This window comes from Alcanivorax sp. 97CO-5 (genome assembly GCF_000524665.1).
Classification (GTDB): domain Bacteria; phylum Pseudomonadota; class Gammaproteobacteria; order Pseudomonadales; family Alcanivoracaceae; genus Alcanivorax; species Alcanivorax borkumensis.
Genome location: NZ_KI965903.1, coordinates 172430 through 230100 on the forward strand (window position 1 = coordinate 172430; position 57671 = coordinate 230100).

At 54.5% G+C, this 57671-nt stretch carries 51 protein-coding genes and 1 other RNA gene (1 of these 52 cut by a window edge); 35 read left to right on the forward strand and 17 right to left on the reverse strand.

Annotated features, from left to right (window positions below; translation table 11 throughout):
* From petA to Y017_RS10180, 5 genes are all read left to right on the forward strand, one after another.
* Positions 1 to 13 carry the final stretch of a ubiquinol-cytochrome c reductase iron-sulfur subunit gene (gene petA, locus Y017_RS10160; RefSeq protein ID WP_035460616.1) on the forward strand. 575 nt of this gene lie to the left of the window's left edge, so only the last 13 of its 588 coding nucleotides appear in the window; its start codon lies off the left edge, out of view; the stop codon is at positions 11 to 13.
* Positions 14 to 18: 5 nt separating this feature from the next.
* Positions 19 to 1293, forward strand: coding sequence for a cytochrome bc complex cytochrome b subunit (locus Y017_RS10165; RefSeq protein ID WP_231483481.1), 1275 nt, complete (start codon positions 19 to 21; stop codon positions 1291 to 1293).
* Positions 1293 to 1949, forward strand: a complete 657-nt coding sequence (locus Y017_RS10170; protein WP_011587866.1) for a cytochrome c1 — start codon at positions 1293 to 1295, stop codon at positions 1947 to 1949. The genes Y017_RS10165 and Y017_RS10170 overlap by 1 nt, the downstream gene beginning before the upstream one ends.
* 94 nt (positions 1950 to 2043) lie before the next feature.
* Positions 2044 to 2682 carry a stringent starvation protein SspA gene (gene sspA, locus Y017_RS10175; RefSeq protein ID WP_011587867.1) on the forward strand — a complete coding sequence of 213 codons (639 nt, stop codon included), beginning with the start codon at positions 2044 to 2046 and terminating at the stop codon, positions 2680 to 2682.
* Between the two features lie 2 nt (positions 2683 to 2684).
* Positions 2685 to 3092, forward strand: a complete 408-nt coding sequence (locus Y017_RS10180; RefSeq protein WP_051428755.1) for a ClpXP protease specificity-enhancing factor — start codon at positions 2685 to 2687, stop codon at positions 3090 to 3092.
* 116 nt (positions 3093 to 3208) lie between these two features.
* On the opposite strand, the gene Y017_RS10185 is transcribed toward Y017_RS10180, so the two are convergent.
* The 4 genes from Y017_RS10185 to Y017_RS10200 form a co-directional block, all read right to left on the reverse strand.
* A complete protein-coding gene (locus Y017_RS10185) occupies positions 3209 to 3796 on the reverse strand; it encodes a BON domain-containing protein (protein WP_035460619.1) in 588 nt (195 codons plus the stop codon).
* Entirely contained in the window at positions 3796 to 4383 is a 588-nt protein-coding gene (locus Y017_RS10190; protein WP_011587870.1) for a phosphoheptose isomerase, read from the reverse strand. Before Y017_RS10190 ends, Y017_RS10185 begins: the two co-directional genes overlap by 1 nt.
* A 62-nt stretch (positions 4384 to 4445) precedes the next feature.
* On the reverse strand, positions 4446 to 4823 hold the full coding sequence (locus tag Y017_RS10195) for a YraN family protein (RefSeq protein ID WP_011587871.1): 378 nt from the start codon (positions 4821 to 4823) through the stop codon (positions 4446 to 4448).
* Positions 4804 to 6681 carry a penicillin-binding protein activator gene (locus Y017_RS10200; RefSeq protein ID WP_035460622.1) on the reverse strand — a complete coding sequence of 626 codons (1878 nt, stop codon included), beginning with the start codon at positions 6679 to 6681 and terminating at the stop codon, positions 4804 to 4806. Before Y017_RS10200 ends, Y017_RS10195 begins: the two co-directional genes overlap by 20 nt.
* Positions 6682 to 6760: 79 nt before the next feature.
* On the opposite strand from Y017_RS10200, the gene rsmI reads away from it, so the two are divergent.
* The 19 genes from rsmI to lpxC all read left to right on the forward strand — a co-directional run bounded on the left by rsmI (position 6761) and on the right by lpxC (position 26842).
* Complete coding sequence (rsmI, locus tag Y017_RS10205; RefSeq protein ID WP_011587873.1) at positions 6761 to 7588, forward strand: 16S rRNA (cytidine(1402)-2'-O)-methyltransferase; 828 nt, start codon at positions 6761 to 6763, stop codon at positions 7586 to 7588.
* A 108-nt stretch (positions 7589 to 7696) separates the two neighbouring features.
* Positions 7697 to 8076, forward strand: an RNA gene (gene rnpB, locus Y017_RS14905) — RNase P RNA component class A.
* 117 nt (positions 8077 to 8193) lie between these two features.
* On the forward strand, positions 8194 to 8982 hold the full coding sequence (locus Y017_RS10210; RefSeq protein ID WP_035460759.1) for an MBL fold metallo-hydrolase: 789 nt from the start codon (positions 8194 to 8196) through the stop codon (positions 8980 to 8982).
* 350 nt (positions 8983 to 9332) lie between these two features.
* Positions 9333 to 9773, forward strand: coding sequence for a division/cell wall cluster transcriptional repressor MraZ (gene mraZ, locus Y017_RS10215; protein ID WP_011587875.1), 441 nt, complete (start codon positions 9333 to 9335; stop codon positions 9771 to 9773).
* Entirely contained in the window at positions 9773 to 10711 is a 939-nt protein-coding gene (rsmH, locus tag Y017_RS10220; RefSeq protein ID WP_011587876.1) for a 16S rRNA (cytosine(1402)-N(4))-methyltransferase RsmH, read from the forward strand. The genes mraZ and rsmH overlap by 1 nt, the downstream gene beginning before the upstream one ends.
* The gene (ftsL, locus tag Y017_RS10225) at positions 10711 to 10977 is read left to right on the forward strand and encodes a cell division protein FtsL (protein ID WP_011587877.1); all 267 of its coding nucleotides are present in this window, start codon (positions 10711 to 10713) and stop codon (positions 10975 to 10977) included. The genes rsmH and ftsL overlap by 1 nt, the downstream gene beginning before the upstream one ends.
* The gene (locus Y017_RS10230) at positions 10974 to 12695 is read left to right on the forward strand and encodes a penicillin-binding protein 2 (protein WP_011587878.1); all 1722 of its coding nucleotides are present in this window, start codon (positions 10974 to 10976) and stop codon (positions 12693 to 12695) included. Before ftsL ends, Y017_RS10230 begins: the two co-directional genes overlap by 4 nt.
* Positions 12692 to 14164 carry a UDP-N-acetylmuramoyl-L-alanyl-D-glutamate--2,6-diaminopimelate ligase gene (locus tag Y017_RS10235; RefSeq protein WP_035460626.1) on the forward strand — a complete coding sequence of 491 codons (1473 nt, stop codon included), beginning with the start codon at positions 12692 to 12694 and terminating at the stop codon, positions 14162 to 14164. Before Y017_RS10230 ends, Y017_RS10235 begins: the two co-directional genes overlap by 4 nt.
* Positions 14161 to 15525 carry a UDP-N-acetylmuramoyl-tripeptide--D-alanyl-D-alanine ligase gene (gene murF, locus Y017_RS10240; RefSeq protein ID WP_035460629.1) on the forward strand — a complete coding sequence of 455 codons (1365 nt, stop codon included), beginning with the start codon at positions 14161 to 14163 and terminating at the stop codon, positions 15523 to 15525. The genes Y017_RS10235 and murF overlap by 4 nt, the downstream gene beginning before the upstream one ends.
* A complete protein-coding gene (gene mraY / locus Y017_RS10245; RefSeq protein ID WP_011587881.1) occupies positions 15525 to 16607 on the forward strand; it encodes a phospho-N-acetylmuramoyl-pentapeptide-transferase in 1083 nt (360 codons plus the stop codon). The genes murF and mraY overlap by 1 nt, the downstream gene beginning before the upstream one ends.
* 16 nt (positions 16608 to 16623) lie before the next feature.
* Positions 16624 to 17949, forward strand: coding sequence for a UDP-N-acetylmuramoyl-L-alanine--D-glutamate ligase (murD, locus tag Y017_RS10250; protein ID WP_011587882.1), 1326 nt, complete (start codon positions 16624 to 16626; stop codon positions 17947 to 17949).
* Positions 17942 to 19099, forward strand: a complete 1158-nt coding sequence (ftsW, locus tag Y017_RS10255) for a putative lipid II flippase FtsW (protein ID WP_011587883.1) — start codon at positions 17942 to 17944, stop codon at positions 19097 to 19099. The genes murD and ftsW overlap by 8 nt, the downstream gene beginning before the upstream one ends.
* Positions 19096 to 20169 carry an undecaprenyldiphospho-muramoylpentapeptide beta-N-acetylglucosaminyltransferase gene (murG, locus tag Y017_RS10260; RefSeq protein ID WP_011587884.1) on the forward strand — a complete coding sequence of 358 codons (1074 nt, stop codon included), beginning with the start codon at positions 19096 to 19098 and terminating at the stop codon, positions 20167 to 20169. The genes ftsW and murG overlap by 4 nt, the downstream gene beginning before the upstream one ends.
* Positions 20159 to 21583: a UDP-N-acetylmuramate--L-alanine ligase gene (murC, locus tag Y017_RS10265; RefSeq protein WP_035460631.1), complete on the forward strand. Its 1425-nt coding sequence runs from the start codon at positions 20159 to 20161 to the stop codon at positions 21581 to 21583. The genes murG and murC overlap by 11 nt, the downstream gene beginning before the upstream one ends.
* Entirely contained in the window at positions 21576 to 22499 is a 924-nt protein-coding gene (locus Y017_RS10270) for a D-alanine--D-alanine ligase (RefSeq protein ID WP_035460634.1), read from the forward strand. The genes murC and Y017_RS10270 overlap by 8 nt, the downstream gene beginning before the upstream one ends.
* A complete protein-coding gene (locus Y017_RS10275; RefSeq protein WP_011587887.1) occupies positions 22492 to 23268 on the forward strand; it encodes a cell division protein FtsQ/DivIB in 777 nt (258 codons plus the stop codon). The genes Y017_RS10270 and Y017_RS10275 overlap by 8 nt, the downstream gene beginning before the upstream one ends.
* A 13-nt stretch (positions 23269 to 23281) precedes the next feature.
* Positions 23282 to 24517: a cell division protein FtsA gene (gene ftsA / locus Y017_RS10280; RefSeq protein ID WP_007151175.1), complete on the forward strand. Its 1236-nt coding sequence runs from the start codon at positions 23282 to 23284 to the stop codon at positions 24515 to 24517.
* 134 nt (positions 24518 to 24651) lie between these two features.
* A complete protein-coding gene (gene ftsZ / locus Y017_RS10285) occupies positions 24652 to 25818 on the forward strand; it encodes a cell division protein FtsZ (RefSeq protein ID WP_035460637.1) in 1167 nt (388 codons plus the stop codon).
* Positions 25819 to 25927: 109 nt separating this feature from the next.
* Positions 25928 to 26842 (forward strand): UDP-3-O-acyl-N-acetylglucosamine deacetylase, encoded by a 915-nt coding sequence (gene lpxC / locus Y017_RS10290; RefSeq protein WP_011587889.1) that lies wholly within the window; start codon positions 25928 to 25930, stop codon positions 26840 to 26842.
* Positions 26843 to 26988: 146 nt separating this feature from the next.
* On the opposite strand, the gene Y017_RS10295 is transcribed toward lpxC, so the two are convergent.
* On the reverse strand, positions 26989 to 27435 hold the full coding sequence (locus tag Y017_RS10295) for a hypothetical protein (RefSeq protein WP_035460640.1): 447 nt from the start codon (positions 27433 to 27435) through the stop codon (positions 26989 to 26991).
* 99 nt (positions 27436 to 27534) lie between these two features.
* Here Y017_RS10295 and Y017_RS10300 point away from each other — a divergent pair, with 99 nt between their 5' ends.
* The 4 genes from Y017_RS10300 (at position 27535) to Y017_RS10315 (ending at position 34002) form a co-directional block, all read left to right on the forward strand.
* Positions 27535 to 28467, forward strand: a complete 933-nt coding sequence (locus Y017_RS10300) for a M23 family metallopeptidase (protein WP_035460642.1) — start codon at positions 27535 to 27537, stop codon at positions 28465 to 28467.
* Between the two features lie 256 nt (positions 28468 to 28723).
* Positions 28724 to 31447, forward strand: coding sequence for a preprotein translocase subunit SecA (gene secA / locus Y017_RS10305; protein ID WP_011587892.1), 2724 nt, complete (start codon positions 28724 to 28726; stop codon positions 31445 to 31447).
* A 212-nt stretch (positions 31448 to 31659) separates the two neighbouring features.
* Positions 31660 to 32883: a bifunctional glutamate N-acetyltransferase/amino-acid acetyltransferase ArgJ gene (gene argJ / locus Y017_RS10310; RefSeq protein ID WP_011587893.1), complete on the forward strand. Its 1224-nt coding sequence runs from the start codon at positions 31660 to 31662 to the stop codon at positions 32881 to 32883.
* A gap of 180 nt (positions 32884 to 33063) precedes the next feature.
* Positions 33064 to 34002: a Nudix family hydrolase gene (locus tag Y017_RS10315; protein ID WP_035460646.1), complete on the forward strand. Its 939-nt coding sequence runs from the start codon at positions 33064 to 33066 to the stop codon at positions 34000 to 34002.
* Positions 34003 to 34115: 113 nt separating this feature from the next.
* Here the strand turns inward: Y017_RS10315 and Y017_RS10320 are convergent, their stop codons facing one another.
* From Y017_RS10320 to pilB, 5 genes are all read right to left on the reverse strand, one after another.
* Positions 34116 to 34316 (reverse strand): DNA gyrase inhibitor YacG, encoded by a 201-nt coding sequence (locus Y017_RS10320; protein WP_035460648.1) that lies wholly within the window; start codon positions 34314 to 34316, stop codon positions 34116 to 34118.
* Between the two features lie 21 nt (positions 34317 to 34337).
* Complete coding sequence (coaE, locus tag Y017_RS10325; RefSeq protein WP_011587896.1) at positions 34338 to 34958, reverse strand: dephospho-CoA kinase; 621 nt, start codon at positions 34956 to 34958, stop codon at positions 34338 to 34340.
* A 62-nt stretch (positions 34959 to 35020) separates the two neighbouring features.
* Entirely contained in the window at positions 35021 to 35896 is an 876-nt protein-coding gene (locus tag Y017_RS10330; protein WP_035460651.1) for an A24 family peptidase, read from the reverse strand.
* Between the two features lie 2 nt (positions 35897 to 35898).
* Entirely contained in the window at positions 35899 to 37125 is a 1227-nt protein-coding gene (locus tag Y017_RS10335; protein ID WP_035460653.1) for a type II secretion system F family protein, read from the reverse strand.
* Positions 37126 to 37127: 2 nt separating this feature from the next.
* A complete protein-coding gene (gene pilB, locus Y017_RS10340; RefSeq protein ID WP_035460657.1) occupies positions 37128 to 38834 on the reverse strand; it encodes a type IV-A pilus assembly ATPase PilB in 1707 nt (568 codons plus the stop codon).
* 534 nt (positions 38835 to 39368) lie between these two features.
* Between pilB and Y017_RS15455 the strand changes: the two genes are divergently transcribed.
* Complete coding sequence (locus tag Y017_RS15455; RefSeq protein ID WP_035460763.1) at positions 39369 to 39815, forward strand: pilin; 447 nt, start codon at positions 39369 to 39371, stop codon at positions 39813 to 39815.
* A gap of 15 nt (positions 39816 to 39830) precedes the next feature.
* The gene (locus Y017_RS10350) at positions 39831 to 41198 is read left to right on the forward strand and encodes an O-antigen ligase (protein ID WP_035460659.1); all 1368 of its coding nucleotides are present in this window, start codon (positions 39831 to 39833) and stop codon (positions 41196 to 41198) included.
* A 55-nt stretch (positions 41199 to 41253) separates the two neighbouring features.
* On the opposite strand, the gene nadC is transcribed toward Y017_RS10350, so the two are convergent.
* Entirely contained in the window at positions 41254 to 42096 is an 843-nt protein-coding gene (gene nadC / locus Y017_RS10355; protein ID WP_035460662.1) for a carboxylating nicotinate-nucleotide diphosphorylase, read from the reverse strand.
* A gap of 115 nt (positions 42097 to 42211) precedes the next feature.
* Positions 42212 to 43549: a sodium:alanine symporter family protein gene (locus Y017_RS10360; RefSeq protein WP_011587903.1), complete on the reverse strand. Its 1338-nt coding sequence runs from the start codon at positions 43547 to 43549 to the stop codon at positions 42212 to 42214.
* A gap of 228 nt (positions 43550 to 43777) precedes the next feature.
* Here Y017_RS10360 and Y017_RS10365 point away from each other — a divergent pair, with 228 nt between their 5' ends.
* The 5 genes from Y017_RS10365 (at position 43778) to aceF (ending at position 52256) form a co-directional block, all read left to right on the forward strand.
* Positions 43778 to 46015 (forward strand): DUF1631 domain-containing protein, encoded by a 2238-nt coding sequence (locus Y017_RS10365; protein WP_035460665.1) that lies wholly within the window; start codon positions 43778 to 43780, stop codon positions 46013 to 46015.
* A gap of 54 nt (positions 46016 to 46069) precedes the next feature.
* Positions 46070 to 46636, forward strand: coding sequence for a 1,6-anhydro-N-acetylmuramyl-L-alanine amidase AmpD (gene ampD, locus Y017_RS10370; RefSeq protein WP_035460667.1), 567 nt, complete (start codon positions 46070 to 46072; stop codon positions 46634 to 46636).
* Positions 46633 to 47481 (forward strand): membrane protein, encoded by an 849-nt coding sequence (locus Y017_RS10375; RefSeq protein WP_035460670.1) that lies wholly within the window; start codon positions 46633 to 46635, stop codon positions 47479 to 47481. Before ampD ends, Y017_RS10375 begins: the two co-directional genes overlap by 4 nt.
* Before the next feature lie 355 nt (positions 47482 to 47836).
* Entirely contained in the window at positions 47837 to 50509 is a 2673-nt protein-coding gene (gene aceE / locus Y017_RS10380) for a pyruvate dehydrogenase (acetyl-transferring), homodimeric type (RefSeq protein WP_011587907.1), read from the forward strand.
* Positions 50510 to 50561: 52 nt separating this feature from the next.
* A complete protein-coding gene (aceF, locus tag Y017_RS10385) occupies positions 50562 to 52256 on the forward strand; it encodes a dihydrolipoyllysine-residue acetyltransferase (RefSeq protein WP_035460673.1) in 1695 nt (564 codons plus the stop codon).
* A gap of 82 nt (positions 52257 to 52338) precedes the next feature.
* On the opposite strand, the gene Y017_RS10390 is transcribed toward aceF, so the two are convergent.
* The 5 genes from Y017_RS10390 to Y017_RS10410 all read right to left on the reverse strand — a co-directional run bounded on the left by Y017_RS10390 (position 52339) and on the right by Y017_RS10410 (position 57645).
* Positions 52339 to 52647, reverse strand: coding sequence for a hypothetical protein (locus tag Y017_RS10390; RefSeq protein WP_011587909.1), 309 nt, complete (start codon positions 52645 to 52647; stop codon positions 52339 to 52341).
* 254 nt (positions 52648 to 52901) lie between these two features.
* A complete protein-coding gene (locus Y017_RS10395; protein WP_011587910.1) occupies positions 52902 to 53585 on the reverse strand; it encodes a response regulator in 684 nt (227 codons plus the stop codon).
* Positions 53582 to 54937, reverse strand: coding sequence for an ATP-binding protein (locus tag Y017_RS10400; RefSeq protein ID WP_011587911.1), 1356 nt, complete (start codon positions 54935 to 54937; stop codon positions 53582 to 53584). The genes Y017_RS10395 and Y017_RS10400 overlap by 4 nt, the downstream gene beginning before the upstream one ends.
* A 177-nt stretch (positions 54938 to 55114) precedes the next feature.
* Positions 55115 to 55684, reverse strand: a complete 570-nt coding sequence (locus Y017_RS10405; protein ID WP_011587912.1) for a cob(I)yrinic acid a,c-diamide adenosyltransferase — start codon at positions 55682 to 55684, stop codon at positions 55115 to 55117.
* A complete protein-coding gene (locus Y017_RS10410) occupies positions 55684 to 57645 on the reverse strand; it encodes a TonB-dependent siderophore receptor (RefSeq protein WP_011587913.1) in 1962 nt (653 codons plus the stop codon). The genes Y017_RS10405 and Y017_RS10410 overlap by 1 nt, the downstream gene beginning before the upstream one ends.
* Positions 57646 to 57671 lie beyond the last annotated feature (26 nt).

A 57671-nucleotide genomic window follows, 5' to 3' on the forward strand; every position in this document is an offset into this window, starting at 1 on the left:
GACTAAGGCATGATGGGAATGGTGAATCGCGTTGTCGATTGGGTAGATGCCCGTCTGCCCGTGGTGGACTCTTATAAGCGGCACATGTCCGAATACTATGCGCCGAAGAACTTTAACTTTTGGTACTACTTCGGTGTTCTCTCTCTGGTCGTGCTCATTAATCAGTTGCTGACCGGCATTTGGTTGACCATGTTCTTCTCTCCAAACGAAGGCTTTGCCTCTGTTGAGTACATCATGCGTGATGTGGAGTGGGGCTGGTTGATCCGTTACATGCATGCGGTCGGCGCGTCTGCGTTCTTCGCAGTAATCTATATCCATATGTTCCGTGGCCTGATGTACGGCTCGTACAAGCCGCCACGGGAGCTGGTATGGATCTTTGGTATGCTGATCTACTTGGCTCTGATGGCTGAGGGTTTCCTCGGTTACGTGCTGCCATGGGGCAATATGTCTTACTGGGGCGCACAGGTGATCATTTCCCTGGCGGGAGCCATCCCGTTTGATCTGTTGCCGTTCATTAGTGCGACGGAAGCCAAGGAAATTGGTGAAGGCCTAACTACCTGGGTGCGTGGTGACTATTTGTTGTCCACCGCTACAGTGAACAAGTTCTTTGCTTTGCATGTTGTCGCAATTCCGATTGTGTTGCTGGCGTTGGTTGTGTTGCACATCCTGGCGCTCCATGAAGTGGGTTCCAACAATCCGGATGGCGTGGAAATCAAGCAGAACAAAGATGAGAATGGCGTGCCGGTTGATGGTATTCCGTTCCACCCTTACTACACCGTGAAGGATCTGCCTGGCGTGATCGTCTTCCTAATGATCTTTGCCGTGGTGATTTTCTTCTTCCCGGATGGTGGTGGTTATCTGCTGGAGAAGCCGAACTTTGAGCCGGCTAACCCGCTGAAAACCCCTGATCATATTGCGCCGGTTTGGTATTACGGTCCTTATTACGCCATGCTGCGAGCCACAACCATCGATTTCATCATGTCTTCCAAGGCGTGGGGTTTGGTGGCAATGGGTGGCGCTATTGTGATCCTGTTCGTCATCCCCTGGTTGGATCGTCACCCGGTTAAGTCCATTCGTTATCGCGGAGGGTTGAGCAAGTTGTTCATGGCATTGTTCGTGCTCGACTTCTTGATGTTGGGGTATTTTGGTACCCAGCCGGCCACTCCGGGTAAGACCATGATGGCGCAGTTCGGCACGATCTATTATTTCAGCTACTTTTTACTAATCATGCCGTTTGTGCATAAATTCGAGAAATCCAAGCCGGTTCCGGAACGGGTAACGGGGGGACACTGATGAAGAAACTAGCGGTTATTCTTTTCAGCTGCCTGCCGTTGGTCGCGTTCGCGGCTGGCGGTGGCCACAACGAGTACGTGGTTAAAGCGCCGGTAAACCTGCAAGATAAGGTTGGCCTGCAAAATGGTGCTAAGTTGTTCGTTAACTACTGCATGGGTTGTCATACTCTGCAGTACCAGCGTTACAGCCGCATGGCGGAAGATCTGGAAATGCCAGAAGAGTTGGTGATGGAGAATCTGAACTTTGTCAGCGACAAGTTCGGCGACCAGATGCATAACGCCATGGACCAGGACGATGCGAAGAAGTGGTTTGGTAATGCTCCGCCGGATCTCACCATGGTGACCCGGTACCGATCTTCGGATTGGGTGTATTCATACCTGATCAACTTCTACGAAGATGAGTCTCGTCCATTTGGTTACAATAACCATGTCTTCCCGAGTGTGGGCATGCCCCACGTGATGGCGGGCTTGGAGGACGAGCTGGGCGAAGATGAGTTCAAGCAGGCGATGGGTGACATCACTAACTTCCTGACCTACACCGCGGAGCCGGTTCGTCCGCAGCGTGAACGTCTTGGGGTTTATGTGCTGCTGTTCTTGGGCATCCTGTTGATCCCGGCTTACCTGCTTAAAAAGGAATACTGGAAAGACGTACACTGATACCTCAGTGTTGGCTTCCAGCGTTGAACAGGGTATCCGTGTAAGCGGTTACCCTGTTTCTGTTATAGATCACTAGTGCGGAGATGATTCGACAATGGGTGTGGTGACCAAGCGTTCTTCAATGACTTTCTTTTCTTCCCCGGAAGATCATTACAGCCACCGCGTGCGTATCGTGCTGGCAGAAAAAGGGGTCACGGTCGATATCGTTGATGTGGACAGTAACAACAAGCCGGAAGATCTGGCTTCGCTGAACCCCTACAACGAAGTGCCCACGTTAGTTGATCGTGAGCTGACTCTGTTTCAGTCCACGGTGATCATGGAGTATTTGGACGAGCGTTTCCCTCATCCTCCGTTGTTGCCAGTTTACCCGGTGGCACGGGCACAAAGTCGCCTGCTGATTCACCGGGTAGAGCGTGATTGGTGCGGTCATGTGGATGCGATTCTCGCCGGTGAAGAGAAAGAAACCAGCCTCAATAAGCGTCGCAAAGAGCTGCGTGAAGCGATCATTGCTACCGCACCGATTTTCAGCGAACTGCCATACTTCATGAGTGAAGAGTTTACGTTGGTAGATTGTGTGGTCGCCCCGATTCTGTGGCGGTTGCCAGCTTTGGGTATTGAGCTGCCTGCCAAGCAGGTGAAGCCGCTGCTGGATTATGCCGAGCGTTTGTTCGACCGTGATGCGTTCCAGGCTAGCCTGACAGACGCCGAACGCGAACTGCGTAACCCGCTGTAGTTATGTCCGAAATGACGTCCAATCGCCCGTATCTGATACGGGCGATCCACGAGTGGATCTGCGACAATGGCTTGACCACCCATTTGGCAGTGAATGCCGGTTTCCCGGGTGTGGAAGTGCCACAGGATTTTGTCCAGGACGGTCAAATCGTTCTGAACATCGCTCCACGCGCCGTGACTCAGTTTGTGGCGGATAATGATGAGATCGCTTTTTCTGCGCGTTTTGGCGGTATGCCCATGACGATTCGGGTGCCGATAAATGCTGTGGTGGCGATCTTCGCCCGTGAAAATGGTCAAGGTATGGCGTTTGACCCGGTAGACCCGCCAGAGCCACCGACTCCGACTACTCCTGAGCTTGAAAAGAAAGACGAAGGCAGAGGGAAGGTCAGTCACTTGAAGGTGGTTAAGTGAAGCGCTGTACGTAATATGCGTTATGCAAAAACAAAAAGCCCGCTCAGTAAGCGGGCTTTTTGTTTTCCGAAGGTGCGGCATGAGGCGGCATCGAGCGCGCTGCCGATGCGGAGCGCTTAATCTATATATTCAATGATTTTTACTATTTTCTGTACGCCATACACTTTCTGCACCTGTGCTACTACCGCCTCTGCTTCGGCATGGGTAAGCAGGCCCATTAAGTAGACTACGCCGTTTTCCGTGACAACTTTGGTTCGCCAGCCCGGCGCATCACCGTTTATCAGGAGTCGGCTTTTAATTTTGCTGGTGAGCCAGGTGTCGTTAGTGCGGGCCAAGAAAGAACCAGAGCCCACGATTTGTAGTTCGTTGTGCACATTGCGTACATGGCGCACCTTGCGGGCAATATTTTCTGCCTGGGTGCTTAGGTCTTCGCTGGCAACTTGTCCAGCCAACAGAACATTGCCATTGTAGCTGACTACCACAATGCGAGACTCATCCAGTTCGGCGCTGGCGCGAGCCAGGTTGACCGCCACTTTGCGTTCAATGTTACCGTCTTCCACGAAGGCGCCAAAGGTGCGAGAGCCATGATCCTGATCGGTGGGTTGATCCGACATACCCTTGGATAATGAAGTGCAGCCAGGGGTCAGTGAGAGCAATAGCACCAGTGCGGTAATGACTGGGTACGAGATGAAACGAGCGAGCATTACTGGCCCCCGAACAACTGTTGGTCGATGTAATCGCACAGCGCATGGATGACTAGGAGGTGAACCTCTTGGATGCGAGCGGTTGACGTGGCGGGCACCCGAATTTCGATATCGTTGGGACCATACAGGTTAACCATTTCGCCACCTTCCTTGCCGGTCATAGCGACAACACGCATTTCGCGATCGTGGGCGGCTTGAATAGCCTGAATCACATTGGCGGAATTACCACTGGTGGAGATTGCGAGAAGAATATCGCCACTACCGCCTAAGGCACGTATTTGCTTTGAGAAGATTTCGTTGTAGCTGTAATCGTTAGCAATGGAGGTCAACGTGGAGGAATCGGTGGTGAGTGCGATAGCGGGCAGGGCCGGTCGCTCCATCTCGAAGCGGTTAAGCAGTTCTGAGGAGAAATGCTGGGCATCGCCGGCGGAACCGCCATTGCCGCAGGTGAGGATTTTGCCGCCATTGAGCAGGCATTCGACCATGGCCTGACCTGCCGCTTCTATAACGGAGGGCAGCACTTCGCCGGCTTTGGCTTTGGTTTCTATGCTTTCGGCAAACAGTTGCCGGATACGGTCCACGCTCATAATTGCCCCTTCATTGTCCGGTTCGCTATGTTCTGGTCGTTCGTTTTTTAAAAATTTTCAGTTTATTCGCTATAAAACGCGTTTTGTATCCATTGATAAAGGACCGCCTGTTGGCTGTCTGGTTCCATGCCTAATACATCGAACCGGCAGGGGCGATGATGGTGCTCCGGGTGGCGGGCTAGAAAATGCTGGGCCGCATTGATTAAGCGCCGTTGTTTGTGTTGATCCACCGAGGCAAGTGCGCCGCCGTAACTTTGATGCTTGCGCCACCGAACTTCGGTGAAGACCAGCGTTTCCTGATCCAGAAGAATCAGGTCGATCTCACCCTGACGGCAGTGAAAATTTCTCTCCACTATACTTAACCCCTGGCCAGTCAGCCATTTGGCGGCGCGCTTCTCCGCGTCGCGGCCGGTATTTTTCTTACTGCGAAGTAATGGCACGGGGGATGTTTTGAGCTGCCTCGGTGGTTTGTGGAAGTGTTTTTGCCTTGCCGCTAGAAAAGACAGCCCAATTGAGCTCGCGAACAATGCGCTGGTTTTTCATGTGTAGCCTGCCTGTGACGCCGGGCAACTCGCTGGAAGACAGTGCGTTGAGCAAGTATAGGCGGCCCTGTAGTCGATAGGTGTCGATCCCCATGGCAAACAGTCGCTCATAGCGGCCATGGCCATCCGGCCATTGTTCGTTGGCGGCCTCATGTAGCGCTTGATTGTCGTCGGTGAGAATCCAAGGCATGTCTACGAAGCGGATGCCATTTAGGTCTTGGTCCCGTCGTGGGTCCTCTTCACCGCTGTAGATTAGGGAAGTAGAGTAGACGGGTAAATTTTTAGCGTAGTGGAAATTGAGAGCCGGTTTCACCTGGCGGCCTTGGTTGGGGTCGGCCAGCAAGAATAGGAAATCCATGTCCTGACGGCGGCGAGGCTGATTGTCCATTTTTAAGCTGGTGAAGCGGCTAACGGCATTGCCGCGTTGCTGGCTCTGAGAGACCAGCAGCATTTCCTTGACGGTTTCTCCAATACTGGGGCCTTCTTGGTAGGTGCGAGTGATGGTGACCGAGCCGCCTAATTCCTGCCAGCGATTGGCAAAGGCGTTGGCAACGCGGGCGGCCCATTCCCCCTCCGGGTAGAGAACACCAGCTTGTAAGGCGCCATTGCGGGCAGCATGATTGGCGATTTGGCGTGCTTCGTCTTCTGGAGCAAGGCCGAATTGAAAGAAATTGTCTGGGCGATTATCGGTCTCGATGTAATTCAGCGCCATGGTGGTAACGGGCAGGGTACCTTGACTGGCAATGGTGGCCACGTTGTCCTTGGACAGTGGGCCTAGGATGAAATCTGCGCCATCGGTGATGGCCTGTTGATACACCGCTAATACATCGTCACTGCCAGAATCATAGAAGCGCAGAGTTGGCGTGTGGCCGCTTTTCTGTTGTTGGTAAAAAGCGGTCATGATGCCTTCTTGCAAAGCGGCTCCAGCATTTTTCAAGGGGCCGCTGGTCGGCAGCAGGATGGCCACTTGACTGGGCCGTTGGCTGGCGGCTTTCTCAAGTGCATCGAGCATCTGCGGGACGTTATCAATGGCCGGGTGGCTTCGCCACTGGTTGCTCCACTGGTTCAGGCGAGTAATTTGGGCATCCAGGTCAGCAATCGGGTCGCGGTATAGTTGAGCCAGCGTCAACCAGCCGCGCAGATCGCCACTGCTGCTATCAATGGCCTCGTCCAGCTCGGTGTTGGGCATCTGCATGAGCAGCTGCCAGGTCATGTTGTGGTTGTAGTCTTGATCCTCGTCGCCGAGTAATGGATGGGCGGCTATACGTTGCTGTAGGCTGCTCAGCAGCTCCCCTTTCATGGCCAAGGCATCGGCACGTAGGAGGTCGAGTTGCGCCTGTTGCTCGGCGGGGTATTGCAATATCTCTTCTTGGTGTTGCTGTAGCAGCGATAGCGTCTTTTCTGTTTGCTGCTGGCTAAGCTGTGCCCGGCCGCTGAGCAGTAACCAGGCAAAGCGTTGTTCGCTGTTGAGTTTTTCGGGGTTCAGATCTGAGAGTAATTGATTGGCGTCAGCCGCTTGCTTTTCATTGAGATACGAAGAGGCCCAAGACAGGGTGGAGGCAATGCGTTCGTCTGCATCCATGCTGGCGAGTTGACTGCGGGCGGCTGTCAGTGCGGGCGGGGTCTCTGTGAGGCCATCGGGCGCCGCAACGACGGGGGTTTCATAGACCCTAGTCTTGGATGAGGGGCTAGTAGAGCAGCCGGCCACTACAGTGACAGCGAGGAGTGCTGCCAGATAAGCCTTTCTAAATTCCATGGCGAGGTTCGTATTACCAAAATGAAGCGGCTATTGTAGGCGCTTTCCGGGCGTCTTAACACTTGAGTAGTGCACGAATATGAGCGGGATTTTGTTTATTGTCAGTACGCCGATCGGTCATTTGGATGATATTACCCGTCGTGCGGTTGATGTACTGGCTGCGGTGGATTGGATTGCAGCAGAGGATACCCGGCACAGCCAGCGCATGCTTGATCAGCTGGGTATACGCAATCGCATGATTAGTTGTCATGACCACAATGAAAGCCAGCGTAGTGATGAACTGGTGAGCCGTTTGCTGGGTGGTGAGCAGGGGGCTCTGATCAGTGATGCGGGCACGCCATTGATCAGTGATCCCGGCTACAGGTTGGTTCGCGCTTGTCAGGAAGCGGGAGTGAGTGTTGTGCCGATTCCCGGTGCTTCTGCCTTGTTGGCGGCGTTGGCTGCGGCGGGTCAGCCTTCTGATCGTTTCTTATTTGAGGGCTTTGTGCCTGCCAAGGGGGCGACGCGTCAGCAGGCTATTGCGCGACTGGCGGGCCTCTCCGTCACCAGCATTATTTATGAAGCGCCTCACCGTGTGCTGTCTTTCCTTGAAACATTGAAATCGCTGGTTGAAAAAGATCGTGAAATTACCCTATGCCGTGAGCTGACCAAGCAATTTGAGACGATTCGGCGTGGCCCGGTGGCGGAAATCTGCGACTGGGTGGCATCGGATAGTAATCAACGTCGCGGTGAGTTGGTGCTGGTGTTGTCGCCGCAGGTCCACTCCTCAGCATGGACAGAAAAGGACGAAGCACTGGCCAAAACGCTGTTGGCGGAATTGCCGGTGTCGCGGGTGGCAAAAATCTTGGCGGCCCATACCGGGTTGAAGCGGCAGGAACTGTATGTGCTGTTGGAAGAGATGGGTTGAAGAGCGCAGGAGGGTTTGCCTGGGGCTGCGTGTCGTGTTTCAACTTTAAACGTGCAACTTGCGCCTATGCCTCTGGCTTACCGGCGCCCATACGACTAGAATCCCGCCCGGACCGGTTAGACAGTCGCTGGCGGTGGTTCTTTTAAAGAATGGCCGCTGGAGGAAAGTCCGGGCTCCAAAGGGCAGGGTGCCAGGTAACGCCTGGGGGCCACACTGGGAACGGTGTGGTTACGGCTAGTGCCACAGAGAAGATACCGCCTTTTCCTTCCTCGCGTTGGAATCGGTAAGGGTGAAAAGGTGCGGTAAGAGCGCACCGCGCTGCTGGTAACAGTGGTGGCAGGGTAAACCCCACCCGGAGCAAGACCAAATAGGGATCCGTTGGCGTGGCCCGCGCTGGATCCGGGTAGGTTGCTAGAGGTTTGTGGCGACGCAAACCCAAGATGAATGACTGTCCACGACAGAACCCGGCTTATCGACCGGTCCACCTTTTTTACCGCCATAGATGGCCTCTATCGCCTGTTAAGGGCGCAAGTTGATGTACGTCATTATGGTGATTTTTCATGCTGTTAGGCTACCGGCCTCGCTTACGTGGTGCGGAGTCCAGCATGGCACAAGTTGATACTCTCTTTAGTGAAGATGGCCACGAAGTGCTGCGCTTTGCTGACCTAGTGGTGGGCGAGGGAGTGCAAGCGAATCAATTCTGTATTCGCCACAACGACCGGGCGGCGCTAATCGACCCCGGCGGCGATCTTACCTATACCCCTTTGGCCATTGCCCTCAGCCGTCGCGTTAATTTAGACGGTTTGGACTATATTTTGGCATCCCATCAGGACCCGGACATTATCGCGTCATTACCGCGCTGGTTGATGCATACCCGGTGCCAGGTGGTGGTTAGTCGTCTGTGGTCCCGCTTTCTGCCGCATTTAGCGTCGTCCTATGTGACGGGTAAGATGGGTGAGCAGTTGCAGGCGCGAATTTTGGGCGTCGCCGATGAGGGCAAGGTGTTGCCGTTTGCCGGCACTGAGTTGTGGGTTTTGCCGGCGCACTTTTTGCACTCGGTGGGCAATTTCAGCTTCTATGACCCGCTCAGTGGCATTCTCTTCTCCGGGGACATCGGAGCCAGTCTGGACGGTGAAGAGGGGCAGGTGGATAATTTTGCGGATCACTGTCACAGCATGTTGGGTTTTCATCGGCGCTACATGGCCAGTAATCGAGCTTGCCGGCTGTGGGTGGCGATGGTGCGCAAGTTGGCGCCACGAATGATTGTGCCTCAGCATGGTGGTTACTTTGAAGGCGCCAATGTGGATCATTTTTTGGGTTGGCTGGCGTCGCTGGAGTGCGGCGTGGACTTGCTGGATAGTGGAAATTACCGGCTGCCATCGAGATATGGGTGACGTGATTTCTTTCCGGCATATAAATGCAATTGTTAATAGCAAATTCATCTAAAACTTAAAGTGCTTTCTCTTCTGCGCGTCCCAGCGCCCTGATTCATCACGGAACTCCCTCCGTTCGTCGCTTCCTTGTTCGTTCTATTCTGTTTAAATGCCCCCTAACAGACTGATTTTTTTGGGAATTCTTTTACGTTTCTTCGGTGTGTCACGCTTGACTTGAGCTTTGCTGTGGCCCTAGAGTGTCTCAATGTGGTGGAAAGTGGGAAAAAGTGGGGATTTCCTGGTGGCTGGTGTCATGAAGTGGGGCAAAAGCCTAGGAAGGAACCGCATAACCAAGAGCAAGAGGATGGCCAGTGTTTACTGGGAGCGCAGCACTCAATCTGGATGCCAAAGGGCGGCTAACCATGCCGACTCGGTACCGTGCGTCGTTAATCGACACGTGCGGTGGCCAGCTTGTGCTTACGCTGCACCCCTTTGATGACTGCCTGGCGCTCTACCCGCGTGCTGAATTTATGGACACCGCAAAAAAACTGTCTGAACAGCGCGACTCCAACCCGCAGGTTCGCCAGCTCAAACGGCGTTTCTTGGGCCAAGCCGCTGAAATTGAGATGGACGGCAGTGGTCGTTTGTTGGTGCCGCCGGAATTGCGGGCGGCAATTAACTTGGAGAAACGCGCCATGCTGATCGGCCAGCTGCACCGTTTTGAAATCTGGAAAGAAGAGAGTTGGGCCGATGTGGATGGCACCCTGGACCCGGCAGCGTTGCCGGAAAGCGTGCAGGAGCTGTCGTTCTGATGACGACCGAGGACACGCAGTACGCACACCAGCCGGTAATGCTGGAAGAGGTGCTGGATATGTGGTTCAGCCAGAGCGAAGGGTTTTATGTGGACGGCACTTTTGGTCGTGGTGGCCACAGCCGTGCCTTGCTTTCGCGCCTGGGTGAAAACGGTCGCCTGATCGGTATTGATCGCGACCCGCAAGCAATTGCTGCTGGCCAGCAATTGGCTGCTAGCGATAGCCGTTTTCATATGATGGCGGGCCGCTTTGACTGCCTGCCACAAGCGGTGGAGCAGGCCGGTCGGCCGATTGACGGTTTGTTGCTGGATCTGGGCGTTTCTTCGCCACAGCTGGATGATGCGGCGCGCGGTTTCAGTTTTCTGCGTGACGGTCCTCTCGATATGCGCATGGACCCGACCCAAGGCGAGAGCGTGGCCGAGTGGTTGTCCTACGCAGCGGAAAAAGATATCGCCAATGTGCTGTATCGCTACGGCGAAGAGCGCAAGTCTCGTTGGATCGCCAAGCGTATTTGTGAAACCCGCAAAGAACAGCCGATTACCCGCACCCTGCAGTTGGCCGACTTGATCGAGTCCGTGCTGGGGCGTAATGAGCAGGGTAAGCATCCGGCGACGCGCAGCTTTCAGGCCCTGCGAATACATATAAACGGGGAGCTGGATGCACTGGATCAGGTGCTCGAACAGTCCCTCGAGACGCTCGCCATCGGCGGGCGTCTCGCCATTATTAGCTTCCATTCTTTGGAAGACCGGATCGTGAAATTATTTATTCGTGATCATTCCGGCCGGGCACCGAAAGGGCGCGGTGGTCTGCCGTTGGGTGATGAACTGCCTCAGCGGCTGGAGCCGGTGGGTAAGGTCATGCGGGCCAGCAAGGCTGAGCTGAAAGTGAATGTGCGCTCGCGTAGTGCGGTGCTGCGTATTGCGGAGAAGGTGGCCTGATGGCGGCGCCGTGGATGATTCGCGTACTGGTCGTGATGGTCGTGATGTCTGCGCTGGGTGTCAGTTATAGCGTGCATCAGGCGCGGCGTCTCACGGATGAAAGTCAACGTTTACAGCAGCGACAGACTCGATTGGAAACCCAGTGGAGCCAATTGTTGTTGGAACACAGCACCTGGGGTAGTTACGCCCGGGTGGAGCGCCTGGCTAGAGAAAAGCTGGGCATGAAGTTACCTAAGACGAATGAGAGAGTGCTGATCAGGCCATGAAGAAACAGGCCCGCAAGATACGGCAACCGAATCACCTGATGCGCTGGCGCTTTGTGCTGGGCTTCTGGTCGGTGTGTGCCTGCCTGTTGTTAATTCGAGCGGTGGATCTTCAGGTTATTCAGCATGATTTTTTGGCCCACCAAGGGGACATCCGCAACCTGCGTGTGGAGCCGCTGGCGGCTCATCGGGGTGTGATTCGTGATCGTGCGGGTAAGCCATTGGCAGTGAGTACACCGGTGGTGACGCTCTGGGTGAATCCCCGCGAAGCGATGGAGCACCAGGATCAGTGGGGGCGTTTGGCCGGTAATTCGGTGATCGATCAGAAAGCGTTTGCCCGCAAGGTTCGCCGCCATAAGTCCCGTGAATTTATCTATTTGGAGCGGGGGTTAGCACCGGAAACGGCCAAGACAGTGTTGAGTTTAAATGTGCCCGGTGTCTATGCATTGACAGAATACCGTCGCTATTACCCGGCCGGTGAAGTGGCAAGCCATGTGGTGGGCTTCACCAATATCGATGATCAAGGCCAAGAAGGTATTGAGCTGGCTCTTGAAGATCATTTGTCCGGGCATTCCGGTCGTAAGAAGGTGGTGCGGGATCTGTTGGGCCGGGTGATTCAGGATATCGAAGTGCTGGAACCGGCGGAACCGGGTGAAGATGTCACGCTCAGTATCGACCTTCGCCTGCAGTATCTGGCCTACCGAGAACTGCTCGGAGCGGTACAAAAATTTAATGCGAAAGGGGGCAGTGCGGTTGTGTTGGATGTGCGCACCGGCGAAGTATTAGCCATGGTGAATCAGCCAGCCTACAACCCCAATAATCGTGGCAACCTGGATACCGGGGCGCTGCGTAATCGCGCTGTGACTGACCTGTTCGAACCAGGCTCCACCATGAAGCCCTTTACTGTGGCGGCGGCGTTGGAAATGGGCATGGTCACGCCGTCCACTACCATTAATACTCATCCAGGCACACTGCGGGTGGGCAGCAAAACGATTCGAGATCACCGTGATTACGGTGTTATCGATATCACCACTGTGCTCACTAAAAGTTCCAACGTGGGGACCAGCAAGCTGGCGTTAGCCATGGATTCGCAGGCATTGCCGGGCTACCTGGAGCGCTTTGGTTTCGGGCAATCCACCCACATTGCGTTTCCTGGCGAAAGCGATGGGCTGTTGCCGCTGCGCAGTAAATGGCGCGATGTTGAACGAGCGGCCCTGTCCTATGGTTACGGTTTGAGTGTCTCTGCGGTGCAGTTGGCTCAGGCCTATGCGGTGATCGCTAACGATGGCGTCAAAGTGCCGTTGACCTTGAAGAAAGTGGATCAGCCGCCGCAGGGTGAACAGGTGATCGGCAAGGCGACGGCTCGCCAGCTGGTACAGATGTTGGAAACGGTGGTCAGCCGTGTTGGCACCGCGCGCCGGGCCCAGGTGCCAGGCTATCAGGTGGCAGGCAAGACCGGCACCGTGCACAAGGTGGTGAACGGTGGTTACGCCGATGATAACTATATTGGTCTGTTTGCTGGGTTGGCCCCGGCAACGGACCCGCGCATTGTCACCGTGGTGGTGATTGATGATCCGGCGGGTGATGCCTATTACGGTGGGCTCGTTGCGGCGCCGGCATTTTCTCGCATTATGAGTGGCGTGTTGCGCTCGCTCCATGTGCCACCGGACAAGCCTGACGGGCTGCTGGCCGGCGGGCCGGACGGGGAGGATCGCTCATGATGACTCTCCAGCAACTGCTGCCTAATACCACCCTGCCTGCTACTGCGGCGGGTGTTGTGCTTTCAGGGTTAAAGCTCGATAGCCGCAAAGTTATGCCCGGTGATGCTTTTTTGGCCGTGCAGGGCGTGGCCAGCGATGGTCGCCAGTTTGTCAGCCAGGCGATTGCTGCCGGTGCGGTGGCAGTATTGGCTGAGGCAGAGACATTTTCTGTTCAGCAGGAGCAGGCGGTGCCACGGGTGAATTTTCCCGGTCTGAGCCGTTCGGTGGGTGAGCTCGCGGCCCGTTGGTACGGGGAGCCTGGCTCGGCCATGAATGTGGTGGGTGTGACGGGTACCAACGGCAAAACCAGCATTACTTGGTTCCTGCGTGATGCACTGAATGCGCTGGGCCATCGCTGTGCGCTGGTCGGCACACTAGGCTTAGGCTTAAAAGATAATGAACAGATTACCGGCCATACCACTCCGGATCCGATTACCCTGCAGGCCGGCTTAGCCCGAGTCCTTGAGGCGGGTGCCGATACAGTGGCTATGGAGGTGTCTTCCCATGCGCTGGATCAGCATCGGCTGGGTCCGACTCCGGTGTCGGTGGCTGTATTCAGTAACTTGAGCCGCGATCATCTGGATTACCACGGCGACATGGAAGCCTATTTGGCAGCCAAATCTGTGTTATTCACCCGTGACGGCGTGAAGTTGGCGGTGATCAATTGTGACGACCCGGTGGCGTATTCGTTGGTGGGCTGCCTGGCCGATGGCGTACGCTGTGTGACCTTCGGCGATCAGACCGGTGCCACCGTGCGTTGTGCGTCTGTGGCGTTCACCGCCGAAGGCACCAATGCCGAACTGAACGTAGGCGGAGAGTCCTTCTCGGTCACTTTGCCGCTGTTCGGCCGTTTCAACCTCAGCAACCTGATGGCCGTTGCCGGTATTCTGCATGGACAGGGTGTCAGCACGGATTCACTGGCTGGAGCTCTGGCTGCGATAACACCAGTGCCCGGTCGCATGGAACCGGTGCAGCAAGCTGGTTGTCCCACGGTGATTGTCGATTACGCCCACACTCCGGATGGGCTGGAAAAAGCTCTGCAAGCCTGTCGTGCGCACTTCGCTGGCCGCTTGTTCTGCATCATGGGTTGCGGAGGCGACCGGGATACCGGCAAGCGCCCACAAATGGCCGCGGTCGCTGAGCGTGGCGCGGACCACGTGGTGTTTACCAGCGATAATCCGCGTAGCGAAGATCCGCAAAAAATCATTGATGAAATGTGCGCTGGTCTCACTGACACAGGGTCAGTGCAGATCATTGTTGAACGTGATCGAGCGGTGATGGATACGGTGCAGGCGGCCAGTGACGGCGATGTGATTCTGCTTGCCGGCAAAGGCCATGAGGATTATCAGGAAGTGAATGGTGTGCGTTACCCCAGTGATGATCGCGATCTGGCCCACAAGGCGTTCAACGCTCGGGGAGGTGCACAATGATGTGGCTGTCACAGATCGCCCAGTGGACCGGCGGTGCCCTGCACGGTGACGACTTGAAAGTGAATGCGGTAGCCACCGATACCCGGGATATTGAACCCGGCTGTCTGTTTGCCGCGCTGCGCGGTGAGCGCTTTGATGCCCATGATTTTCTAGCGTCTGCCAAAAACGGTGGCGCGATTGCTGCTTTGGTCGAGCACGAGCAGGACTGTTTCGACAACGTTGTGCAGGTTGCCGATAGCCGTAAAGGTTTGGGGCGACTTGCCGGTGGCTATGCCGCTCAGTTCGGCATGCCCCGCCTGGCGGTGACCGGTAATGCCGGCAAAACCACCGTGAAAGAAATGGCGGCGACCATGCTGGGCGAAGGTACCTTGGCCACCAATGGCAATTTTAATAATGACGTGGGTGTGCCGCTAACTCTGCTGCGGCTGCGTGCCGAGCATCGTTATGCCGTGATTGAGCTGGGTGCCAATGCGCCGGGCGAAATTGCGTGGACCAGTTCGTTGACGCGCCCGCAGGTGGTGTTAGTGACGAATGTAACCGGGGCGCATCTAGAGGGCTTTGGCTCCATGCAGGGCATAGCCGACGCCAAGGCAGAAATTTTTACCGGTTGTACGCAGGGCGGTCAGGCGATCGTGAACAACGATGATAGCTTTGCCGATTTTTTTGCAGAAAAAGCCCGTGCTGCGGGGTTGACTGTGGTGCGGGTGAGTATGGACGAAAGCACACGGGCCGGAGCCGACCTGTATGCAGAGAACATTGTCCTCCACCGCGACCGTGCCGAGTTCGTACTTCAGCCGCTGGGCGACGCTGTGCTTGTCCCGCTGCCGGGGGCGCATCAGGTGAGTAATGCCCTGATGGCTTGCGCAGCGGTCCGCGCGCTAGGTGCTAGTTTGCCTCAGGTGTTGCCGCGACTGGCAGCGCTCAAGCCCGTGCCTGGGCGGATGCATATTCAATCCGCCGGCACCGGCACGGTGGTTGACGATACTTATAACGCTAATCCGGGCTCGGTACGTGCAGCCATCGACTGGTTGGCCGCACAGCCCGCACCACAAATGCTGGTGCTGGGTGAAATGGGTGAGTTGGGCCCGCAGGCGGACAGCCTGGTAGAAGCATTAGGTGAATACGCTCAGCAGGCCGGCATTGCCGGTTTGGTGGTGATGACCGGTGCAGCAGCAGCTGCACGGGGCTATGGCGAAGCGGCAAACATTGCTAAGGACTATCAACAGGCGGCGAATTGGAGTGCCCCAGTGCTGGAACAAGGTGGCACTGTGTTGGTGAAAGGGTCGCGCAGCGCCGGTATGGAAGCGGTGGTAAGGCTGTTGGCGACACAAGAACACACACTCACACAGGGGGCACGCTGATGCTGCTTTGGCTGGCTGAATATCTTGCGCAATACCACAGCGGTTTTCTGGTGGTGCAGTACATCACTTTGCGCGGCATCTTAAGTGTTCTCACTGCTTTGTTCATCGCTTTTTGGGTCGGCCCGATCATGATCCGCATGCTGCAGGAAAAACAGGTGGGTCAGGCGATCCGTGATGATGGCCCGAAGAGCCATCTGAGCAAGGCCGGCACCCCCACCATGGGCGGCGCGCTGATTCTGGTGGCCATCGTTATTTCCACCTTGCTGTGGGGCGACCTGGAAAACCGTTTTGTATGGATCACTTTGGGTGTGTTGTTTGTTTTCGGCGCCGTGGGCTGGGTGGATGACTGGCGCAAGGTGGTGGAAAAGAACCCGCGGGGCCTGCCTGCTCGCTGGAAATATTTGTGGCTGTCTGTTGGTGCGCTCGGCGCTGGGTGCGCCTTGTTCTTCACCGCGCAGAGCCCGGTGGAAACCCAGTTGATCGTGCCGTTCTTCAAAAGCGTCGCCATCAATATGGGCTGGTTCTACATCGTGCTGACCTATTTTGTGATTAACGGTACCAGCAATGCGGTGAATCTCACCGACGGGCTGGATGGCCTGGCGATTATGCCCACCGTGCTGGTGGGCGGCGCTCTGGGCATTTTTGCTTACGCCGGTGGCCATGCCGAGTTCGCTACGTATTTGCAGATTCCCTATGTGGCGGGTGCCGGTGAGCTGGTGATTATTTCTGCTGCCCTGTGTGGGGCGGGGTTGGGCTTTCTCTGGTTCAACGCGTATCCCGCTCAGGTATTTATGGGCGATGTGGGCGCGCTGTCCTTGGGGGCAGTGCTCGGTGTGATGGCGGTGATCGTCCGCCAGGAAATTGTGCTTTTCATCATGGGCGGTGTGTTCGTGATGGAAACGGTATCGGTGATGCTGCAGGTGGGTTCGTTCAAGCTCACCGGTCGGCGGATTTTCCGCATGGCGCCTATTCATCACCATTTTGAGCTGAAGGGGTGGCCGGAGCCGAAGATTATTGTGCGGTTCTGGATCATCACCGTGATTCTTGTACTTGTGGGTCTGGCGACCCTGAAAATCCGATAGGGGATTGAGTCAATTTATGGCGAAAGACGGGTTTGATCTGGTCATTGGCCTGGGTGTAACAGGCCGCTCCGTGATCCGCTATCTAACGGATCAGGGTATGCCCGTGCGCGCCATAGATACCCGTGCTGAACCGGTCGGCCTAGACGCCCTGTGCGCAGACTTTCCGGACCTAAAAGTGCATACCGGTGGCTTCAAGAAAGGCTGGATGGGCAAGGCCCGTCGTCTGATCGTGAGCCCGGGTGTGGCGGTGTCCACGCCCGCCATTGCCGAGCAGGTAGTGGATGGCAAAGAAGTGATCGGCGACATTGAGCTGTTCGCCCGTGCGGCCAGTGAGCCGCTGGTGGCCATCACCGGTTCCAATGCCAAAAGCACAGTGACAACGCTGCTGGGGCAAGTGGCAGATGCCTGTGGGATGAACCCAGGTATCGGCGGCAACCTGGGTGTGCCAGCGCTGGAATTGCTGGACGACCAAGCGCGGTTGTACGTTCTTGAGTTGTCCAGCTTTCAGTTGGAAACCACTTACAGCTTGAGTGCGGAAGTGGCCACAGTGTTAAACGTCTCCCAGGATCATTTGGACCGTTACGCCAGCTTTGCAGATTACCTAGCGGCTAAGCAGCGCGTCTATGACGGCTGCCAGGTGGCGGTCTGGAATCGTGATGATTTGGCAACCCGTCCGCCGGCTACGGTGGCCCGGCAGATCAGTTTTGGCGCCCACCCGGAAGCGGATTACCGGCTAGATAGCGAAAACGGTCAACTACTGTGCCGAGGCGAGCCCTTATTGTCGCTGTCAGAGCTGGCGCTCACCGGCCACCATAATGCCATGAATATTCTCTCGGTTCTGGCGATCAGTGATGCGCTGTCTTTGAATCGGGATAAAGCACTGGCCACAGTGAAAACCTTTACTGGGCTGCCGCATCGTTGCCAGCTGGTCGCCGAATCAGGTGGTGTGCGCTGGTTTAACGATTCGAAGGCCACCAATGTGGGCGCCACCTTGGCGGCGCTGACCGGGATCGGTGAAAGCATCGAGGGCAAAGTGATTCTGGTCGCTGGTGGCCTAGGCAAAGGGCAGGATTTCTCTCCGCTGGCCGAGCCTGCCCGGCAGTATTTACGTGCCGCCCTATTGATGGGTGAAGACCGTACTACCGTGGCACAGGGCATGTCTGCGGCGCCCTGTGAACTGGTGGCAGATATGGCTGTTGCGGTACGTCGCGCCCATGCCCTGGCACAGCCGGGCGATGCCGTTTTACTGTCACCGGCCTGTGCCTCGTTTGATCAGTACAGCGGTTTTGCTGCCCGCGGCGATGATTTCACCACCCGTGCCCAGGAGTTGTGCCATGACTGAGCGCATGATCCTGAAAGTAGACCATACGGGGATCGACAAACCGCTGTTGTGGACGGCTATTTTGTTGGCTCTGGCAGGGCTAGTGATGGTGTCATCCGCCAGTTTGCAGATTGCTGAAACTCGTTTAGGTGACCCCTTTTATTACGCCATGCGCCATGGCATTTATTTGGCGCTGGGCCTGGGTGTAGGCGCCTTTGTATATTACGCGGTGCCGCTGGCACTGCTTGAGCGTTTGCGCTTTGTGATGCTGCCTGTGGCGCTGGTGGCATTAGTGATGGTGTTTATTCCCGGGCTGGGCCGTACGGTGAATGGTTCCACCCGCTGGATCGCTTTGCCAGGCCTGACCATTCAGGCTTCAGAAATCGTCAAACTGTGCTTTGTACTTTATCTAGCGGGATATGTGGCGCAACGCAAAGCCGCGTTGGAAACGGAATGGAAGGCCTTCTTGCTGCCGCTGGGTTTGCTGGGTGTGCTGATGCTGCTGTTGCTGCTGGAGCCGGATTTCGGCGCGGTGGTGGTGTTGGGAATTACCGCCATGGGCATGTTGTTTTTGTCTGGCGTGCCGACTCTGCGGTTCTTGCTGATCGGTTTGATTGCGGTGGCACTTGGCGGATTGGTCGCCTTTGCCGAACCTTACCGGGTGGCACGGTTGATGACCTTTACCGACCCTTGGGCAGACCAGTTTGGTTCTGGCTATCAGCTGACCCAGAGTCTGATTGCGTTTGGTCGAGGGCACTGGTTTGGTGTGGGGCTAGGTAACAGTGTACAGAAGCTATTTTACCTGCCAGAAGCCCATACGGATTTTGTCTATGCAGTGATGTCTGAAGAGCTGGGGCTGCTGGGAAATGTGGCGCTAATCGGTGGTTTTATTCTGCTGGGTTGGCGGGTGTTCCGGATTGGCCACCGTTTGGAAGCGCGCGGATTGTTGTACCACGCCTACCTAGTCTATGGCTGTGCCTTCGTATTTTGCTCCCAGGCATTTATCAACCTGGGCGTGAACATGGGGCTGCTGCCCACCAAGGGGCTGACCCTGCCCTTTATCAGCTATGGGGGGTCTTCCCTGTTGATTTCCGCCGTTATGGTGGGGCTGATTTTACGAGCCGGAGCGGAAGCGGACCACCTGAAAGCCAGAGGGAGGGCTGCACGATGAGTGGCACCGTCCTGATTATGGCTGGCGGTACGGGTGGGCATGTATTCCCTGCGCTGGCTGTGGCTGACCAACTGCGCACCCGCGGTTTCGATATTCTCTGGCTGGGCGCGGAAAACGGCATGGAAGGCAACTTAGTGCGCCAGTATGGCTACGAAATTGCCGAATTGTCTGTGTCCCGCCTACGCGGTGGTGGCATCAAGCGTAAGTTGACCGCGCCGTTCAACCTGTTGCGGGCGGTGTTACAGGCGCGGCAGCTGATTCGCGCCCGTCAGCCGGTGCTGGCGGTGGGCTTTGGTGGTTTTGCCAGCGGCCCCGGTGGGCTGGCTGCGCGCTTGTGCAAGGTGCCGGTGGTGGTACATGAGCAGAATGCGGTTCCCGGGCTGACTAATCGCTTGTTGTCTCGTTTATCGACGGTGACCCTGGAAGGGTTCCAGGGTGCTTTTGGTCACCCGCAAGCCTGCTGGGTGGGCAACCCGGTACGTCCGCAGATTACTGCTCTAGAGGAGCCGGCTCGTCGTTATGCACAGCATCAGGGCGGGCTTCGTGTGCTGGTTCTGGGCGGAAGCCAAGGGGCGCTGGTACTTAATCAGGATCTGCCGGAATTACTATTGGCGGTACTGGGTCGCGATATACAGGTGCGCCATCAATGCGGCGCCGGGCGTACCGCTGAAGCTGCACCGATTTACCAGGCGCTGGGGCTGCAGGCTCAGGTGAGTGAATTTATTGATGATATGGCAGAAGCCTACGGGTGGGCGGATTTGGTGATCTGCCGGGCCGGCGCACTGACCGTGGCGGAAGTGGCCGCAGCGGGCGTGGCCGCCCTGTTTGTACCACTGCCCAGCGCAGTGGATGACCACCAGACATTGAACGCCCGTTGGTTGTCAGAGCGCGGGGCTGCCCTGTTGCTGCCCCAACGGGACCTGGGTGCGGTAAGTCTTGCTGGCACCTTGAAACCGGTTGCAGAGCGTGGCCTGTTGGCGCAAATCGCCGAGCGGGCCCGTGAGCAGGCGATGGCGGATAGTGCAGAGCGCGCCGCCACGCTGTGTGAGGAGGTGGCCAATGGCCGATAACGACATTATTCATACGGTGCCGGAGATGCGCCGCATTCGCGGTATCCACTTTGTGGGTATCGGCGGTGTGGGCATGTGCGGCATTGCGGAAGTGCTGGCCAACCAGGGTTATGCCATCAGCGGCAGCGACATTAAGGAATCGCCGGTGCTAGAGCGTCTGCGCAGCCTGGGTGTGAGAGTGGACATTGGCCACCGTGCCGAGAATATCGATGGTGCAGATGTGGTGGTGACCTCCACCGCGGTGAATACCGAGAACCTGGAAGTGGCGGCGGCCCACGAGCGCCGTATTCCGGTGGTGCCACGGGCTCAGATGTTGGCGGAGTTAATGCGCTTTCGTCACGGTATCGCGGTGGCCGGCACCCACGGCAAGACCACCACTACGTCATTAACCGCAGCGATCATGGCGGAGGCAGGGCTGGACCCGACCTTTGTGATTGGCGGCCGTTTGAATAGCGCGGGCACCAATGCGCGCCTGGGACAGAGCCGTTATCTGGTGGCGGAAGCGGATGAGTCCGATGCCAGTTTCCTGCACTTGCAGCCCATGAGCGCCATCGTCACTAATATTGATGCGGATCACATGCACACCTACGGCGGCGATTTCGCTCAGCTGGAGAATACCTTTATCGAGTTTCTTCACAACCTGCCGTTCTACGGTGTGGCGGTGATGTGTGTGGATGATCCGGTGGTGCGCAAGCTGCTGCCCCGGGTCAATCGTCAGGTGATTCGATATGGCTTCAGCGAGGATGCAGACCTACGTGCGGAGAACGTGCGTCAGGACGGCATGGTGACTCATTTCCGGGTGGTGCGCGCGGAAGGCGAGCCCCTGGACGTGTCGCTGAATATGCCCGGACGCCATAACGTGCTTAATGCGCTGGCCGCTATTGCGGTGTCGGCGGATGAGGGTGCGGGCGACGAGGCGATTATCCGTGGCCTGAACAACTTTACCGGAGTGGGACGTCGCTTTGACGTGCAAGGCGATTATCACTTTGACGGCGGCAGCGCGACGCTGGTGGATGACTACGGTCACCATCCCCGTGAGGTGGCTGCCACCATTGATGCCATTCGTGAAGGTTGGCCGGGCCGTCGCCTAGCCATGCTGTTTCAGCCTCACCGTTATACCCGTACCCAAGACCTTTACGAGGACTTCGTGGAAGTATTGTCCGGTGTGGATGTATTGCTGATGTTAGAAGTGTATGCCGCTGGGGAAGAACCGATTCCCGGTGCTGACGCCCGTGCTTTGTGTCGCAGTCTGCGCAAGCGCGGGCTGGAGCCTGTGTTTGTGGATGACCCGGACAAGCTGCAAGGCTTGTTGGCCAGCCAGCTTCAGAATGGCGATCTGCTCGTCACCCAAGGCGCGGGTAATGTCGGTGCCATCGCCAAGCAGTTGGTTGCTCAGGGAGGCGGCCATGGATAAGCGTGCATTGAAAGAACGATTGAGCCGAGTAGGCCGCGTGGCAGTGCTGGCTGGTGGTCGATCTGCAGAACGCGCTGTGTCGCTGAAGAGCGGTGCTGCGGTACATGCAGGCTTGCGTAACTTGGGTTTGCTCGCAGAGCTGGTGGACCCGGCGGATAAGAGCGTCGATACCTTGAGAGGGTTTGATGCCGCCTTTATTGCCTTGCATGGCCGCGGTGGCGAAGACGGCGTGATTCAAGGCGTATTGGAGCACCTTGAGATTCCCTACACAGGCTCCGGCGTGATGGCGTCGGCTATCGGCATGGACAAGGTACGTACCAAGCAGCTGTGGAAAGGTGCGGGTTTGCCCACGCCAGCCTTTTATGTGGCTGGGCGTGAAGAGGCAGAGTTGGGCTTTCCGGTGATCGTCAAGCCAGCCCATGAAGGGTCGTCCATCGGCATGGCCAAGGCCGATAACACCGAGGAACTGGCCGAAGCGTTAGTGGCCGCGGAAAAATTTGATCAGGACGTGTTGGTTGAAGCCTGGGTCAACGGCCCGGAGTACACCGTGGCGGTGCTGGGTGATGAAGCTTTGCCGGCTATCCGCCTGCAAACGCCCCATGTCTTCTATGACTTTGAAGCCAAGTACCAGTCCGACAGCACGGAGTATTTATGTCCGGCTGGGCTGGATGATGCTGATGAGCAGGCGTTGCGCACGTTGGCGCTCACGGCATTCCGCGTTGCCGGATGCCGTGGCTGGGGCCGGGTGGATGTCATGCGTGATGAGCAAGGCCAGTGGCAGTTGCTGGAAGTGAATACGGTGCCAGGTATGACCGACCATTCTTTAGTGCCGATGGCTGCGAAATCCACTGGCCGTGATTTCGATGTGCTGGTAGGTGAGATTCTGCTGGACGCGCTGGAGCGGGGTCGTGGCTAAAAACGCGCCCGCGCCGCGTGGCGCCCGCCGCAAGCCGGTTAAAAAGGTCGGCGTACCGCTGCGCGAGCGGGTGGCAACGGCGGTGCCATGGATGCTGGTCGGCTCGGTGGCGATGGTTAGCCTGCTGGCGGTGATCTACCTGCCCGCGGCGCTGGATGGTTACCCGATCCGCAAGGTGGGCGTGGATGGTGTGACCGATGTGCGCCGTCAACAGCAGATAGAAACCGCGTTGGCGGCGCTAGTGCGTGAAGAAAATTATTTCTCTGTGCCGCTGGAGGAAATCTACCAGCAATCTCAGGGATTGAGCTGGGTGGAAGAGGTTTCCGTCCGCCGTCAGTGGCCCGATACCGTGGTGCTGACGGTAGAAGAACGACGCCCGGTGGCCGTGTGGAATGAGTCGGTGTTGGTGTCGGACAGCGGGCAGCCGTTCAAGGCACTGAAGCAGTACGACCTGGACGATCTGCCTCACCTGAATGGCCCGGAACAGCGGTTGGAGGAAGTCATGGGCTTCTACCACAGCATGGGCAAAACGCTGGCGGATGTGGATTTGAGCATTCGTAGTATGGAGGTCAATGCGCGCCTGACCGCGCGCCTGACGCTGAATAACGACATGGAACTGGTGGTTGACCGTGAGCATTACACCACCAAATTACGCCGTTTTGTGCGGCTTTATCGTGGCGTGCTGAACACGGATAGCCGTCAGGTAGCTCGGGTCGATTTGCGTTATGCGGACGGCATGGCAGTGACCTGGCGCGAGCAGCAAAGTTAGGAGAAAGGGTGACATGGCGACTGCAACAGAAAACATGATTGTCGGACTTGATATTGGCACCTCAAAGGTGGTTGCCATCGTCGGCCAGACAGCAGCCGATGGCACCTTGGAAATCGTCGGTCTGGGCTCGCAACCGTCACGGGGCATGAAAAAGGGCGTGGTGGTGGATATCGAAGCCACCGTGCGCTCGATTCAGCGTGCGGTGGAAGAAGCCGAGCTAATGGCGGGTTGTCATATTCACACGGTGTACGCCGGTATTGCCGGTTCCCATGTGCGTAGCCTCAATTCCCACGGCATTGTTGCCATTCGCGACAGGGAAGTGGCCCAGGCAGATATTGACCGGGTGATCGACGCGGCCCAAGCGGTGGCGATTCCGGCGGACCAGAAAACCTTGCATGTGCTGCCACAGGAATATGTGGTGGACAACCAGGAAGGTGTGCGCGAGCCCATCGGTATGAGCGGCGTGCGCTTGGAAGCCAAAGTGCATTTGGTGACCTGTGCGGTGAATGCGGTGCAAAACATCGAGAAATGTGTGCGTCGCTGCAACTTGGAAGTCGATGACGTCATCCTTGAGCAGTTAGCGAGTGCTCACGCCGTGCTCACCGAAGATGAGCGCGAACTGGGTGTCTGCATCGTGGATATTGGCGGCGGCACCACGGATATCGCCATCTTCACCGAAGGCGCCATTCGTCATACCGCCAATATTCCCATTGCTGGGGACCAGGTGACTAACGATATCGCTATGGCGTTGCGCACCCCCAAACAGCATGCCGACGAAATCAAAATCAAGTACGCCTGTGCGTTGACTCAACTGGCTGGCGCAGATGAAACCATCAAGGTGCCCAGCGTGGGTGATCGTCCGCCGCGCACCCTTAGCCGTCAGAATCTGGCTGAGGTGGTGGAGCCACGTTACGACGAATTGTTCACCTTAGTGCAGGCGGAAATTCGTCGCTCCGGATTTGAAGATTTGATCCCTGGCGGGATTGTGCTCACCGGTGGCTCTTCGAAGATTGAAGGGGCAGTGGATTTGGCTGAGGAGATTTTTCATATGCCGGTTCGCCTAGGTGCGCCGCAGGGTATTTCTGGGCTGATTGATGTGGTGAAAAACCCAATTTACTCCACCTCTGTGGGCCTGCTGTTGTACGGCCAGCGCATGGAGAAGGAAGGCACTAGCGCCAAGGCCCAAGCCGGTGGTGGTGAGCTGGACTGGCTGGAACGTATTAAGAGCTGGTTCAAAGGTAATTTTTAGCAAGAATCGCAGCACGCTTCTCGATCAGGGACGCGTCAGATAAGGGCAAGCGGTTGTTCCGGGCCGCGGCAACATGACCGGAACACTTCGACGTAATGTGCAGTAAACAGGGAAGCAAAAACGGGAGATCAACCATGCAATTTAAACTGGAAGACAGCGTGCCGCATGGCGCGGTAATCAAAGTGGTAGGTGTCGGTGGCGGCGGCGGCAATGCCGTGGATCACATGGTGCGTTCGGGTGTGGAAGGGGTAGATTTCATCTGCGCCAACACGGACGCCCAGGCCCTGCGTAATGCCTCATCCAAAACCGTAATTCAGCTGGGTAGCCAGGTGACCAAGGGTTTGGGGGCGGGTGCCAATCCGGAAATTGGCCGTCAATCGGCACAGGAAGACCGCGATCGCATCGCTGAGCTGTTGGATGGTGCCGATATGGTATTCGTAACAGCCGGTATGGGCGGTGGTACGGGTACCGGTGCCGCTCCGGTGGTGGCCGAAATCGCCAAGGAACTGGGCATCTTGACTGTAGCCGTGGTTACCAAGCCGTTCCCCTTTGAAGGCAAGAAGCGTATGCGTTCTGCCCAGCAGGGGATTGATGATCTGAAAGAACACGTTCATTCACTGATCACCATTCCCAACGAAAAGCTGCAAGCGGTATTGGGCGGCTCCACTAGCCTGCTGGATGCGTTCAAGGCGGCAAACGAAGTATTGCAAGGTGCGGTGAAAGGGATTGCCGACCTGATTGTTCGCCCCGGCATGATTAACGTGGATTTCGCTGACGTGCGCACTGTGATGAGCGAAATGGGCACCGCGATGATGGGCACGGGTACCGCCAGTGGCGACAACCGTGCAGCGGAAGCCGCCCAAGCCGCTATCTCCAGCCCGTTGCTGGAAGATGTGGATTTGCGTGGTGCGCGGGGTATCCTGATTAATATTACTGCCAATGAGTCCATCGCTCTGGATGAGTTCTCGGAAGTGGGTGACATCGTCAGTGAACTGGCTGGGGATGACGCCAATGTGATTATCGGTACTGCCATTGACCCGGATATGGGCGATAGCATCAGCGTTACAGTGGTCGCCACTGGTCTGGGCGCAGCGGCTCAGGAACTAAAAGTCGTGCGGGGCCGTCAGACTCCTGTCGCGGCGGACGGACGGGTGGACTACAGCGATTTGGATCGCCCGGCTGTAGAGCGTAAACGCGCCGCTCAGCAGGCTGCAAGCGGCCGAGGCCAGCAAGCGGTGAGCACCGCCGAAGATCTGGATTTCATCGATATCCCGACCTTTCTGCGCCGCCAGGCCGACTAACGGCCTGGCGAGATGGGTGCAAAATAAGGGTGTTCCAGTATAATCGCGCCCTAATTTTGTGTTGAGGAAAGCGGTATCCTTAGGATACCCGCAGCTGTGTGACAGACTGATGATCAGACAACGAACGCTAAAAAACGTGATCCGCGCCACTGGCGTAGGGCTTCACACCGGCGAAAAGGTCTACATGACCGTGCGCCCGGCACCGGTGGATACCGGTATCGTGTTCCGGCGAGTGGACCTGGACCCTGTTGTGGAGATCAAGGCTGCTGCGGACGCGGTGGGCGAAACCACGCTCTCTTCCACGCTGGTTCAGGATGGCGTGAAAGTGGGTACGGTAGAGCACTTCTTGTCCGCCATGGCGGGCCTCGGGATTGATAACGCCTTTGTGGAGTTGTCTGCCCCGGAGATGCCGATCATGGATGGTAGTGCTGGTCCGTTCGTCTTCCTCCTGCAATCTGCTGGTATCAAGGAACAGGAAGCCGCCAAGAAGTTTATCCGCATCAAAAAAGAAGTGACGGTGCGTGAAGACGACAAAACGGCAACATTCGTGCCTTTTGACGGCTTCAAGGTGACTTTTTCTATCGAGTTCGATCACCCGGTGTTTGAAGAGCGCAACCAGCTGGCCAGTATCGACTTCTCCACGACCTCGTTCGTGAAAGAAGTGGCCCGTGCCCGGACCTTTGGTTTTATGCGCGATATCGAGTTTCTGCGCAGTCAGAACTTGGCGTTGGGTGGCAGTGTCGATAATGCCATTGTGGTGGACGAATACCGTATCCTCAACGAAGACGGTCTGCGTTATGACGACGAGTTCGTCAAACACAAGATGCTAGATGCCATTGGCGACTTGTATCTGCTGGGCCACAGCCTGATTGGTGAGTTCATTGGCCATAAGTCTGGCCATGCACTTAACAATGCGCTGTTGCGGGAGATCCTCCGTCAGGAAGACTCCTACGAGGTGGTGACGTTCGAAGATGCCACCGATGCACCTGTGTCTTATATGCGCCCTGTTTTGGCTGCAGAATAAGTAGCGGTAAAGTAAAAAGTAAGTTGGAAAGCGAGTTGGCCGCTTCGGATCAGGATGACCCGGAAGTGATGCTGGCTCCGACCGAAGCAATTCGGTTGTACGTCGAAGTCCTGTGGACCACCTGGCCGTCTCCCGCGGCCAGGTGGTTATTTATCGGGCTCCCCGCGGCTGGCTAGCCGCAGTAATGATGCTTTTAACGCATCATCCTCGATGGCTTCGGCCACTGCTTCTATATGCTGGGCACTTTCTTGGGCTAAATGTGGCCTTACTGTTTCTTTGGCATGCCTATTGCTTTGCATGGGTTGGCGTTTGCCTCCGACCACGATTTTGATCTGCTCCCCGGGCATGGCTTGCTGAAGCTTCGGGAGATGGAAGCGTAAGAGTTGAGCGGTGGCGCTAGTTTCTGTAATGGCCAGCCAGCGGTGTTGATCTTCCACAAGCGTCACTCGCTCACGAAGGGCGGGGGGCAGGCAGTCCAACGGATCATCTTTCTCTTGTGCAGGAACCTTGCGGGCTTCTTTTACCAAGGCTGACAGAGCGGGGTGACCGCTTAGCAGAGAGAGAAGGGCTTTGGGCGACGTTGTCTTGCTCATGGTTTTTACTTAGACTAGCCTGCAGATTGTAAAAAAAATTATAAGCGTAGTATAACTTGTTGAATTGAATGACTTTTAGATGGTGCGTTACGAAACGTTATGAACATCATAGTCCTTAATAGCAAGCGCGGCCATTCGCGCACACTGCCCGTTCCCCGTCATTGGCCTTGGCTATTGGCTGTGGTGCTGGTGGCGTTTCCTGTCCTTATTGGTGTTAGTGCTTACCTATTGGCTTATAGGGTCGGTGGTCAGCCTGAATTCGCCTCAATGATGACGAAGCGCTTTGCCAGCCAGCTGGAGCAGCAACAGCTGGCGCTCTCTGAACTGGATCAACAAAGCCAGGAACAATTCCGAGCGTTGACCCTTAAGTTGGCTCAGGCTCAAGCGCGTCTGGTTCGCCTGGATGCATTGGGCGAACGCTTGGTTGAAGTGGCCGACATTGGTGGTGACGAATTCGATTTTAGCAGTGTCCCCGGTGTAGGCGGCCCAGAAGCTTCAGAAGAGGAGGCCAGCTACGAGTTGCCATCGTTTATGGTAGCGCTAGATCAGATGACTACTACGCTGGAGCGTCGCGAACGTCAGTTGGATATTCTGGAGGATCTGTTGGCGGATAAGCAACTGGAAGATCAGACCTACCTGTCTGGCCGTCCGCTGACCAAGGGCTGGATGTCCAGCCGTTTTGGGCGACGTTCCGATCCATTCTCCGGCCGCGTAGCTTGGCATAAAGGGGTCGATTTCGCAGGCAAGGAAGGAACGCCGATTGTGGCCACCGGTGCTGGCGTTGTGACTTATTCCGGTGAGCGCTCTGGTTATGGAAAAATGGTTGAGATTAATCACGGTAATGGTTTGTCCACTCGCTACGGGCACGCTATGGAGCTGCTGGTTGAACCAGGAGAAATTGTTCGAACCGGTGATGTGGTGGGCAAAGTGGGCAGTTCTGGTCGTTCGACAGGTCCGCACGTGCATTATGAAGTGCTCAAGAACGGTGCTCAGGTGAACCCTCAACCTTATATTTATCGCGCACGGCGGTAGCAAAATTGTGAAAAATGGCCCCGTAAGGGGCCGTTTTCGTTAAGCGCCCTTGATAACCTAGATTACCACCTTATCTCTTCATCCTATTGTGTTTAGAATGGCTGGGCTTGTGGAAGAAGGCTGCTCATTTGGATTCTGTGCCAGATCTGACGTCTTTCGTGAAGCTCACCAGTTTCGCGCAACAAACTATGTGTGCGGTGAATCACTTTGCCGCCACCGGGCTGTTTGTCCTGACTTTTACTGAACCGGAAGTTTTATGCTGGGTACCATCGTAAAAAAAATCATCGGCACCAAAAATGATCGTGAACTCAAGCGAATGGCAAAGTTGGTCGATGCCATTAATAGCCATGCAGAAGCGATGGCTCAGCTTACCGATGGCGACTTGCAACACAAGACTGAAGCATTCCGGCAGGCCTTTAAAGACGGCAAGACCTTAGATGAATTGTTGCCCGAAGCGTTTGCGGTTGTCCGTGAAGCCTCGACTCGGGTGATGGGCATGCGCCACTTTGACGTGCAAATGATGGGCGGGATTTCCCTGCATGAAGGGCGCATTTCTGAAATGCGTACCGGTGAAGGTAAAACGCTGACGGCGACGCTCCCCGCCTACCTGAACGCACTTTCCGGTGAAGGCGTACATGTGGTTACGGTGAATGATTACCTAGCCGAGCGTGATGCTAACTGGATGCGCCCGTTGTACGAATTTCTGGGCCTGTCTGTCGGCATTATTCTTTCTCAACAGCCCACCGAGCACAAGCGTGCGGCGTATGCTGCGGATATTACCTACGGTACTAACAACGAATACGGTTTTGATTACCTGCGTGACAATATGGCTTTCCGCTTGGAAGACCGAGTTCAACGTGGGTTGAACTATGCCATCGTCGATGAGGTGGACTCCATCCTTATCGATGAAGCACGTACCCCGCTGATTATTTCTGGCCCGGCGGCGGACTCATCTGAGTTATATCAGGCCGTCAACCTGCTGATGCCGCAGTTGCAGAAGCAGGAAGAAGAAGGCGAGGGTGATTACTTCATTGATGAAAAGCAGCGTCAGGTGGAGCTGACGGAAGCTGGTCATCAGAAAATTGAAGCGCTGTTGGTCAATAACCAGTTGTTGGAACAGGGCGAAAGCTTGTATGCGGCCCATAACCTGGCGTTGCTGCACCATGTGCATGCGGCGCTTAAGGCCCATGCCTTGTTCCATATTGACCGGGATTACATAGTACAAGATGGCCAAATTGTGATTGTTGACGAGCATACTGGTCGTACTATGCCCGGGCGACGCTGGTCGGAAGGCATTCATCAGGCCATCGAAGCGAAAGAAGGCCTCAATATTCAGCAGGAAAACCAGACGCTGGCCTCGACCACCTTCCAGAATTATTTCCGCCTGTATAACAAGCTGTCAGGAATGACCGGTACGGCTGATACCGAAGCACTGGAATTCCGTCAAATCTACGGCATGGATGTCGTCGTGGTGCCGACGAATAAGCCCATGGTGCGGGTTGATGCCAATGACCTAGTTTATCTAAGCCTACAAGAAAAATTCGATGCCATCGTTAAAGAGGTCACCGAAGCGGTGGCTAAGGGTGCACCTGTGTTGGTAGGAACGGCGACCATTGAAGCGTCGGAATACCTTTCCAAACGTTTGAAGCAGGACAAGGTTCATCACGAAGTATTGAATGCCAAGTTTCACCAGCGCGAAGCTCAGATTATTGCCCAAGCAGGCCGTCCGGGAGCGGTGACCATTGCTACTAACATGGCGGGTCGCGGTACGGATATTATGCTTGGCGGTAACCCAGAAGAGCAGATTAAACATATGGAGACTCCGTCCGAGTCGGAAGCGGAGAAAATTCGGGCCGAGTGGCAGGCAAACCACGATACGGTTATGAAAGCGGGTGGCTTGCATATTATCGGCACTGAGCGCCATGAGTCTCGCCGTATCGATAACCAGTTGCGTGGCCGTGCCGGTCGTCAGGGTGATCCGGGCTACACTCGCTTCTTCCTGTCCATGGAAGATGATCTGATGCGAATTTTTGCGTCAGATAAAATTCGTAATCTGATGCGCTCTTTGGGCCTTGAAAATGGTGAGGCGATTGAGCATCGTTGGGTGACCCGCGCGATTGAAAACGCTCAGCGCAAGGTCGAAGGACGCAACTTCGATATTCGTAAAAATTTACTTGAATATGATAATGTGGCTAACGACCAGCGTCAGGTTATATACGGTCAGCGTGATCAGATTCTGGAAGCCGCAGATCTGGTTAACTCGGTGAAAGGGATCCGCCGTGATGTCATCACTGAGCTGGTTCACGACTATATGGCGCCTGGTTCCGTTGAAGACCAATGGGACATTCCTGGTCTTGAAAAGACCCTCGAAGCGGAATTCCAGTGCCACGCTCCTGTGGGGCAATGGCTCAACGAGGATAATCAGCTCCACATCGAAGGCTTGATTGATAAGCTGGTTGAGAGCATGGACGAGGATTATCAGCGTAAAGAGGCGGAAATCGGTACCGAGGACCTGCGCAAAATCGAAAAGCATCTCATGCTGCAAATTCTCGATCGTCACTGGAAAGAGCATCTGGCGAACATGGATCACTTGCGTCAGGGTATTCATCTGCGAGGTTATGCCCAGAAAAATCCCAAGCAGGAATACAAGAAAGAAGCGTTCGAATTATTCCAGGGCCTGCTTAATCAAATTCAGCACGAGTTGATTCGCGTGCTGCACAGCCTCCAGGTGCGTCGCGATGACGAAGTGGAGCGCCTTGAGCAGCAGCGCGAAGAGGAAGCGCGCGAGCAAGCTGAAAAAATGAAGATGCAGACGGTGGCTGAGCCAGGTACGGATGGTAGTGCTCAACCACAACCAAGCCAGCAGCAGGGTGAGCAACCTAAGACCATGGTCCGCAATGGCCGCAAAGTAGGGCGTAACGAGCCTTGCCCTTGTGGCTCTGGTAAGAAGTATAAGCAGTGCCACGGGAAAATCGAATAGAGGCAGCTTCAAGCTATACGTTTCAAACTGCAAGAACAAACAAAGCACCGGTAATGCCGGTGCTTTGTTTGTTTGGGTTTGTGGTTTTGGCCTAGCGTTGACGTTTTAATTGGTATGTCGACTTGGTGGCGCCGTCATCTGACAAAATACTAAGAGTATGCCGCGACGCTCAATGTTTGGCAGAGCGCTTTTTTCATAGCAAGCTTTAACACATGGATAGCAGGAAACGCGTTATGACACAGTCTGAGTGGTTGCCGGTCCCCGGCGTGCGGCTTGCCGCGGTTGAAGCGGGTATCAAGAAAGCGAATCGTAAGGATTTGGTGCTGCTGGAGTTGGCAGAGGGTAGCCGTGTCAGTGGGGTCTTCACGCTTAATCGTTTCTGTGCGGCGCCAGTTCAGGTGGCGAAAGCCCGCTTGGCCACGACCACGCCTCGCTATCTGATGATCAATACCGGTTACGCGAATGCCGGCACGGGTAAGAAAGGTCTGGAAAACTGTTTGGCGAGTTGTGAGCTGCTAGCCAAAGCGGCGGGCTGTCAGGCGGATGAAATTTTGCCCTACTCCACCGGAGTGATTGGTGAGCAGTTTCCTTTGACGGCGTTTGCTTCCGGTTTGCCAAAGGCTCTGGCTGCGCTCGACCCTCACCATTGGGGACGAGCGTCAGAAGGTATCATGACTACGGATACTTACCCGAAGCTCACCAGCCGGCGGGTGGAAATGAATGGTGTGCCGGTGACGGTGACGGGGATGTCCAAGGGCTCAGGCATGATCAAGCCGAACATGGCCACCATGCTTGGGTTTATCGCCACCGATGCACCAATTGCCAAGCCGTTGCTGGACCAGTGGGTGAAAGCGTTGGCAGATAAATCTTTCAACCGGGTGACGGTCGATGGTGATACCTCCACGAATGACGCCTGCATGTTAATTAGCACGGCCCAGGCGGAAATGGATCAGATTACGGCATTGGATGACCATAGCCAGTTGTTGTACCAGACGCTTGAAGAAGTCTTCACTGAACTGGCCCAGGCCCTGGTGCGTGATGGTGAAGGGGCGACCAAGTTTGTGGAGATTACCGTGGCTGGTGCTGCCAGCGAGAGCGACGCACGCGTAGTGGCAGAAACCATTGCCCATTCACCTCTAGTGAAAACCGCCCTATTTGCTTCTGACCCGAATTGGGGCCGTATTCTGGCCGCCATTGGCCGGGCACCAATTGCGACGCTTGATGTGGACAAGGTTAACGTCTGGCTGGGTGACTTGCCGCTGGTGGAGAAGGGGGGCGTGGCGGATAGTTATCAGGAAGCTCAGGGTGCTGCGGTGATGGCGAAACCGGAAATCACCATACGTGTCGATTTAGCATCAGGGAATGCACAGTGCACGGTCTGGACCTGTGATTTCAGCTATGACTACGTGAAGATTAATGCGGAGTATCGAACTTAAAGACGCATTATGAGACTCATAAGAAGCATATGTTACAACAGGAAAAACGCTATATGCTTGTTGTAAGAACCCAGCGGTAGGTCGAATTAGCCTCAAAGGCGTAATCGCATAATGACAAACCGCTGAGCGCGTAAAGAGCTTGCTTGCACGCAGCTTCTCGCAGAGATTTGGAAAACCCCCATGCCAACAAGCCCAACCCCTTCAATCATTGTCGTTGCCGGTATTATTCGTGGTAGTGGCCATATTTGCCTGAGCAAGCGTGCTGACCACCAGCATCAGGGTGGCTGCTGGGAATTCCCCGGTGGCAAGGTGGAGCCAGGTGAAACGCTGGGCGCAGCCTTGGCTCGGGAGCTAGAGGAAGAGCTCGGCATGGTGGACGCAATCTCTACCCCCTTTATGACGATTGCCCATCAGTACGATGATTTACATGTGACCTTGCACTTTCGAGATGTGCATGCCTGGCAAGGCGAACCTGAAGGGAAGGAAGGGCAATCGGTGCAGTGGTTTGTTCCGCAGGCATTGGCGGGTTTGCGCTTTCCGGCGGCGAATCAACCGGTGGTGAATGCAATACGCTTGCCCGAACAATTGGTGATTGCCCCGGAGGATATCTCACTTCATGAGTTATTGGCGGGTATTGATCGATTGGATGCAGGGCGACAGGGGCTTTATTTGCGGCAGTGGAGCGATCATGCTGAAGTGTCGACCATCGTGGGGCTCTGTAATAAAAAAGGCCTAAAGGTCTGGCTGCGAGCTTCAGGTCCACAGAGCGAGGTGATAGCGAAGGCGCTGGGTGTATTTGCCTTGCATTTTCCAGGGCGAGTTCTGGCGCAATTGGATGAACGCCCCGCGTTTGATGGGATCACTAGTGCAGCGGTTCATGATCTGGCCTCACGGGACAAAGCGGTGTCTCTTGGCCTGGATATGGCGCTGGTTTCGCCGGTCTTGCCCACGCCAACACACCCGGGTAAACCTGCATTAGGCTGGCCGCAGGCTGAGGTGCTAATGAAAGGGACACCGCTTGCTTGTTATGCGTTGGGCGGAGTTATGCCGGGGGACCTGGTCAGCGCTCGTGACTACGGTGCTGTTGGTGTTGCGGGGATCCGAGCTTTTTGGCGGTGATGGGCTTCCACATACTCTACAGGCCCCCGTCTAGTCGACTGAGCGTGATAGCGGCGCAACCTAGTATCTTCAATGTCTTATGGTAACTCATAGCCTGTTGCGGCAAAAAATTCTTAAAATTCCTCAAAATCTCCTGGCGCATCATCGCCGCCGGGAATGGCATGGCGCTCGGTCGCCCAATCCCCTAAATCAATAAGCTTGCAGCGTTCGCTACAAAACGGACGCCAGGCGTTGTTGTCCCAGCGGGTTAGGCTTTTACACTGGGGGCAGGGATAAGTCTGTGTGGGTTTCTTGGCCGGGGTGTTGTCAGTCATTTTTTTTACACGTGTCCATCTTTATGACGTTGCTTGCGCGAGTTCCAGATAACGCTGGTGTAGCACTTGAAGTTGTTCGTGGAGGGCCTCTAGCGAGCCGTGATTTTCCGCTACATCATCTGCTTGATCTAGTCGCTTGGTCCGCTCCAGCTGTGCTTTCATGATGGCCGCGACCTGTGCTTCAGGAACTTGATCTCGTGTCATCGTGCGCTCCACCTGTAACTCTGCGGGAGCATCAATGACCAGGACTCTGTCCACCAGTTCTTTTTGTGACGTTTCCAGCAACAGGGGAGAAACCAGTACTGTGTAGGCTGATTGGCTGGCGGCGATCTGGCGTCGTAGCTCATCACCGATGGCTGGGTGGGTAATACCTTCCAGAGCTTTTAGCGCGTCTGGGTCAGCAAAGACAATCTCGCGTAGAGCCCGCCGATCCAGAGCACCATCGTCGGTGATGACATGCTTACCAAAATGTTCGGCAATCGCCAGCAGGGCGGGTTGACCTGGCTCCACGACCACTCGTGACGCCAGATCTGCATCCACAATGGTTATGCCTTGGTGGGCCAGATAATCCGTGGCCGCGCTTTTACCACTACCTATTCCACCAGTGATGCCAACAACAAACATAATCACTTCCGCTTGCATGCATCACGCCACCTACTCACACACGGTGCGAAAGCAAGCGTGATATGTGGGGCGTGCCTGCGTTAGAGTTTAAACATACCCAGATACGAGCTGACGATACTATCGCCCCAGAGCAAGGCAATCCACCCGGCTGTGGCGAGATAGGGGCCAAAGGGGATTTGCGTGCGCCTTTCACCGCTAAATATCATCATGGCGATAGCAAAGACTAGCCCCACGATAGACGATAATAGAATGATCACGGGTAGGTATTGCCAGCCAACCCAAGCACCCAGTGCAGCCAACAGCTTGAAATCGCCGTAGCCCATACCTTCTTTGCCGGTGATTAGCTTGAATAGCCAATAGATGCTCCACAAGGATAAATAGCCCATCATCGCGCCAATGACAGCATCATTTAGTGAAACCGGAGACACCCCCGTCACTGCAGCCAGCAAGCCTGCCCACAATAGCCAGTAATTTAGGGTGTCTGGCAGTAATGTAGTATCCGCATCAATCATGGCAGCAGCTAACAACACCCAGGTAGCAAAAAGCGTGAATGCCAACCAGGGGCCATAACCAAAGTGCCAGGCGCAAAGTCCCGCCAGGATCCCGCTGACAATTTCGATAATGGGGTAGCGCTTACTGATCGGTGTTTTGCAGCCCCTACACTTACCGCGCAGGGCAAGCCAGCTAAGCACTGGGATATTCTCATACCAGCGGATCGCATGGCCGCATTTCGGGCAGCGCGAGCGCGGCGTTGCTAGGTTGAAAATACCATCGGTTTCTTCCGCTGGTAGCTCAAGCACTTCACGGGCTTCTTGCTTCCAGCTTCGTTCCATCATTAACGGTAAACGGTGGATGACTACATTTAAAAAACTGCCTACCAGCAGCCCCATAACAACACAAAGCCCGATCAGAAGGGTCGGACTGGAAGAGAGAAGCATCAGGGAATCTGAAATCATGATTAACCTACAACTTGGCCCATCTGGAAAATTGGCAGATACATGGCAATAATTAGGCCACCTATAAGTACGCCTAGCACAGACATAATCAAGGGTTCCATCATGCTAGTTAATCCATCAACAGCATTATCAACTTCGTCTTCATAGTAGATCGCCACTTTCTCTAGCATGGCATCAAGTGCCCCTGATTCCTCACCAATGGCGGTCATTTGTAGTGCCATGGAGGGGAAAACACCTGTGCTGCGCATAGCGAACTGTAGTTGCTGTCCGGTGGAAACGTCTTCTTTTATTTGTAATACAGCTTTTCGATAAATTACGTTGCCTGTGGCTCCTGCACAGGCATCTAGAGCATCAATCAGCGGAACGCCTGCGGCAAAAGTAGTGGAGAGCGTGCGGGCGTAACGAGCAATAGTCGCTTTAAAGGTAATGTCGCCGATGATAGGAAGCTTCAGTAGTGTACGATCTATCCAGTTTCGACACCCTTCCGAACGCTTTCGTGCCTCGTTAAATGCGATGGAAAAACCGATTAGGGATAGAATGATTATAAGAAAGTTAGATTGAAGCCCTTCGGATAGGTTAATTACGAATTGAGTAAAAGCGGGTAGCTCAGCGCCAAATCCTTCAAACAGTTCTTTAAAAGTTGGCACTACCTTTATTAGGAGGATTGCTGTAACGATAACTGCAACACAAATAACGGCAATTGGGTACTTTAAGGCTTTCTTGATTTTTTGCTTTAAGGCTTCACTCTTTTCTTTGTAAAGAGCTACCCGGTCCAGCATTGTTTCGAGGGCGCCCGATTGTTCTCCTGCGTCGACAAGGCTGCAATATAAATCATCGAAAAGAAGTGGGTGCATTCGTAGTGCGCCAGCAAAATTATTCCCCCCCTCTACTTCTGTCTTTAGCTTCATTACGACAACCTTCATTGCTGGGTTGTCTAGCCCATCAGCAACAATCTCAAAAGCTTGCACCAAAGGTACACCGGCTTTCATCATTGTGGCCATTTGGCGGGTAAAAATAGCAATATCCATGGGGGTGACCTTTTTTTTACCCCCCAAATTTATCTCACGCTTTTTTGCTACTTTTTTTGCATTGATGCCTTGCTTGCGTAGTTCCGCACGAACCAGTGCGGCACCTTTACCTGAGGTTTCCCCTTTAACTTTTTTTCCCTGACGGTCCACGCCTTCATAGGTAAAAGTGGCTAATTTTTTTTGTGTTGATTTAGTCGCCATAATCAATGTCCGCTTGTGACACGGTTAATTTCTTCTAGGCTGGTAACCCCTTGCATTGCTTTTACCAAGCCGGAGCGGTGAAGGTTATTAAAGCCCTCCTTGCGGCACTGGTCGGCAATTTCGATAGAGTTACCCTCTTCCATAATAATGCGCGCGATGCCGTCTGTGATTTTAACGACTTCATAAACCCCCACGCGCCCTTTGTAGCCGTTCTTGCATTTGTCGCACCCTACCGGTCCGTACACAGTAAACTCGTTGGCGATATCGTCTTCCGTGAAACCCATCTCAAGCAAGGATTGTTTAGGAATATCCACTGGAGTTTTGCAGTTTTCACACAGGCGCCGGGCTAAACGTTGGGCAATAATTAATAATACCGAGGTGGCAATGTTGAAGGAGGGAACGCCCATGTTGCGAAGACGAGTTAGAGTTTCCGGTGCGCTGTTAGTGTGGAGGGTGGAAAGTACCAGGTGACCTGTCTGGGCCGCTTTCACAGCTATTTCTGCTGTTTCTAAGTCACGAATTTCTCCCACCAGAATGACGTCGGGATCCTGGCGTAGGAAGGCACGTAGTGCTGATGAGAAATTCATCCCTTGTTTCGGGTTCACATTAACCTGGTTAACCCCCTCCAAGTTGATTTCAACCGGGTCTTCGGCGGTGGAAATATTGAGTTCTGGCGTATTGAGAATGTTTACTCCGGTGTATAGTGAAACGGTCTTGCCTGAGCCGGTGGGGCCAGTGACTAGTATCATGCCTTGTGGTTTATGCAGGGCATCCAGGTACATCTGTTTCTGATCATTTTCATAACCCAAAGCCTCGATGCCCATCTTTGCGGATTCCGGGTCCAGAATACGCAATACAATTTTTTCACCAAATAAGGTGGGGCAGGTGTTCACCCGGAAATCGATGGCCCGGGTCTTGGAAATTTTCAACTTTATCCGGCCATCCTGAGGGACTCGACGTTCTGAAATATCCAGCCGAGACATGACCTTTAGGCGCGCAGCAAGTTTGCTGGCGATATTGATAGGTGGTTTCGATACGGTTTGCAGGATGCCATCTTGACGGAAGCGCACCCGATAGGTTTTCTCGTAGGGCTCGAAATGCAAATCTGATGCTCCGCCCTTAATGGCATCAAGAAGAAGTTTATTCACGAAGCGGACAATTGGTGCATCATCGGCACCAGATTGAGTTTCATCTTCTGTTTCTTCATTCGAACTAATGTCCAGGTTTTCTAGTCCGGCATCCAGGTCGCTAAAGGCATCCTCTTCGGTTTCGGACTCCAACGCTTCGATCCATTGGCTTAGCTTGTCTTCTTCAACAATCACCGTTTCTACATTAAGGCCAGTATTAAAACGGATTTCTTCTAGCGCAGGTAAATTAGTCGGATCGGATACCGCAACAAAGAGGCGGCTTCCGCGCCGGTAAAGGGGGAGTACGTTGTGCTTATTGATCAGCTTAGGGTCGACAAGGTCCTTTACTAAGCTATCGCGCTGGAAGCTGTTAAGGTCAAAAATAGGGTCGCCAAATTCTTCCGCAACGGCGCTTGCTACCTGCCTAGCCGTAAGTTTCCCACTAGCAACGATCTGTTTAATAAGGCTGGTTTTTTCTTGGCGAGCCTGTTGCAGGGCTAGCTGTATGCTCTCTGCGTCTAGCAGGCCCTGCTGTATTAATCGATGCGGTAAGCCGCTAAATGAGGTGGTTTGGCTAGTCATGGAAACCTGCTTGTTTATGCTTAGTATGGTCGGTACGGCCAACACTTTTTTCCTAACATACCGGGTGTGCCCATTGCTGGGAAGTCCGGATATCGCAAAATCGGTATCTTGCCATCGGGTTCTCAATTATTTTTGTATTTTCCTATACCTTGCAAAAAGTGCTCCCGGTGAGGCGGAAAATGGAAGATAGCCATATCAGTTGCTTGCAACGCATGGAAGATAGAGTGGAGGTAAAGTTGTGAGCAGTGTTGCTCGCTAGGTATGGTGCGGCAAATCGACCGAGTGGATGTTGATAAATGACGCATACCTCTTGGGTTGTGACGCTGAGCGTCATTAGATGACGTTAATTGGTGTGAGGGAGGGATGTTGTTGCTGTGAATTTCTAGGTGGGGAGGCATGCTGAACACGGAAACTCCCGCTCTTACATGATTTCGCGAGAATAAGTTTAAGTTGGCACGCTCCATGCTTTGACTTCATGTAGATGCTCGCCAAGGGGGAGCTCGAAAAAATTTGCCAATGATTGGAGAAAACAAAATGAAGAAGCAAATGCAACAGGGTTTTACCCTTATTGAGCTGATGATTGTAGTTGCTATCATCGGTATCTTGGCTGCCGTGGCTTTGCCTGCTTACCAGGATTATACAACTCGTGCAAAAATGTCAGAAGTTATTGGTTTTGCTGCATCCGCTAAAACTGCGGTGACTGAATGTATCCAGAATGATAATTCGACGGCAGGTTGCAACTCTAATAGTGCAGTTGGAATGGATGCTGCCGCAAACATTACCAGTACGTATGTAGAGTCTGTCACTGTTGGTGCTAATGGGCAGGTGGTGGTTGCAATCCAGGGAACCAATGATGCCACTCTTGATGCGGCATCTATTAGCTTGACTCCAAGCCTGAGTTCTGGTGGTGGTGTTAGCTGGAGCTGCGCACCTTCTGCTACAAGTATTAACAAGTTCTTGCCAGCTAGCTGCCGCTCTTAATTTCGGATGGCTCGTTTGAATAAAGAGGGGGCGTTAGCCTCCTCTTTATTATTTATCAGGTTTGAATGGCTTGTCCTGTTAGGTTTGTCACTTTCCTTCTTGTTGATGGTTCAGCCATTCTTTCTTCTTGGAGGGCTGCACCCCTTTGATCATCAGCGTTCTATTGAGATCGTTTTCCTTTCCATTTCTTTTCTTTTTTTGGTTCCCTTCATTTCTTTGAGAAAAGTCCCTTTTCTGTTCTGGGTGATGGGTGCGCTGTCGATGTTAAGTGCTTTTTTGGGAAGTGCTGGTGTGGCTGGTTGGGCGCAAGAGACAAGGTTTTTACTATGGGTCGTCTTGCTATTAATTTTTCCATTTTCTTGGGCTTTCGTGGCGCCACAAAATAAAAAAATCATTTCTGTGATTTTTTTTGTGGGGCTTTCTTTGTATTTTATTTATGTGATTTTTGGCACGTATTTATTGCTGGGCCAGGGCGTAGTTGATCCCGCTTTTGTGATTTCTGGTTTTGCTAATATTAATCATGCTGCAGGTTTTTTGGTTCTTGGTTTTTTTATGCTGCCAGGAATAGAAAGCTGTTTGTCTGATTACAGAAGGGTTGTTCTTCCTTTTTCCACACTTGTTGGAGGCGGTTTATTTTTATTTGTCCTAATAATTATGGCTAGAGGAAGCTTTCTTTCAGGGTTGGCTGTGGCGATGTTTTTAGTTTTTTTTTGCAAAGGTAGGGCGCGAAAAAAATACTCTATGCGTTTGCTGATGTATGCGGCGATTGGGGCTGCATTGTATTTTATATTTTATTTTGATAGCAGTTTTTTGAGGGTAGAAGAAAATTATATTGGCAGTCTTTATCGAGATACCGGAAGAATTGCTTTGTTTAGAGAGGGGATTCAAGGCTGGTTTGAATCCCCTTTGCTTGGGAACGGGCCGCTTTCGTTCTCTCAGCTCAGTAGTGTTCCTGAAGCACATCCCCACAATATTTTGATTGCCTCGTTGTATGAATATGGTGCTTTGGTAACAATTATTGCTGTTTATTTGCTAATAAAGGCGGCTACAGTTTACCTCAGAGCAGGATATGTGGCCGATCAGTCCATGCTACATATAGTCGGCGGGTCAACGATTGTCTGTTTTCTTTCTTATGCGCAAGTAAGTGGCCTAACCATGATCGCCCCCTCAATGTTATTGCTGGCGCTAGCGGTGGGGTTTGCTTTTGAAAATGTCGTTTCAGAGAGGCCTAGGCCTGATTTCCTAGCGAATTTTAGCGGAAAGCGAGCCGTTGGAGCTTTTATGATTGTGCTGGCCTTCTTTAGCTCGTCAATTTTTTATTATCAAGTTTCGACTGAAAATATATCAGGTGCGCCAAGGTTTTGGTTGCAGGGTAAATTGTAGGAGTCTGAAAAGGGCCTTGGTGTGCCCATGCTCCGTGATTATTTTGAGGGCTTCCTTACCTTATGCGAAGAGAGAGATCAATAGCTCGAACATGCTTGGTCAGCGCCCCAGAAGACAAAAACCAATGCCTATGCTTAGGTAGCTTACTTGCATTTTCCACAGTCAAATTACCGGACACTTCCAGCGCCGATTCAATCGCCATTCCGGTAGCTTCTTTCAGCATCTCCACACTAAAATTATCCAGCATGATCTGATCCGGCGTTAGCTCAGCCGCTTCTTCAAGCTCCGCCAGTGTTTCCACTTCCACTATGATTTTCTTTTCCGGCGCCAACGCCCGTGCGCGCTCGATGGCGGGGGTGATGCCGCCGCAAGCGGCCACATGGTTTTCCTTGATGAGGAAGGCGTCGTAGAGGCCGATGCGGTGGTTTTGGCAGCCGCCGCAGAGTACCGCGTATTTCTGGCCGGCGCGTAAGCCGGGTAGGGTTTTACGGGTGTCGAGGATGGTGACCTGGCTGCCGGCTACGGCATCCGCGTAGCGGCGGGAGGTGGTGGCGGTGCCCATCAGGGTTTGCAGGAAATTGAGGGCGGTGCGTTCGCCGGTGAGTATCTTGCGAGTGTTACCGCGCAGGGTGCACAGGGTGGAGTCTGCCGAGAGGCGGTCGCCATCACGGACATGCCATTCAACGTCCACCTCTCCCAGCTGTTTGAACACTTCGTCGGCCCAGGGAATACCGCACATGGTGGTATCTTCACGGGTGATGATGGTGGCGCTGCTGGTGCTGTCTGCGTCGATCAGCTGGGCGGTGATATCGCCATCGCGGATATCTTCTTCCAGAGCAAAGGTCACATTGCGGGTGATATCGTCACGCACGTAGTCGGGGAGGTTGGCGATGGTCATGGGATCTCTTAATACGGTTACTGATCACGGCCTTGCCCTCACTCTCTAGGGTTGAGGGTGAGGGCAAGGGACCATGACAATGGCGGTTGATGGCGGGGCCGTCAACCGTCAGTGGCTAATCTGGGCGGTTGGCGAAGAACTCACGACTCAGCCGAACCACAATGGGCGACAATAATAACAGAGCGATCAAGTTTGGCACGGCCATGAGGATATTCATGATATCGGCCAATGCCCAAACAAAGTTCAGGCTGACAAGCGCACCCAAGGGTATAGCTAGTACCCAGACGATACGAAACGGCATGATCGCTTTGTTGCCGAACAGGAACTGTGTGCAGCGTTCGCTGTATAAGCTCCAGCCGAGCAGGGTGGTAAAGGCAAAAACGGCCAGGCTACAGGCCACGATGATGTTGCCGGCACTGCCGAAGGTAGACGAAAACGCCAGGGCGGAAAGGGGAGCGCCTTTAACGCCACTGTCCCACACGCCTGTGGAAACAATCGCCAGCCCGGTGACGGAACAGACAATAATGGTGTCAATAAAGGTGCCGAGCATGGCGATTGAGCCTTGCCTGGCGGGGTGGTCGGTGTTGGCGGAGGCGTGAGCAATGGGTGCGCTGCCTAGGCCGGCTTCGTTGGAGAAGATACCCCGAGCCATACCGAAACGGATTGCCTCTTTTACCAGTGCCCCGGCAAATCCCCCGGCGGCGGCGGTGCCGGTGAAAGCGCTTTCAAAACACAAAGCCAATGCACCAGGGATGGCATTGGCGTGATCCGCCAGAACCACCAAGCCCGCCAGTAGGTAAGCCAGCGCCATGAAGGGCACGATAAACGTTGCGACGGTGGCGATCCGTTTCATGCCGCCCAGTACCACCATGGCGACCAGTACCGCTAGAGTGACGCCGGTGATCCAAGGGGGCAGGCCAAAGCTGTCGCTGAGGCCGTGGGCCACGGAGTTGGCCTGAACACTGTTGCCAATACCGAAGCCGGCAATCATGCCGAATACTGCAAAGGCGATGGCCAGCCAGTGCCAGTTCTTGCCCAGACCATTCTTGATGTAGTACATGGGGCCGCCCACATATTGACCGGCGGCATCTTTTTCCCGGAAGTGTACGGCAAGTACGGCTTCGGCGTATTTGGTGGCCATGCCCACCAAGGCAATCAGCCACATCCATACCAGTGCGCCGGGGCCGCCGGAGTGAATAGCAGTGGCTACGCCGACAATATTGCCGGTACCAATGGTGGCAGACAGTGAAGTGGCGAGGGCGGCGCCTGCGCCAATGGTGCCAACACCGCGCTGGGGGCCAAGCATTTGCCGAAAACCAAAGCCCAGCTGGCGTAGGGGCAGGAAGCCGAGAACAAGCGTCAAGTATATGCCGGTGCCCGCGATGAGAATGAGCGCCGGCCATCCCCACAGCAGACCGCTAATCTGTTTGAGTATGGTGACTGTCTGTTCCATGGCTATCGTCCAATCCCCGAAAAGTCTTAGGCTAGGGGAATTTCTGAGGCAGGGAAAGCTGCGAGTCTGTTTGTGATTGCTCGTACGCAGCTCTCTCAGTGCCAACTAGTTCAATCTTGCTACAGGTTGCTAATGTTATAGTAATAAAGAATTAAAACGTTAGTGCCATTTTTGTCTTGTTTTCATGTTTCTCACCAGCCTGTCGCAGGTTCGCCTGCCGGGGGAGCAATGTCCAAGGTTACACAGCTGAAACCGGTTTCCGGGAAGGTCTTGCCAGGCCGTATGCCACGGCCCCTTGAGAAGGTGTGTGCTCGCTATCTTTTCCTGAGTGGCGCTTACCTGGGAGATATGTTGGATGGCGCTGATGATAAGTTGTACGACCTTGCCGAGAGAGAGACAGACGGAGAGCGTGAGCGCTATTTCGAGGCAATGCGTGAGCTGCGTATCCAGCGGTCTGGTTTGGTGGCCAGCTTCAAGCAGGCGCTCAACCATCAGTTTTTAAGCCTAGCGAGGCCGCCGGAAACGCAAACGCTGGAGCAAAACCCGGTAGACCTGGATTCCTTAACGCTGGTCAACGAGGACGAGTTAGAAACCTCCGTGGCGCTGGATAATATGGCTCGCCGGGCCCGTAACGGCTGTAACGAGCAGTTGAAGGTGCTTTGCCACCGTATTGAGTACTTATTTGAAAGCAAGCGGGAGGTGAACGAGCACAACAATCCCCTTGAACCTCGTCAATTGGTGGCCTGCTTTAGTGAAGGCTTGGAAAAGCTGTCGTTAGATATCAAGGCTCGTCTGATTATTCTCAAGCTGTTTGAGCGGGAGGTGATGGCTGAAACCGGCTATCTGGTCAGTGAGGCCAACAAGGTATTGATTGATGCGGGGGTGCTTCCGGAGATGAAGTCCGCCCCTATCGCTCCGGCACACAAGCCCGGTTCCCGTTCGCTGGCCAGCCAAGGTAATGACAACGTCATGCCCACAGCGGGCAATGCCGGCGTGCACAGTAACGATCAAGTGTTCGGTCTGCTTCAGGAGCTGCTGGTTACCATGCGTGGCATGCAGGCTAGACCGGGTGATGGTGCGTCCGACGTCGCTAGCGAGGCACCTATGGCGGTTATGCAAAACGGGGTGCCTTATATGAACGGTGCTCCGTTGGCCAATGCGGCGTCGGTGCATCAGGTTAATTCGGATGATCTACTCAGTGTACTGAACCGCTTGCAACGGGTAGAGCGTAGTCTAGGGGAGGATGAAGGTGAAGAGCGTGCCGACCTGAAAACGGACCTATCCGAGTTGCTCGACAATGAGCATGGTGAAGCCATCCACGCACTGGATCAGGCTGATGACGATGTCATTAATCTGGTGGCCTTGCTATTCGACTTCATTCTGGATGACGAAGGCCTGCCCTCCGACATCAAGGCACTGCTTGGCCGCCTGCAGATCCCGCTGTTGAAAGTGGCGATTATGGATAAGGCCTTCTTTAATAACGACAACCACGAGGCCCGCTTATTACTGAACATGCTGGCCCGAGCAGGCAGCCAGTGGGATCCCCATCTGGGTATTCAGGATGACCTATATCAGCGAATTAATCATGCTGTGCATCGCATCATTGATGACTATGGAGATGATGCCAGCCTGTTCTCCTCATTATTGCAGGAGTTTCAGCAATTTTTCGATAGCCAGAAAACTCGCTCCGACCGTGTGGAACAGCGGGTCCGTGAAGCGGAAGAGGGCAAGGCCCGTGCAGAGCAGGCTCGCCGTGAAGTGGTGACGGTACTGGATAACCGTATGGCTGGACGGCAACTACCGGATGTGGTCGTACGCTTGCTTCGCCAGGGGTGGCAGCAGGTTTTGTATTTGACTTGGTTGCATGAGGGGGAGAATAGTCCTCTGTGGCAGCAGCAGGTGAAGGTAGTGGATGCGGTGGTCTGGAGTGTGCTGGAGCACCGAGATCAGGACGCGCTAGAGAAACTCAAGACGCTCAGCCCCAAGTTGCTGAAGACCTTGCATGACGGCCTGACGAAGATTAATCACGATGCGATGGAAACCAAGCAGTTGTTGGTTAAATTCCGTGATGTGCACCACCGGTTACTCAAGGGCTTGCAGACCGAGAGGGTGGCAGTGGAGCCGGAGCTGCCCGCCCAACCGGCACAGCCAGAGACCGCTCCTGAATTGCCAGAAAACCATTTTTTGGTGAAAAAATGCAGCCAGCTGGCACCCGGCCAATGGATAGAAATTCAGGACAACGACGAACCCCGTCGCGCGAAGTTGGCGGCGAATATCCGTGCTGGCGTGAAAATAGTGTTCACCAACCGCCGTGGCATTAAGGTACAGGAGTATTCCGCTTACACCTTGGCCGTTGCCCTGCATAATGGGGCTGTTAAACTCATCGAAGAAGGAGCCCTGTTTGATCGGGCTTTGGAAGCAGTTATTGGCGACCTGCGTCGTATGCAAGGCAATGTGCAGCACTAAGGGCTAAAGTGCAGCACCGGCTTCCTTAGGCGTAGGCAAGAGGAGTTTGCGCGGGTGCTTACCCTTTCCGAACATCGAGTCGACCAGGCGCAATGGTGCCCCTCCCCTAATTTCAACGATCGTCCTGATCCTGCTGATATCTCCCTGCTGGTGATTCACAACATCAGCTTGCCCCCGGGGCAATTTGGTAGTGGCCATATCCAGGCGTTGTTTCAGAACTGTCTTGATCCGGCGCAACACCCTTATTTTGAAACCATCCACCAGCTGACGGTGTCGGCTCACTTCTTGATTCGTCGCAATGGCAGCCTGTTGCAGTTTGTGCCGTGCGACAAGCGTGCCTGGCATGCTGGGCTCTCGGCGTTCCAGGGCCGTGAAAACTGTAATGATTTTTCCATCGGTATCGAGCTAGAAGGTGCCGATACAATGCCTTATGAAACCGCCCAGTACGTTACCCTTGTTGCGCTTACGAGGCTTTTGCAGCATCACTATCCTGCTATTGTCGACGCTCGTATTGCTGGCCATGAGCACATTGCGCCGGGAAGAAAAACGGATCCGGGCCCTGCCTTCGACTGGCTGCGTTATCGTCAGGAATTAGCCAATTTTAAGGAGAAAAGAGCATGAAGTTTATCGTTCTTATTGTGGTTATGGGGTTGCGACGGATGGACCTTGGTTGGTCTACATTGCTGGCAGATGATGAACGGCATCAGCGTTGGTTGCAGCGATGCGGCAGCCGCATTGGCCAGCCGGCTCGTGTTTGGTGGGTTGCGGTGCTGTTGCCTGCTGTGCTGATTGGTTGGGCTGCATGCTGGTTATCAGGTTTTTGGGGCCAGCTGCTCGTCTTGGGGCTGGGCATCCTGTTGTTGCTTTGGTTGCTTGGCAGTTACAGTGAATTTCGTTATGTGGATGAGCTACTGGTGCGCGGTCGCATGAATGATCCTGATGGCTTTTCGGCCTTGGCTACTGACGAATTTTCCGTGACTGGGGTGCCCGGTGATCCGGCCTACCACCAGCAATTGAATGAGCAGATCTTGGCGCGTGAGGAGCGGCTGTTCGTGGCGATTTTCTGGCTGGTTTTGTTAGGCTTTGGTGCCGCGTTCTTGGTGGTGATGAATCATGCCTGGTTACAACATAAGAGACGACATGGCAGAGAAGAAGATGCTCCAGTCTGGCAACAGACACTGGATAACTGGTTGAGCCTTCCACCCCGGCAGTTGCTAATCCTCAGCATGGCCCTGGCGGGTAACTTCAGTGCGGCGATGAACCGCATGCGTGGTAGTTGGTGGCAGTTGCCCCCGTCTGCTTCGCTGCTTCTGTCTGTGGCTCATGTGGCGCAGGAAGAAAGCTCTGAGGCCTGCCCCGCCACGCTGAACATCGCGTTGGATCAGCTGGAAGCGCTGCACGGTTTGCTGCTGCGCTGTGTCGCCATCTGGCTGATTGTGGCCGCTCTGTGGATTATGCTGCTATGAGAATGGCAAGCAGGACCCTGTTTCTCAATAGCCCCTATGGGAAGGAAAAAAGGGTCCAAAATAACCGACATTGGTCGAATTTACGTTTGCTGGCGCCGGGTTCAAGGTAGTGAAATAACTGGAAAAAGGGTCAGCATATTGTGCTGGTTAAACGTTCTCGCCACTGGCCAGCTTGACCGACAACCGGTCTGCAGCGCTAGTATAAAGCGTCACCGGTAACGCGGCAGTCATGCTGCTTAGCCTCCGGTACAGCGACACCACAAGTCTCAGGCCCAGCCACCCTTTGGGCCTCTTTTTAGCGTCGTTGCAGTGATCCTGCGACGGCGCTTGGCAACGCGAAAAAGGACGCACGCCCATGCAAAAACGTAGTTTTTTTGATGACGTTGATCCGGCAGAAACCCGAGAGTGGCTCGAAGCCCTAGAATCGGTGGTCGAGCGCGAGGGCCCGGAGCGAGCAGCCTGGTTACTCGACGTCATTACCAACGAAGCCCAAGAGCAGGGCGTTTATCGTACCCACCTCAATACGCCATACCTGAATACGATTGCCCCCAAAGACGAAGCCGCCATTCCCGGTGACATGTTCATGGAGCGCCGCATTCGCTCTCTGATCCGTTGGAATGCCATGGCCACAGTCATGCGAGCGAACATCGATAACGATGATGAGCTGGGTGGGCATATTGCTTCCTTTGCCTCCTCGGCCACGCTTTATGATGTGGGGTTTAACCATTTCTTCCGTGCCCCCAGTGAAGAAAACGAGGGCGATTTGGTGTTCTTTCAGGGACATTCGGCACCGGGCGTGTACGCGCGGGCCTACTTGGAAGGGCGTATCAGTGAAGAGCAGTTGGATAATTTCCGCCGAGAAGTGGATGGTAAAGGGCTTTCGTCTTACCCGCACCCTTGGCTGATGCCGGACTTTTGGCAATTCCCCACTGTATCCATGGGGCTGGGGCCGATTCAGGCCATTTATCAGGCCCATATCATGAAGTACCTGCAGAATCGGGAATTAATCCAGCAGGATAACCGCAAAGTGTGGGCATTTCTTGGTGACGGAGAAATGGACGAGCCCGAGTCCCTCGGCGCTCTTGGCCTGGCAGGCCGAGAGAAGCTGGATAACCTAGTGTTTGTGGTGAATTGTAATCTGCAGCGACTGGATGGCCCGGTGCGCGGTAATGGCAAGATCATTCAGGAACTGGAAGGTGTGTTCCGTGGTGCGGGCTGGAATGTTATCAAGGTCGTGTGGGGGCGTTTGTGGGATCCGTTGTTGGAAAAAGACAGCGAGGGCCTGTTGCGCCGCCGCATGGAAGAATGTGTGGACGGCGAGTATCAGGCGTATAAGAAAAATGGCGGGGCTTATACCCGCGAACACTTTTTCGGTGAGAATCCGGAGCTAAAGAAACTGGTTGAGCACATGAGTGACGACGATGTGTATCGACTGAACCGGGGTGGCCACGACCCGTTCAAGGTGTATGCGGCCTATCATGAAGCGGTGAACCATACGGGTCAGCCGACGGTGATTCTGGCCAAAACGGTTAAAGGCTACGCCACCGGTGCCGGTGAAGCGGTGAACAAGGCTCACCAAATGAAGAAACTGGACTTGGAGAGCCTGAAGGATTTCCGAGACCGTTTCGATATGCCGTTCACCGATGAACAGCTAGAAGATGTTCCCTATTATCGTCCAGCGGATGATTCCCCGGAGCTGCGTTACATGAAGGAGCAGCGCGACAAATTGGGTGGTTACATGCCTGTGCGTCGACGCAAAGCGAGTCAGCAGTTAACCATCCCTGGGCTGGATGTATTTGCCAACTTTCTGGAAGGGAGTGGTGACCGGGAAATTTCCACTACCATGGCCTTTGTGCGCATGATGAGCACCCTGATCAAGGATAAGCAGATTGGTGATCGGGTGGTGCCTATTGTGCCTGATGAAGCACGCACTTTTGGTATGGAGGGTCTGTTCCGCCAACTAGGTATTTATTCCTCTGGGGGGCAAAAATACGAACCCGAAGATGCCGGCCAGATTATGTATTACCGGGAAGAAAAGAAGGGCCGAATTCTTGAAGAAGGGATCAATGAGGCCGGCGCCATGTCCGGCTGGCTTGCCGCAGCTACCAGTTATAGCGTTCATAATTTTACCCTGATTCCGTTCTATATCTATTACTCCATGTTCGGCTTTCAGCGGGTGGGCGACCTGGCCTGGGCAGCAGGGGATTCACAGGCACGGGGTTTTCTATTGGGGGCCACAGCAGGGCGCACTACGCTTAACGGTGAAGGTCTGCAGCATCAGGATGGTCACAGTCATATTCTTTCCAGCACGGTACCCAACTGTGTCAGCTACGATCCCACCTACAGTTATGAGCTAGCGGTGATTCTTCAAGATGGCCTCAGACGCATGTATGAGGATAACGAAAGGGTGTTTTATTACCTGACGTTGATGAATGAAAACTACATTCATGGGGCCATGCCCGAGGGGGCCGAAGAAGGTATCCGCAAGGGCATGTATCTGTTGCGCGAAGGTAAAGCGAAGACCAAGAAAAGCCCTAAAGTGCAGCTGCTAGGAAGCGGTACGATTTTACGTGAAGTGGAAGCGGCGGCAGAACTGCTACGGGAAGATTTTGACGTTGCGGCTGATGTGTGGAGTGTGACCAGCTTTAACGAACTGCGCCGTGAAGGCCTGAAAATGGACCGCGATGAGATGCTCAACCCGGAAGAGGAGCGTCCGGCAAACTGGGTAGAAAAATGCCTGGATGGCCGTAGTGGTCCGGTGATTGCTTCAACGGATTACATGCGGGCCTATGCCGACCAGATTCGTCCCTGGGTGAACGCGCCCTACACGGTTCTAGGAACGGATGGATTCGGGCGCAGTGATTCGCGCCAGAAGTTGCGTCACTTCTTTGAAGTCGATCGTTACTTCGTGGTTCTGGCCGCTCTTAATGCCCTGCGCAAAGAGGGCAAAGTTGAGGTAGGGCTAGTAAAACAGGCCATCGAGAAATACGGCATTGACACGGATAAACCCTATCCGGTGATGCATTAATCGCACCCGTCACTGATTACCGATCAGTGATCTCACCATAAGGAGTTAAGGTGTGAGTAAAACGCAAATATATGTTCCCGATGTGGGCAGCAGTGATCCTGTTGATATCATCGAGATCAGCGTTAACGTCGGCGATACCATTAGCGCTGAAGACACGATTATCGTGCTTGAATCTGATAAGGCCACGGTGGAAGTGCCGGCGCCCCAGGGCGGGAAGGTGGCTTCTATTAGTGTAAAGGTGGGTGACAGGGTTAAGGAGGGCGATGCAGTAATGGAGCTGGAGGTCGACGACGGTGACGCTACCGATAGCGCCGAAGATGTATCGGACTCTGAGTCAGAAAACGAGACCACCAAGGGCGGTAAAACCAACGATGCTAGTTCGCAGACGCAGAATGAAAATGCATCGGAGAAGCAGACAAAGTCCACTTCAGACAATAATGCGGATAAGGCTGCCGAGCCGGCTGCAAGTAGATCGGAAACCGTAAAGGTGCCGGATCTGGGCGACATTGATGCCGCAGAGATCATTGAAGTGAATGTGGCCGTGGGCGATGCGCTTGATGAAGAGCAAATCATCGTAGTGGTGGAATCAGACAAGGCGTCTTTGGAAATTCCCTCACCAAAAGCCGGCAAGGTGGAATCCGTTAACGTTAGTGTCGGCGATAAGGTTGGTAGTGGTGATGCGTTGATCACCCTTGCCGTTACCGGTGCGCCGGCAGCAGAAGAGAGTGCAGAACCTGAGCGCGAACAGGATGGGGCAGAGCAGGATTCCCCTCCTGAAACGGCGTCTTCTAGCGGTTCTACACCGTCCCGTGCGCAACCCTCTGATGCAGGTGGCTCGCCTTCCCGCCCCGTTCATGCCGGCCCGGCGGTACGCAAATTGGCCCGGGAAACGGGGGTGGATTTGTCCCAGGTCAGCGGCACTGGCCCGAAAGATCGCATCCTCAAAGATGACGTGCATGCCTATGTGAAGCAGCGTTTGGAGGGGCCACAGAGCGGGGGCTCAGCGGGTGGAATGGCGATAGACTTGCCAGAAATCGATTTCAGCCAGTTTGGTGAAATTGAACGCGTTGAGTTGAACAAGCTGCGCAAGGTGTCGGCGCAGAATCTGACCCGTTCATGGTTGACTATTCCCCATGTAACCCAGCATGACAATGCGGATATCACCGACTTGGAGGCGTTTCGTAAGAGCCAGAACAAGCTTCTTGAACGTGAAGGGGTAAAGCTCACCATGTTGGCTTTCCTAGTAGCGGCCTGTGCACGGGCGTTAAAGGAATATCCACGGTTTAACAGCTCTTTGGAAAATAGCGGCGAAGCATTGATTGAAAAGCGGTATATCAATATTGGTATCGCAGTCGATACACCTAATGGATTGGTTGTGCCGGTGATCAAGGATGCGGATAAAAAAGGGCTAAAGGCGATTGCTCAGGAAATGGACGAACTGGCAGAGAAAGCCCGTAATCGGAAGCTGACCCCTGCGGACATGAAGGGCGGGACTTTCAGTATTTCGTCTTTGGGGGGGATTGGCGGTACGGCGTTCACCCCGATTGTAAACTGGCCGGAAGTGGCGATTCTCGGCGTCAGCCGCTCCGATATGCAGCCGGTCTGGGATGGGAGTCAGTTCCAGCCGCGGTTAATCCTGCCAATGAGCCTGTCTTACGATCATCGAGTCATTGATGGTGCAGCAGCCGCACGATTTACGACTTATTTGAGCCAGTTATTAACGGATATGCGCCAGGCATTGTTGTAATTGAGCTGGCAAACGTAGCCAAGAGGAATAAAAAAAGGCCTTCGTGTGAAGGCCTTTTTTAAAGTGCACTAAAAGCAAAGGGTTAACGCTTTTCCTTTTTTTCGCGGCGATCGTCGCCACGCTTTTCACGTTTTTCTTTCATCTGCTTGAGTTTTTCCTGCTGCTCTGGGGTGAGTAGAGCGTTGATCTTTTCTTGGGTTTCATCATGCAGGGCCTTCCTTTTTTCGCCCTGCTCTTTAAAGAGGGTGCTCAGTTCGGCACTTTGTGACTCGGTCAGTTCCAGTTTCTTGGTCATGTGTTCCACCATTTTTTCACCGCCCCGGTGACCGGGACCCATGGCAAAAGCGGATGTGGCAAAAATAGCTAGAACAACGATAGCGATCTTTTTCATGGGGCTTTCTCCTTGTGACTCTAATTGAGCCGTTGAATGTGATGGAAAGAGTATTGCGTAAAAAGGTGCAAGGAATATGCAGGAAAAAAGGAAGAAGCAGCTACACCCTCACGTTACGCTACAATACGATGATCAGTTTCATGATCACAACCACTGAGGCCTCGCCCAGAGTTGGGCGTGGCCTCAGTGTAGAAAAGTACAAAATCCAGGATGGGCGTTTTAACGTGCAGTTTGAGGTTCGAACCTTGGGGCCGTTATGGTGTTTCTAGCCGATACCCTACCCCGTATACACTGCCAATCCAGTCATGGGACTGCTCATCGCCGTCGCTGAGTTTACGGCGCAATTTACGAATATGGCTGTCGATGGTGCGGTCGGAAACCACGCGGTGATCGTTGTATATCTCGTCCATTAGCTGGTCTCGGGACCAGATACGGCCGGGCTGGCGAGAGAGAGTGCTCAGCAAGGCAAATTCAATAGCGGTAAGGCCAATGCGTTGCTGGCCCTGTGGCTGTTTGAGAATGGCTTCGTAGCGTTCCTCGTCCAGTTGCAAGCTGTGCTCTTGTTCGGGGGATTCGGGGTTGGCGCGTCGTAGCACCGCTTTCACCCGGGCCACCAGTTCGCGAGGACTGAAGGGTTTGCAGATGTAATCATCTGCGCCCAGTTCTAGCCCCAGTAGCCGGTCCACTTCATCAACCCGGGCAGTGACCATAATAATCGGTACATTGCTGTGCTGGCGGATGGTCTTGCACACCTCCATGCCATCTCCGTCGGGTAGCATCAAGTCTAGTATGATCGCTTGAAAGGACTGCTCATGGGCCATGGCCATGGCAGCTTTGGCGCTGTCTGTTTGTTTTGTCTGAAAATGAGCGTGATGTAGATAATCTGCCACAAGTTGTGACAGGCGAGGCTCATCTTCTACGATCAGGATGTGGCTCATAGGGCATGTCCCGGTAACGAAATATGGATACGAACCCCACCCAGAGGGCTGTGCTCTGCATGAAGCACTCCGCCATGGGCTTGGACAATGCGTTGGCAAATGGCCAGTCCCAGGCCCGACCCGCCGGTGCGGCGATTGCGCGAGCTCTCAACTCGGTACAAGTGATCAAACAGTTTAGGTAGGGCATCGTCGGAGACGCCAGGTGCGCTGTCGTCCACCGTCAATTGCCAGGTATTGTCTTCCTGTTTGCTCAGGGACACCGATAGCTCGCCGCCGTCGGCGGTGTACTTGAGGCTGTTCTGGAACAGGTTATCCAGTAACTGACGTAGGCGCACAGGATCCTGTTGGATCAGAGCTTGGTCGGGTAAGTTGGTTTTACAGGTGATACCACGTTGTGCGAACGAACTTTGATAACTGTCGAGAACGTCTTCTATTAGGCTGCTCAGGTCTTCCAAACGGAACTGGTAGCGTAGATTGCCACCGTCGGCCAATGCCAGGTCGTGTAGGTCGTTAATCAGGTGGGTAAGTTGAGCGACCTCACTTTCTAATCCTTTCAGGCTTTCCTGATTCAATGGTCGTATGCCATCGCAAAGTGCTTCTAGCTCGCCTTGCAGAATGGCTACCGGAGTGCGCAGTTCATGGGCGATATCTGAGAACCAACGCTGACGCGCCTGTTGGCCCTGATCGAGCCGCTCGGCGAGCTGGTCGACCTGGCGGGTCAAGGTGCCGAGCTCATCCCGGCGATCACTGGCCAGGCGAGAGTCGTAATTACCTTCCTGTAATTCTCTTGTATGGCGTGAGAGCGCCAGAATTGGTGCCACCAGATGGCGGGCCAGCAGCCAGGAGACCAGTAGAGATAAGGCAAGCCCCACACAGAGCATCCACAGGGCAAAACGAAGTTGCCGGCCTATGAAGCGGCGGTCTAGTTTGTCGCGAATAGCTTCCTGATCTGGGTAGGTTAGATAGCCCACGATGCGGCTATTATCTTGGATAGGAACGTCAATACGGTATTTTTCCGGGGCAGGCGGGCCAAACAGCACACGCTTGTGGGCATCGAGCAATTGCAGGCGGCGGTGATCGCCGCGCTCGTCTTTTCCTTCCTCTCGATCCCCGGCTAGCCAGTAAAGCCGTTTGAGGCGACGGGGGTCATCGCGAAGAAATTGCCAAGAGCCCTGCTGTTGGTACAGGTTGCCCAGGTGATTGGCTAGACGTTCCACTTGGGATTGCTGGCGTTCGTCCAAGTAAGTGTCGAGGCTACGCACGAAAGACAGATAATAGAATCCGCTGGCGGCTAGGATAAGAACCAGAAAGGTGCCCAGGAAAATCAGAAACAGTTTATTGCGAATACCCATGGCGCTACATCATCAGTCAGGGCATTCAGTGTAGCGCGCTAGCGTTAGAGGTGGGCCGGTTTGCACAATCTTTCCATAATACAAAGCCACACGCCTGAAGCCAGGTAAAGAAACGCACAGGAATGGGCGCTCTTTTTTTTCATGTTTGGCCTCAAGCATCGGGCATGTGGCGCGCTGTTAGCGGTCCGCTTTGGGGACCCACAAAGTTTCAGGGTGCTCGTGGCGTAGGTTGATTAGCCGTGCCATGACAAAGAGCAGGTCGGAAAGCCGGTTGATCAGCGCCTGGCTTACGGGATTGACCGCGTCTTCGTCGGCGTCGCGCAGGGCTATCACGTGGCGTTCCAGTCGGCGTGCCACAGTGCGGCAGTGGTGGCACCAAGCGGCATCAGGGTGCCCACCAGGAAGGACAAACTCTTTCAGTGGTGGCAGTTCGGCATTAATAGTATCGGCTTGGGATTCCATCTCTACCAGGTCATGATCATCAATTACCCTGTGGCCGGGAATCGCCAGTTCGCTGCCGATGTCGAACAGCATTTGCTGTATTAAACCCAACAACGCATCCAAATCTGCATCCTGCGGGCGTGCGCGTAACACCCCAAGGGCGCTATTCAGTTCGTCGAGCTCGCCGAGAACCACAATGCGAGGGTCATGTTTGCTTACTCGAGAGCCGTCGGCCAGTCCGGTTTCGCCGGCATCGCCGGTGCGGGTTATAACCCGGTTGATGCGGGTTTTGTTGGTGTCACTCATTACAGCTCCATGCCCAGTGCAACTCGGTAATGGCGTTCTGGCAGCGGGTAGAGTACCGCGCTGCTGCTGGCCGGATTGTAGTTACCGTAGTCGGCGTTCACGTTATCTTCCAGATTGTAGACACCGGCTTTGAGATAGAGTTTGCGATAGCGGGCAGTCAGTTGCAGATCAGTGGTGCGATAGTGGTCCAACTTACGGTATTCGTTGTCCAGGTCAGCATCGTAGTGTCGGTCGCCCACATAGCGGTGGCTGATCTGGGCGGATAGCCAGGATAGCGCCTGCCAGTCGGCGATTAACTTCATGGTGTGTTCGGGTACCAGGGGCACATCGTTGCCGCTGAATGGTCCGCCATCAAAGCGGGCTTGTTGGGCGCTGGCATTAGCGGTGAAGGTGATATCTTTATCCAGCTGCCAATGGGAGTTGATACTAACGCCTTTATGAATGGTCCGATCATCCAGATTGCGGTTGGCGAAAGCGATGGGGTCGTAAACAATTTCGTTATCGATTTCGGCACGCCAGAAGGTGAGGGTGGAATGCTGACGTCCTTGCGACCAGCTGGCCCCGGTGGTGTAACTGTGGCCAGTTTGTGGATCAGCGGGCGGATTAAAGGGCGAAAGCTCATCCACGTTGGCGATTCGCACACTGCGCTGGGCGCCGGCGAAAAGGGCTAAGTTGCCAGTGAACGTATAACGGATGCCCCCCTCGTACATTTCACCGTCTTGTTCCTTGTCGGCACCTTCTCCGCTGAGCGTACTTTCCAGATGGCGGGCGCCGGCGCTGACAGACAGTTTCGGGGTTAGGCTAACCAGGTTATGCACGTACCAAGCACGCTGGCTCTGTTCTAGCTCACGATCGCCGAAATTGGTGCGGCTGGTGTAATCGTATTCGTGCAGATCGAAGCCTAAGGTCCAGTTATGGATAGCGCTGCCGGTGGCGGTCTGGCCTTCTAGCTTGGGGGTAAAGCTGTAGCTGTCGACCACGGATTCACCATTGAAACCGCCGGAGGGGTAGCGGTATTCCTGGGTTTGACGGCGGCGGCTGGCGTCCAGGGTTAGGGCAGTGTTGCCGGCCATGCCAATACGTATGCCAGGCATCAGCCAGTAACTTTCCTGTTCGGCCTCATCGTTGGGGGTATCGGCGCCTTGCGGGTCATTGTTGAATGCTCGTGGATCGCGGCCACCGGGTAGGTCCAGGGATTGTGTCTCGCCGTTGGCTGTGAAATACGCTTCAAAGCGGTCTTGATGGTAACGCAGATCGGCGAAGGCGCTGTCGTTGCGCAGGGCGTTGTTGTCCCGATAGCTGTCGCTGTCCTGCGTGCTCAGGGCCACGGCTCCACTCACGTTGTCATGGCTGCCGGTGGCATAAACATTGCCGCCCACGTTGCTGTAACTGCCGCTGTGGATTTCCACCCCGGCACTATTGCGGTAGTGGCGGCGGGTAACAATGTTAACCACCCCGCCTACAGCGCCGTTGCCGTACAGGGCGGCTCCGGCCCCAGGCAACACTTCGATGCGCTCAATGGCCGCAAGGGGGAGGCCGGTTAGTTGCGGCGGGGCTTGATCGATGTTGGATAGCCGACGACCGTTTAACAGAATCAGGGTGTTTTGGTTACCAGTGGCGCCGAAACCGAGCAGGTCTACACTGGTTCTGCTGCCGTTGATGCCATACAGGCGGCTGCTTTGCAGACCGCCTACGCTGTCCAGCACTTCCGCAAGGTTTGTTGCCGGTAGGCTGTCGATGGCTTCTCGGTCGATCACCACGGTGCCGGTGGGGAGTTCACCCGCCAAGCTGTTGTTGCTGGCGCCACTGACCTTTACGGTGCCCAGAGCATGGCGGCCGGGAGCGGTGTCCGATGTGCTGTCGGCTTCGTTGGCGATACCCGCAAGCGGGACAGTTAATAGCAAGCTGGCAGCTGCGGGTATAAAAAGCGCGCGTTGGTGAATAGAGCAGCGAGTGAACATTTATCCTCCGAACAATGAGACCTTCT

Bases quoted from the DNA above. Each gene is read 5' to 3' on its own strand.
- Y017_RS10165 (WP_231483481.1), top strand. From the start codon at position 19: ATGGTGAATCGCGTTGTCGATTGGGTAGATGCCCGTCTGCCCGTGGTG.
- Y017_RS10170 (WP_011587866.1), top strand. From the start codon at position 1,293: ATGAAGAAACTAGCGGTTATTCTTTTCAGCTGCCTGCCGTTGGTCGCG.
- sspA (WP_011587867.1), top strand. From the start codon at position 2,044: ATGGGTGTGGTGACCAAGCGTTCTTCAATGACTTTCTTTTCTTCCCCG.
- Y017_RS10180 (WP_051428755.1), top strand. From the start codon at position 2,685: ATGTCCGAAATGACGTCCAATCGCCCGTATCTGATACGGGCGATCCAC.
- Y017_RS10185 (WP_035460619.1), bottom strand. From the start codon at position 3,796: ATGCTCGCTCGTTTCATCTCGTACCCAGTCATTACCGCACTGGTGCTA.
- Y017_RS10190 (WP_011587870.1), bottom strand. From the start codon at position 4,383: ATGAGCGTGGACCGTATCCGGCAACTGTTTGCCGAAAGCATAGAAACC.
- Y017_RS10200 (WP_035460622.1), bottom strand. From the start codon at position 6,681: ATGGAATTTAGAAAGGCTTATCTGGCAGCACTCCTCGCTGTCACTGTA.
- rsmI (WP_011587873.1), top strand. From the start codon at position 6,761: ATGAGCGGGATTTTGTTTATTGTCAGTACGCCGATCGGTCATTTGGAT.
- Y017_RS10210 (WP_035460759.1), top strand. From the start codon at position 8,194: ATGGCACAAGTTGATACTCTCTTTAGTGAAGATGGCCACGAAGTGCTG.
- rsmH (WP_011587876.1), top strand. From the start codon at position 9,773: ATGACGACCGAGGACACGCAGTACGCACACCAGCCGGTAATGCTGGAA.
- ftsL (WP_011587877.1), top strand. From the start codon at position 10,711: ATGGCGGCGCCGTGGATGATTCGCGTACTGGTCGTGATGGTCGTGATG.
- Y017_RS10230 (WP_011587878.1), top strand. From the start codon at position 10,974: ATGAAGAAACAGGCCCGCAAGATACGGCAACCGAATCACCTGATGCGC.
- Y017_RS10235 (WP_035460626.1), top strand. From the start codon at position 12,692: ATGATGACTCTCCAGCAACTGCTGCCTAATACCACCCTGCCTGCTACT.
- murF (WP_035460629.1), top strand. From the start codon at position 14,161: ATGATGTGGCTGTCACAGATCGCCCAGTGGACCGGCGGTGCCCTGCAC.
- mraY (WP_011587881.1), top strand. From the start codon at position 15,525: ATGCTGCTTTGGCTGGCTGAATATCTTGCGCAATACCACAGCGGTTTT.
- murD (WP_011587882.1), top strand. From the start codon at position 16,624: ATGGCGAAAGACGGGTTTGATCTGGTCATTGGCCTGGGTGTAACAGGC.
- ftsW (WP_011587883.1), top strand. From the start codon at position 17,942: ATGACTGAGCGCATGATCCTGAAAGTAGACCATACGGGGATCGACAAA.
- murG (WP_011587884.1), top strand. From the start codon at position 19,096: ATGAGTGGCACCGTCCTGATTATGGCTGGCGGTACGGGTGGGCATGTA.
- murC (WP_035460631.1), top strand. From the start codon at position 20,159: ATGGCCGATAACGACATTATTCATACGGTGCCGGAGATGCGCCGCATT.
- Y017_RS10270 (WP_035460634.1), top strand. From the start codon at position 21,576: ATGGATAAGCGTGCATTGAAAGAACGATTGAGCCGAGTAGGCCGCGTG.
- ftsA (WP_007151175.1), top strand. From the start codon at position 23,282: ATGGCGACTGCAACAGAAAACATGATTGTCGGACTTGATATTGGCACC.
- ftsZ (WP_035460637.1), top strand. From the start codon at position 24,652: ATGCAATTTAAACTGGAAGACAGCGTGCCGCATGGCGCGGTAATCAAA.
- lpxC (WP_011587889.1), top strand. From the start codon at position 25,928: ATGATCAGACAACGAACGCTAAAAAACGTGATCCGCGCCACTGGCGTA.
- Y017_RS10295 (WP_035460640.1), bottom strand. From the start codon at position 27,435: ATGAGCAAGACAACGTCGCCCAAAGCCCTTCTCTCTCTGCTAAGCGGT.
- Y017_RS10300 (WP_035460642.1), top strand. From the start codon at position 27,535: ATGAACATCATAGTCCTTAATAGCAAGCGCGGCCATTCGCGCACACTG.
- secA (WP_011587892.1), top strand. From the start codon at position 28,724: ATGCTGGGTACCATCGTAAAAAAAATCATCGGCACCAAAAATGATCGT.
- argJ (WP_011587893.1), top strand. From the start codon at position 31,660: ATGGATAGCAGGAAACGCGTTATGACACAGTCTGAGTGGTTGCCGGTC.
- Y017_RS10315 (WP_035460646.1), top strand. From the start codon at position 33,064: ATGCCAACAAGCCCAACCCCTTCAATCATTGTCGTTGCCGGTATTATT.
- Y017_RS10320 (WP_035460648.1), bottom strand. From the start codon at position 34,316: ATGACTGACAACACCCCGGCCAAGAAACCCACACAGACTTATCCCTGC.
- coaE (WP_011587896.1), bottom strand. From the start codon at position 34,958: ATGCAAGCGGAAGTGATTATGTTTGTTGTTGGCATCACTGGTGGAATA.
- Y017_RS10330 (WP_035460651.1), bottom strand. From the start codon at position 35,896: ATGATTTCAGATTCCCTGATGCTTCTCTCTTCCAGTCCGACCCTTCTG.
- Y017_RS10335 (WP_035460653.1), bottom strand. From the start codon at position 37,125: ATGGCGACTAAATCAACACAAAAAAAATTAGCCACTTTTACCTATGAA.
- pilB (WP_035460657.1), bottom strand. From the start codon at position 38,834: ATGACTAGCCAAACCACCTCATTTAGCGGCTTACCGCATCGATTAATA.
- Y017_RS15455 (WP_035460763.1), top strand. From the start codon at position 39,369: ATGAAGAAGCAAATGCAACAGGGTTTTACCCTTATTGAGCTGATGATT.
- nadC (WP_035460662.1), bottom strand. From the start codon at position 42,096: ATGACCATCGCCAACCTCCCCGACTACGTGCGTGACGATATCACCCGC.
- Y017_RS10360 (WP_011587903.1), bottom strand. From the start codon at position 43,549: ATGGAACAGACAGTCACCATACTCAAACAGATTAGCGGTCTGCTGTGG.
- Y017_RS10365 (WP_035460665.1), top strand. From the start codon at position 43,778: ATGTCCAAGGTTACACAGCTGAAACCGGTTTCCGGGAAGGTCTTGCCA.
- Y017_RS10375 (WP_035460670.1), top strand. From the start codon at position 46,633: ATGAAGTTTATCGTTCTTATTGTGGTTATGGGGTTGCGACGGATGGAC.
- aceE (WP_011587907.1), top strand. From the start codon at position 47,837: ATGCAAAAACGTAGTTTTTTTGATGACGTTGATCCGGCAGAAACCCGA.
- Y017_RS10390 (WP_011587909.1), bottom strand. From the start codon at position 52,647: ATGAAAAAGATCGCTATCGTTGTTCTAGCTATTTTTGCCACATCCGCT.
- Y017_RS10395 (WP_011587910.1), bottom strand. From the start codon at position 53,585: ATGAGCCACATCCTGATCGTAGAAGATGAGCCTCGCCTGTCACAACTT.
- Y017_RS10400 (WP_011587911.1), bottom strand. From the start codon at position 54,937: ATGGGTATTCGCAATAAACTGTTTCTGATTTTCCTGGGCACCTTTCTG.
- Y017_RS10405 (WP_011587912.1), bottom strand. From the start codon at position 55,684: ATGAGTGACACCAACAAAACCCGCATCAACCGGGTTATAACCCGCACC.
- Y017_RS10410 (WP_011587913.1), bottom strand. From the start codon at position 57,645: ATGTTCACTCGCTGCTCTATTCACCAACGCGCGCTTTTTATACCCGCA.